The following is a 57,671-nucleotide window of genomic DNA, read 5'->3' as shown; positions in this document are numbered from 1 at the left end:
GAATCATCATAGCGCAAGACCCCGATGGTGCCACAACATATTCTGAACTGGCAAAGGCTTCAATCATATGCTTTGCAGCTGTTTTTGTTTCTTTCACATACCCGCTATTATAAGCAGGTTGTCCGCAGCAAGTTTGAGTTTTTAGAAAATCAACTTCACACCCTAAATCTTCAAGAATTTCCACAACATCTTTCCCTACTTCTGGATAAAAAACATCTGCAACACAAGTAATAAATATTGATACTTTCATATTTTGCACCCCTAAATACAGTAAAGTAAGCTCAAGTAACTTTATAACCAAATATCCTTTATCTGTATATTATTGGTAATAATTTAAAAAATATGAATAGAAATAACAAAAAAGTGATTGAGATCCATCTCAATCACTTTCTCTTACTAAAATACGATACAATCGCAAACCCTAAAACAAATGTAATAATGGAACTTACCATCGACACTCCAGCAGCTACCAAAATATAAACTTTATTCCAAACAAAAAAAGACTCTCAAATTTGAGAGTCTTTTTTATATGCTTAGAACTTCTTTTTCTAAAATTAGGGAATATGTGTCCGTACGACGATCTCTTAAAAATTGCAGTAGATTACGTGCTTCATTAATTTCCTTTGTATCAATTTTTTGGATGAGTATTCCTTCCTCCTCTTCCAAAGAACAAACAATTTCTCCCATTGGATTACTGATAAAACTTCCTCCATAGAAACACATGCCCTTTTCTTTCCCGACTCGATTTACAGCTGCAACAAATACACCGTTATGAATACTATGAGCTGAAATAGCTTTTGTCCAAATTGGTTTTGTTGATAATTCTGGATAATCTGGTTCAGAGCCAATTGCGGAAGGATAAAATAATATTTCTGCTCCTTTTAGTGTCAAAATTCGTGCTACTTCAGGGAACCATTCATCCCAGCAGATCCCGATTCCTATTTTCCCATACTTTGTACTATATACTGGATACCCTGTATTTCCTGGTGTGAAATAATATTTTTCATGGTAACTCGGTCCATCTGGAATATGATTTTTACGTGTTGTTCCTAAATATTTACCGTCAGCATCAAACACTGCTGCACTGTTAAAATAAATCCCTTGTGCTACCCATTCATAAAAAGGAACAATTAAAACAACATGAAGTTCTTCCGCTAACCTTTGCATCGCTTGTAAAGCTTCATGTTCAAAAGAAATTGCCAGTTCATAATTACGAACTGAAACGCTTTGAGCGAAGTATTCAGCATGATATAACTCCTGTAAACAAATAATCTTGGCTCCCTTTTTTGCTGATTCTCTTACCTTTGCTATTGTTCTTTCTATATTTCCCTTGATATTTTCATTACACGCTAATTGAACTAGCCCAATTGTCACTTCATTCATTCTCTTCTTCCCCCCATTAATTCTTAATGCTTTCTTTTTCATTCCGAAAAACTATATTGCCATTTACCACTGTAAAAATAACCTTAGCATCTTTAATTTCTTCCACCGGTACGGTAAACAAATTCCGATCTAGCACAACTATGTCAGCTAGCTTCCCTTCTTCTATTATGCCTAGTTCATTTTCGCGAAATGAGGCATACGCAGGAGTATACGTGTATGCTCGTAACGCTTCCGCTAATGATATTTTCTCTTGCGAATTCCATTCCACACCTTCATCATCTAGCCTTGTTACAGCTCGGTAAATTTCTGGTAACGGGTTTACTGTAACAACAGGATAATCGCTGCCAAATACAAGCTTTGTTCCTGCATCCATTAATGTTTTCATCAAGTAATTGTATTGCATTCTTTCTGATCCAATTAACCTTCTATATACTTCTCGACTTGTAAGATTAATATGTTCAGGCTGAATAGACGCCAACACCCCTAATTTTTGAAACCTCTCAATATCATTGGGATGAATCATTTCGGCATGCTCAATTGCGTGCCTTGCATCTCTTTTTCCATTCTGTATTTCAGCCTCTTCAAAAGCATCTAATGCTAAACGTACAGCTCCATCTCCTATTGCATGAAATCTTACGCGAAAGCCCTCCTTATCAGCCTCTACTGTCCATTTTTTTATGATTTCTGGTGGATATGTAGTATGACCTCTTGTCGTTTCTTCATTATATGATTCAAGTAAATATGCCGTATAACTAGTTGTTACTCCATCAATAAATTGTTTAAACCCGCAAAATTGAACCATACTAGATTTGTATTTTTCCTTTAAGGATTTTGCTAAGTTTAAATCTCCATTTAGCGGCGCAACAAAATGAATTCTTGTTGTTAACTTTCCTATCTTTTCAAATTCATCATATAACTCCGCTTCTTCCACGCCCATTTCTGGTATCCTCAATAAATCATGCACAGAGGTTACTCCATATTTCGCAGCTTCTATTAAAAAATTTTGAAGCAATATCCTATTTCGTTTAGAGTTAAACTGCAATACGCTAGTTACTAATCCCACTGCATTTTCCTTTAAGACTCCTGTTGGCTCACCATTTTGATCCCTAACGATTTCTCCATATGGTGGACTCTTAGTTTCTTTATTAATCCCTGCCATTTCAAGTGCTTTACTATTTAACCAAACACTATGAAATTCAGCATGGTATAAAAACACTGGTCGATCTGCAACATACTCATCCAATATCATCCGATGTGGCTCTTCATGAATTTCCCACAAATTCTGTTCCCAACTGCTTCCAATTACACAGTTTATCTCTTTATTTCGTTCAGCAAATTCCTTTACAAACTTTCCAACTTCTCTAGCTGAACGCGCATGAATTAACTGTACTCCCTCACTTACTAAACTTCCTAACATTAAATGAATATGGAAATCATGAAATCCAGGCATAATAAGCTGATTTCCAAAATCATGTACAATTGTGTCAGCATCTACATAACCATGAATATCTTCTTTCGGAACAAGAGCAATAATCTTATCATCCTTAACAATAATTGATGCCGAGATAGGTTTTTCTCCTATACCTGTAAATACAGCATGACTACTTAAAATCATATCCGCTTTTTTTCTCATAATTCTCCCCCTCTAAATAGATACTTCTTGTCCATCTTCTTTTGGCAATTCATCAAAATTCATCTGTGGTGGTTGAACACGGAAGAATTTTGTTATATATAGAAGATACACAATACCCATAATGGTCCATATTCCTCCCAGTATGAGAGACATCTTGTCTAAATCACTCCACAATTTAATTGTTATACATGCACCAATTAGCGGTATTAATAAATAGAGAATCGTAGATTTTAATGACCTTTGTCCCCCCTTAATAAAATAATGTGCAATGACGGAAATATTCACAAATGTAAAAGCAATCAATGCACCGAAGTTAATAAAAGATGTAATTGTAACAAGATCAGTAAATAGTGACACCAAAGCAAAAATACTCACTAAAATAATATTTTTGATAGGTGTTTGAAAACGCGGATGTATATAGGCAAAAAATGATTTTGGTAGTACAGAGTCCCTCCCCATTGCATATAAAATACGCGAAACACTAGCATGAGAAGCTAAGGCGGATGTGAATGAAGTTACAACCATTCCTGCAAGAAACAAAGCATTAAATAAATTCCCGCCTATCATTCTAGCGATTTCAGCGGCTGCCGTATCTAAACTTTTATATGCCAAATAGTCTGGATGTATTAAATGTGCTAGATATGAGACGATAATATAGCACATTCCAGAAAAGCAAATGACAAAGAAAATCGCTTTTGGAATAGTCCTTTTTGGTTGAATTGTTTCCTCTGCAAAAGTTGTTAAAGCATCAAACCCTAAAAATGATAAACAAAGTACAGATGCCCCTGAAAATGCTGCAATTATTGAAGAATCTGGATTCATAAACGGTTTTAATGAAAATAATGTTCCCTCTCCTGTTCCATTAAGAAGTGAATGAATACATAGAGCACAAAAAACTATCAATACGATATATTGGAACCCTAAAAAAATCATATTCATTGTAATCGTTACTTTTGTCCCTACAACATTAATTACTGTCACAATTATAATCATCGTAATAATCCATATACTAGAAGGAACAGAAGGGAGATATTCCGATAAATAGAGTGAAATAATGAGGAAGTTAATCATAGGGATAAACAAATAATCCATTAGAATTACCCAACCAACCATGAAACCTAATCCTGGACTTAATGACTTTTGTGTATACGTATAAGCTGATCCCGAAATTGGATACGCTTTTGTCATTTGTCCATAACTATATGCTGTAAATAACATCGCACATAGAGCAAGTATATAGGCTGTTGGTATCACTCCTTTTGATAAAGATTCCACTACGCCAAACGTAGTAAATACCGTTAATGGTGCCATATAGGCCAAACCTAGCAATACAAGTTGAAAAAAAGTCAACGAACGCTTCAACTGAATGTCATCTTTCACTTTTCAACCCCCTTCATCTTTGCAACTTATCCATGCAATTTTTGTTCCATTTTGTTACCATATGGGAAAATCATTATTTTCTCATGCTATAAAGCAAAAAAAAACGGATAAATTCCCCACGGGAAAATATCCGTTTCTGCATAAGTTATGAATACTTGCATACTTTCCGTACGCCAGAAATTTTAAAAAAAGAAAAAAATACCAATTCCTTAAACCGTTAGGAAATAATAAATATAAATAAAAAAACATCCTAAATTACACATTTAGGATGCTTTTTGTAAAACAAATCAATTTCTATTAAGTAATCGCATACGATAACAATTCATCGTCACTTCCCCAAGCCTTTGCAACAATTGATAATTCGCATATGCTCCGACCGGGGCACCGATGATTGGAACGAGTTGAAGCATTTTTGCTAAATCGATATAGTCTCGGTATTCTGTTTGGAACTTTTCCCAGTCCATATGATTTTCTTCTTCTGTATCCCACGTTTCAATCGCTTTCCATACTTCTTTTCGGTAATCGTCACTTGAAAAAGCAAGCTGGAAAACGTGAAGAATAAAAAGGCGCTCTTCTTTTTTACTCGTATCAAATCCGTACAATGTTGCTGCATCAAATAAAAATTTTATTTTAATAGTAAGTAATAACGGGAAATCGGCAAGGCCAAGGAGAATACCACCTGCTCCTGTTCCTGCCCCTTCTGCCGCTGCGACTTTTTTATATTCGTCCATTTTTTTACGTACTTCATCGTCTCGTCTTTGCAGTGACCAGTTCGTTTCTTTTAGCTTCGGTTTTATGAAGTTTGATCCAGCGCTAATTGTTTGCACCATCATCCGAATCGTTTCTGTTAGTACCTTTTGCACTTTCGCGGGCACTAGTTGTTGCACTTTCACCTGCACTTTTTTAGAGAACCGTGTCATCATAGAAGAATCTTTCATGAATGTAGCTTTCCACTGCTCCAATTCTTTTCTAACCTTCTCTTCATATGTAATCATAGGTTCATTCCTTTCAGTTTAAACGCTCAATTCGTTTCGCACCGTATTGATAAACGAAACCGATACTAAATATTATACTTACGACAAATAAAATGCCGGTCATTATGAAATCTTTCGTCGCAAGTGCAAATATAATTGTAAATACAACGCTACCAATGATAAGAATCGCATTTAATAAAGTAAGAAAATCTTTCTTCTTCTCGTCGCCACCTACTGGATATAAATCAAGCCAAATTTTCATACGGTGATGCTTCCAAAGAGTTAATAGCTGGTAGCCGATTAAGTATAAGAAAACAAGGCTTACGATAAAGCGTCCATATAAAAATGGGATAAAGTAAAGAATGACGCCACCAAGAACGAGTAAACGCATATATAAACCGAAATAGTTACCTGATCGTAAAAACGTTCTCGTATATAAGTATAAATATGTACGGTTCTCACCAATTATCGAAAGAATGAAATCAAGCCATTTCCGGCGTGATACTCTCTCTTTTAACGCTGGTACATCAACGAACATATTCGCAATGCGGTACAGCAGCATCATTTTTTTACCCTCTTCAGAAATTAAATACTCCCAGTTTAGCGGCTTTCCTTTCACCTTTTGATGCATAACAGCAAGGTATAGCGCCATTAAAAAGACAATCACACCGGTAAAAATGACTGAAGTACGTTCTACAAGGACGTACACAAATAAGCCATTTAAAATAAAACGAATAAACCAATCCGCTCTTTGTACATTTTGATCTGTTAAAAATGATTTTTCCCACGCTACGAATAAATTCCACGCTTTTACAATGACAAACGCGATTACAATCCATATGTAATTGGCACCTGTTTGTTTCATTTGCTGGAAGTATAACGGGGCAAGCGCAGCGGCTACCATTGCGATTATGTATAACTGAATCATAAACGTAAAGAGAAATGCCTTCGTAAAGTAAGGCTTTAACTTTTCTTCAACTGGCAGCAAATACACGAGGTCTGCTTCTTTTAATAACGTTTGGACTGACCCAGCTGTTAATACAAGACCAAGCAAGACTGCCATAACAATCGCTGTCGGAAACGAAGGTGTTAACGTTTGTAACCATTGCTGGTAATAATACGCTCCTGCACCGATGATAAATACGAAAATAAATTTCAAATGATCATTAAATACGTATTTACTATATGTACGAACTTCTTTTAGAAAGTGCCGAAATCGTTCTTTCCATAACGCTGTGCTATTCATAATCTTCTTCCTTCGTTAACGCAATATAAATATCATCAAGCGTTGCGCCAGGCATATTAAACCCGGATTGAAGTTCTGATAATGTTCCCATCGCTCTCACTTCACCTTGATGCAAAATAATGAATGAATCACAATAGCGCTCTGCTGTCGCTAAAATATGTGTACTCATTAAGATGCCCGCACCACTCTTTTTCATTTGATCCATCATTTGAAGAAGTGATTGAATCGCTAACGGATCGAGCCCAACGAAAGGTTCGTCCACAATGTAAAGTGATGGCTCAACTAAAAATGCACTCATAATCATCACTTTTTGTTTCATCCCCTTTGAGAAATGAGACGGAAACCATTTTAAGCGATTTTTCATGCGAAATTCATGTAATAATTGTCCTACACGTTCTTCATATTGTTTTTCATCTACGCCGTACGCCATCGCCGTTAATTTCAAATGCTCTTCTAACGTTAACTCATCATATAATACTGGCGTTTCTGGAATGAAGGAGAAACTAGAACGGTACGCTGTCATATCATCACGAATTGTTTTCCCATTAATTGTGACAGTTCCTTTTTTCGGCTCCATTAAACCGATGATATGTTTAATTGTCGTACTTTTCCCAGCCCCATTTAAACCGATCAAGCCGACAAGTTCGCCTTTATTAACAGAGAACGAAACATTTTGCAGTACAGGTCGTTTCGTATATCCTCCTGTAACATTTTCTACACGCAATAACTCGCTCATACGACACCACTTTCTTCATTAGTATTCATTCTATATTCATCTTACCAAAAATTGTGCTGTACTACATAGTATCGATGTCTCCAAAAAAAATTAAAATTTCTTCGCATATATTTTTACGAAAGCGGACATCATAATTAAGGAAGAAGGAACACACTTGAAAAAGCAACCACCAATTGATGAGTACAACAACATAGTGAAGTCATCATGAAATGGGGTGTCCAAGTTGGACAATGAAATTTACACATAACCAGATAATTTGTTTCATTTTCGAAACGGGGTGTCTCCGAAAGAGCATATACTGTTTTAAAAAATAAACAATTTCATTTAATAAAAGATTGCAATTCATTTCACTTGAAAATGGGGTGTCTACGGCAGAGACTTTAGCCGATTTACCGTGCATTTCTTAAATAAATGAGGTGTCTGTGAAAGAGCATATACTGTTTTAAACACTAACAATTTCATTTAATACAAGATTGCAATTCATTTCACTTGAAAATGGGGTGTCTACGGTAGATATTTCAGCCGATTTACCATGTATTTCTTATATAAATGAGGTGTCTGCGAACCGTAAATTATAAAAAATGCTTTTTCAATCCCTCTTCAGAAAACAGGAAGCTGAGTCAGCTTCCTGTTTTTCGTGTTTGTTCTCCTATGTAATTATGGTAAAATACGGCTAAGACCATTTGAAAGGATGAGATCGATGAATCATACAGCGGACAATTGTATTTTTTGTAAAATCATTGACGGGCAAATCCCTTGCTCAAAAGTATACGAAGATGAACATGTACTTGCATTTTTAGATATTAGTCAAGTAACAAAAGGACATACTCTTGTTATTCCGAAAGTTCACAAACAAGACATTTTTGCGTTAACGCCAGAAATCGCATCACATATTTTTGCTGTCGTTCCAAAAATCGCAAATGCAATGAAAGCAGAATTTAATCCAGTTGGTTTCAACCTACTTAACAATAACGGCGAGAAAGCTGGACAAACTGTATTCCACTTCCACCTTCATTTAATTCCACGCTACGGTGAAAACGATGGTTTCGGTGCTGTTTGGAAATCACACCAAAATGAATACACAATGGAAAATTTACAAAACATCGCAAGTACAATTGCAAATAGTGTGAAATAGTGCCACTATAATAAGAAGTAATACATAATAAGCCGATTCCTCTGGCATTTATTGTATGGCTTCTTTCTTCACAAAAAATGCCGGGGGTATGATTTTTTTGTGCATAGCATGTACAAGAGAGAAAAGCTCACTTTTCTTCCCCTTGTCTTAAAGATATGCACACTTTTATACATCATGAATACGAACGAAAAATAAGGAGGTTTCCTTTTATGTCAAAAGCTAAATCCTTTATTACAGGTGTACTTTGCGGCGGAGCAGTTGCTGGACTAGCCGTTCTTTTCTCAACTCCTTCTTCTGGTAAAGCTATGCGCGGTAAGCTGAAAGAAAAAGGAACTGATATAAAAAAAACATTAGCTGATATTACAGCTGATACGAAGTTATTAAAGCGTCAAATCGTTGAAACTGCTTCAGAAGGTAAAGAAGTATTCCAAGAACTAAAAGACGATATGCATGACACGCTTTCTAACTGGAAACAAGATATTTCTCAAAACAAACGACATATCGAAAAAGAAATTTTAGACATTCAAAAGTCAATTGAGAAACTACAAGAAGCCGTTCCAGAAAAAGCGTAAACATATTCCTGCTTAGTTTTTTGCATATAACAAATATTTTTCATACGAATTGACCTTAACACGGCATATCACATAGATATGCCGTGTTTTTATGCATTTACAATATATGTTATCCCTTAACATGTAAAGACAACACATGTATTCTCGACTCATAAAACGCTTCCATAGTTATGCATGATTTGTATAGAATGTTATTTTTCCGAAAAATTTTCACAATTCTCACAAAAAGACTTTATTAATTTTTATTTTACTGGCATAATAGATAATAATGAAAAAAGAATGTTAAAGTGGGTGAGTAAATGAAAAGTGGAGAAAAAAATTACTCGGTAAAAGAAGCGATGATTTTCAGCCAACGTATTGCTCAATTATCGAAAGCGTTATGGAAATGCGTAGAGAAAGATTGGCAACAATGGATTAAACCTTACGATTTAAACATTAACGAGCATCATATTTTATCAATCGCTTATCATTTAAAAGGGGCTTCTATTTCTGAGATTGCTAAGTTTGGAGTTATGCACGTATCAACGGCGTTTAACTTCTCTAAAAAGCTAGAAGAACGCGGCTATCTTGTATTCTCTAAAAAAGAAGATGATAAACGAAATACGTACATTGAAATTACAGACAAAGGGGAAGAATTACTACTTCGCTTAATGGAGGAGTATGACCCTGAAAATAATTCTGTTTTTAATGGTGCACTTGAACTTCGTAATTTTTACGGTAAGTTCCCAGAAAATATCGAACTTATTGCGATCCTTCGCAATATTTACGGACAGGACTTCATCGATATTTTTGAGAAATCATTAGAGAATATTGAGGAGAACTTTACGGAGACCGATCAAAAATTAGTTAAGAAATAATCTATTTATCCTTTCGCAATCATGCGTAAGAATTCATTCATAAGTGGCACAAATAAGCCCTGCTTTGCTAGCGCTTCCGCAGTTTCGTATACTTCGAGCTGATGTGGAAGCGCTTTTTCAAATTGATCTAATAGCGCATCAAACAATAGAAGGCCTTCTGCTTTCTCCACTACATATTGTTCGTTCAGCTTTTCACAAAGTTTTAGTATACGTTCAATGTCTTTTTTACGAGCTTTTTTCTTTATGATTAAAGAATAAAATGGACACTTTTCTTCATCAATCATTTTAAATAGTAGGTCTACGTAGTATTCAGCTTGTTCTAGTCTTCTTACAACGTCCATTTTCTCCCTCGCTTCCTAACACAAAGTCTTCTATTTCTGAATTTTGTAACACGAACAAAATATCGTATGATACAATATATAAAGTATATGTATTTTAGCCAAAAGGAGGTCTCGCCTCATGACTCTTATAACCGTTGTTTTTGTTGCATTCGCACTTCTTGTTATATTTTACACGAATTTCATGACACATACACTGTGTGAGCGAAAACAAATATCTGCGAGCCGCCAGCCCGGTGTCTTTCGAGTTATTAATGTATGTATTACCATTCTATTAATTTCTAGTTATGTAGAAATTATATTTCATGGAAAGTGAGGAAGGAAGCCCCTTCCTCATTTTTTTCCTCTATAAGCAAATTATACCTACTATAACTAATAAAATAAACAGTACAAGTAATAAAATAAGTTTTGAATTCATCCCCCATCCCCTCCTCTTTTCTGTATATGCGACATGCGCCCAATATGGTACCCTTTCAAAATCTGACACAAACTGGTTAAAATTTCTTTATCAATAGGAAAACCCGTCGAAATATGATATATTAAATTTTGTACATATTGCTTATACTATGAAATAAACGACACGCATCTAAACTTTATCCTAAAGCCTCGGTAAGCCCTGTTAAGCGTGCTTTTACATATAAAAAAAGCAAAGACATCAGTGAGACTTAATCAGGTTCTTATGAACGAAAATAACCTATCATAAGGCGTTTCTTCATTCGTATGGGATAAATTAAAAATACATAATAGTAGGAGTGTTTATTGAATGAAGAAAGCTATGCTTGCCTTAGCCGCAACAAGTGTAATCGCATTATCAGCATGTGGAACATCATCATCAGACAAAATTGTTACATCTAAAGCTGGTGACATCACTAAAGAAGAGTTCTACAATCAAATGAAGACACAAGCTGGTAAACAAGTACTAAATAACATGGTTATGGAAAAAGTACTTATTAAAAACTACAAAGTCGATGAAAAAGAAGTAGACAAAAAGTTCGATGAAATGAAAAAGCAAGTCGGTGACCAATTCGATACACTAATGAAACAACAAGGCCTTAAAGAAGAAACAGTTAAAAATGGCGTTCGCGCTTCATTAGCTCAAGAACAAGCGATTGAAAAAGCAATTACTGATAAAGACTTAAAAGCAAAATTTGAGGACTATAAGCAAGAAATTAAAGCAAGCCATATTCTTGTAAAAGATGAAGAGACTGCAAAAAAAGTGAAAGAAGAACTTGCACAAGGTAAATCTTTCGAAGAGTTAGCGAAAAAGTACTCTGAAGATCCAGGTTCAAAAGAAAAAGGTGGCGACTTAGGATTCTTCGGACCAGATAAAATGGTAAAAGAATTCGATGAAGCTGCTCGTAAGCTGAAAAAAGATGAAGTAAGTGAACCAGTAAAAACACAGCATGGTTACCATATCATTAAAGTAACTGAGACTCATGCTGACGCAACTTTCGATAAAGCAAAAGCTGACATCAAAAAAGAAGTAGTTCAAGAAAAAACACAAGATGCTCAATTTATGAACGATCTTATGATGAAAGAAATCAAAAAAGCTGACGTAAAAGTTGACGACAAAGATTTGAAAGATCTTTTCGAAGAACCAAAAGCTGACGCTAAAAAAGACGCAAAGAAATAATGAAGTGAAAAAAGCTTGGGTAGCCCCAAGCTTTTTTTATTTTGTAGTAGTTTTATCCCGCTATTTGTGGATATGTGTTTATTTAAATGTTATGTACAAAAAAACGTAGGCATATTTAATTCCTACGTTTTTTATAAGTTAATCAGTTCCTTTACTATTACAATTCATCAAATTCATCAATTTCAGCTTTACGCTTTAAAAATATTTCCATATCTTTATTCTCTCTTCCCATTAAACCAAGAGCATGTCTATCATTTAAAGCTAATTCTTTATAACCCCATATATATTCTATTGTTGTCGCTTTACTATTTTTATGATCCGCAAAATACCATTCTAAAGGTTGTAAAGGATTAGATACTTCAAACAATTCGGCTGGGTACCATGAAGGCAAGTTTTCATTTTCACCTAAGATTAAATAGTCTAATTCTCCATTCAATGAACTAATACCATAAACCACATATTCCTTATGGATTTCTAAATTTATAATCGAGTCTCGATTATATCCTTGTTTTAATAAACCCTCTGAAAATGTATCTCCTGAATTTTTTATACACAGTACCTTCATATACAAGCTCCTATCAACAAAAAATTAATTTTTAAATTTAAAATCATCAAATTCATCTGTTCTAGTATTTTTAACATAATGAATTTCTACACCATTTTAAATTCCCTAGTGGCCCCTCGTACCCAGAATCATTTCCGTACCCCTCTTACTCCATTCAACATAAAAAACCTCGATTCCATCACATGCGGAACCAAGGTTTATCTTATTATCATTGATTAAATTAAAAAAATATGTTAAATTAGTACAGAAACGCATTCGTCAAAAACGATAGAATGTATTTATCCGTATCTTAATTGTACACCAAAACACATCTTCAGTCAACCTCTATTTTTCACTTTTAAAGGAGTGCATACGTATGAATAAAAAACTTGATCTAGAGCAAAAACGATTGGATAACGTAATAGAAACGATTACGGAGCAAATTGATAAACTGGAAAGCGAAACTGGCAGACGCCGGGCAGAAGTAATCAACATTCGCAAACACTTCTGGGATGATGTAAAAGTTAATACTGATACTTTTGACGATTATCTTGAAACAGTTATCAACTTAAGACAACAAGCTCAGTCACTAGCCGTCACACAAATTACCCATAAGCACACCTTTAATCGACTTGCCGCACTACGACGTATGCATAAAGCACCTTACTTCGGACGAATTGATTTCAAAGAAGAAGGAGAATCTGGCGCAGAACAAATTTATATCGGGGTGGCTACACTTACCGATGCAAGCGGAGAAAACTTTCTTATATACGATTGGCGCGCACCAATTTCAAGTGTTTACTACGATTATCCACCAGGACCAGCTGAGTACAGTACACCAGGAGGCGTAATCCGCGGTAATGTGGAGAAGAAATTACAATATATTATTCAAAATGGCGAGATTGATTCAATGTTCGATACGAGCCTCACAATTGGAGATGAAATTCTGCAACAAGCGCTCGGAAAAGGAACAAACAAACATATGCAAAGTATCGTTGCTACTATCCAGCGCGAGCAAAATGAAATTATCCGTCACGATGAAGGGCGACTACTTATCGTTCAAGGAGCTGCTGGTAGTGGTAAAACGTCAGCTGCCCTGCAGCGAATCGCCTACTTACTATATAAATATCGCGAATGGCTAAAAGCAGATCAAATCATTCTCTTCTCCCCTAACTCCATGTTCAACAGCTACGTATCTAACGTACTGCCAGAACTCGGCGAAGAAAATATGCAGCAAGTCACATTCCAAGAATATTTAAACCATAGACTAAGTAAGTCATTTGACGTTGAGGATCCTTACGAGCAATTAGAATATATGCTAACTGAAACGAATAGCGCAAATTATAAAACTCGAAATGCGAGCATTCGATTTAAAGCATCTACTCAATTTTTCGAGATGATTAGAGCGTACAGACAATCTCTTGAATCTTCAGGCATGCTATTTAGAGGAATGAAATTTAGAGGAAAACTGATTGCCTCTGCTAAAGAAATTACAGAGCAATTTTATAATACTGATTCCTCCCTCCGCTTCCATAATCGAATTGAGAAGTTAACGGATTGGCTAAACAAACAAATAGACACAATTGAAAAAACAGAACTGAAAAAGCCTTGGGTAGAAGAAGAAATTGAACTACTTAGTAAAGATGAGTATCAAAAAGCTTATAAATACTTACAGAAAAAAGGCGAGTTTGATGACAACTCCTTTAATGATTATGAAAAAGAAACGAAAGTACTCGGTCGTATGATTGTCCGTAAAAAATTAAAACCGTTACGTAAAGGCGTTCAAACATTGCGTTTTATCAATTTTACAGGCATATATAAACAACTCTTCACAGATGAATCATGGGTTACTGGCGAAAAGCCTAAAGAATGGGATGACATTTGTTCACTAACTTTGAACATGCTTGATGAAGGAAAGCTACATTACGAGGATGCGACTCCATTTTTACTTTTAAAAGAATTAATTGAAGGCTTCCAAACGAACAGATCAATTAAACACGTACTCGTAGATGAAGCACAAGATTATTCTCCGTTTCAGTTCGAGTTTTTAAAACGTCTCTTCCCTGCCGCAAAAATGACAGTACTCGGAGACTTTAACCAAGCGATATTTGCTCATGCGAGTGAAACAGTTAATTTCAATACACTTACTAGCTTATACGGACCAGATGAAACAAACGGCATCAACTTAACTCGTAGCTATCGATCAACAAAACCGATTATTGAATTCACACGCTATCTCGTACCGGAAGGAAAGAACATTAACGCCTTTGAACGTGACGGTGAGAAACCTACAGTGACTAAAGTTTCTGATTACAGCGAACTGCATGATCGTATCACTTCTAAAGTTGCTGAACTACAAAAACAACAGCACAATACGATCGCAATTATATGTAAATCCGCAGCTGAAAGTGCCGCTGCATACGAGGCACTCAGTCATATCGAGAATATTAAACTTGTGAAAAGTAACTCAGCCGAGTATGAGCAAGGAATTGTCGTGATTCCTGCTTACTTAGCGAAAGGTATCGAATTTGATGCTGTTATTATTTACGATGCTTCTAAAGATGTGTACAGCGATGAGAGCCTACGTAGATTGTTCTACACTGCTTGTACACGCGCAATGCATGAATTGCAGCTTTATAGCGTTGGTGAGGTTAGTCCTTTTGTAACGGGGGCTGCTTCGGAGAGTTTTGAATGTATAACGAAAACACCTTGATTTTTATCAAGGTGTTTTTTTCATTCTAAATGAAATATCTTTACGCCGATATACACTCAGCACAATCCCCATTATAAATGCATGAAACAGAGTTGGTATCAATCCGTAGCTAATAAAGGGTAATGATATAGAAACACGTGGTAATATCCCGAGGATCATGCCAACGTTACAAATGAAATGGACTACAAAAAGAGTTACTCCACCAACGAGTAGCAATTTACCATAACCATCATTTATTCTATACGATATGGTCATTATTCTCACTGCAAAAAGAGAAAGAATCAAGACAAGAATCAGCGCAAGCACATATCCATAATAGTAAGTCAAACTCGCGAATACAAAATCAGTATGCGCAGCAGGGATAGACTTTATATTTCCATATGTACCAAACCAACCTGCCGACGACATTGCCTCTTTTAAACGTAAATACCATAGATCATGCTCTGGGTTTAAAAAACCTAAAATTCTAGCTATCCGGTATTCTTTTACGGCAGACCAGGAAAATAGATCCTTAATAACAAAGGGTAAAATTGGTAAAATCGTAATGAGCCATGCCGTTTTCTTTCCTAGCTTACTCCACCAAAGCATAACGAATACCATCGTAATATAAATAAAAATTGGCACCAGAATTGATGTAGTTGAAAATAGATATAAAGAAAATACGTACAACATGAGAAGGTGCATAAACTTTAACCTACTATTATTGAAAAAAGAAGCCCAAGCTAGAAAGAAGAATGGTATCGTCATTAAACAGTCAATTGTGAGAGGACCAATCTTTATTAATGCTTCTCCATTCACAGAAATAGTCGGAAAACATTTTATAGCTAACAAGATAAGTATTCCAATTGTATAAAACAGCCACCCGATTCTTTCTAACTTCCGATAATCAATCAGCATCATCCCTAAAGCTGCTACAACACCGAGAATAACAAATATCACCTTATTCATTAGTAAATCATTCATATGTCCAAAAGCTATAACCGGCAAAAAGCCTAGCCCCATAGCAGCCACTAATAAAATAATTAAGAACCAATCCACCTTTGGCTTATGAAGTTTGTTAAGTTCCCTGCCAAGCTTGATCGGACTTCCCATTTGTTCAACAGCCTTATTTTCAGCAACTTCCTCACTTAACCCTTTCTCTATCCACGTGTTCTTCGCCTGTTTCAAGTGAAAATCTAGTTCAGTTGCTACAAAGCTCTTTGCTTCTTTTGATTTAATGTGATTGGTAACTTCGCTTAAAAAACGCTCCCCTTTTTTGTTCAATTTTATCTCACTCCTGTACTAATCCTTTTAATATAAACCGTGCCTTCGTAGAATCTTTTTCTACCTTTCGCAGCATCTTTCTTCCTTTATCATTTAATTGATAATATTTCGCTCCTGCATGATCCCAACTCGATTGGATAAAACGATTCTGTTCTAGACGATGTAATACAGTATATAAAAACCCTTCATTTCCTTCGAATTTTCGAATCCCTCTCCCTCGTAGTAACTGTGACAATTCGTATCCTGTTTTTTCATGACTGAGGAGTTGTAAAATCGCTAAAGAGATGTCCTCTTCCTTTTCGTTTGAAGCATTGATTTTTTCGCGCACCTGCTTTCGATGTTGATCAGAAAAACTCAAATGTTTAAACGTTGTATTCTCCATTGATTTTCGCAGGCCTTTTAATCGATCTTCCATTTGATTATTCCTCCAATCCTTTCTTCAAAAGCTCCTTCGCTTTTTTCAGTCTCGTTTTTATCGTGTTTTCTTTCACTTCTATTACAATAGCAATCTCTTTAATTGATAGTTCTTCATAATAAAATAGATAAATGACTTCTCGATATTTTATCGGTAAATTCATTACTGCAGAAGCCAGTTCACGATCCTTCGCATTTTGAATAACAGTTTGTTCGACACTATCATTTTGAACCCCAATATAAGCAGCTTCATCCTCTGTCACGATCACCTTTTTGTTATACCAACTTTTTATGTAGTCCTTACATTGATTAATCGCAATTCTCCACAACCACGTTTTCACATTCGATTTCCCTTTGTATGTATGAAGAGATTTATAACATTTCACAAATATATCTTGCGTTAAATCCTCAGCGACTTCTTTATTATTCACATATGAATACACAAGCTGTAAGACTTCTTGTCCATACTTGTTCATTATTTCATCGATAAAGAGTTCCTTATCTTCTATTTCAAACGCTTCTACCGTTAATTCATCCACATCATTTCCTCCTTCCCATTTATTAGACGACGCACTGTATGGAAAAGTTTTATAAATTCATAAAAAAACGGTTGGAAATGTCCATACCGTTTTGTTCATCCTCTACTATTTAATTTTTTCTAAAACAAAACTTTTAATATTCCCCGCACTTTTTATAGCTTACGATACGTCTGTTTTATTAAGTTCTTCAAAATAAGGATATTGTAGAAGCAAATTAATAAATTGATTCATTTCAACTCCAATACACTACTACAATTGTTAAGTTATTCAAACGGTATAATAATACTTATTATACCTTTCGTATTCATATCCTGTTAAGCAACAAAAATCTACACTCAGTTAATTTCAGTACACTCTGTACAAATATAATAAAACAAAAAACCGCATGAAGGCTCTCCCTCATGCGGTTTATTTTTAAGCTAACGCAGCCGCCTGCTCTTGTTGATCTACAGGAATTACAGCGTCTGTTAATGCTTTTTCTAATTCAGCTGTGTATTTCATTTGCTCTTCTTTGCTCCAGCCTAGTTTCGCAGCCATGTAGTTGATTACTGCTTCTTTCCACTCGTATACCCAGTGAATGTTGAAGAATACAGCGCCTCTGCGGCGTACGAAGAAGTCAACTGGTTTCGCTGTCATTTCGTAATCCATTGCGTATACAAGTGGGATTAGAACGTCTAGCGGCATGTTGTATTCTTTCGCTTCGTCTTTATGTTTTTTCGCTAAGTCAAACAGTACGTCTACGTTAGAGCCGTAGAATTTCGCGAATTCTTCTGCTTGTACTTTCGTTAAACCATATTTCGTACCTTCGTCTGCTTTTTTCGCAACGAATGCTGGGAATCCGTGTGAACCACTTACATGACCACCAGAGATTGGCATATGTTTCGTATCGCTCTTCTTATATGCGCTATGGCCTTCTTTTTGTAATAGATTCGTTACGTAGTCTACTACCATTTCAGCCATTTTGCGGTATCCTGTTAATTTACCGCCCGCGATTGTAATTAAACCAGATTCAGAAGTCCAAATTTCATCTTTACGAGAAATTTCAGATGCATTCTTACCTTCTTCATAGATTAGCGGACGTACACCAGCCCAGCTTGATTCCACATCTTTTTCTGTAATTTTCACGCTTGGGAACATGTAATTAATCGCATTAATGATATATGTGCGATCTTCTGTTGTCATGTGCGGTACAGCTGCGTCTTTATCATAGAACGTATCTGTTGTACCTACGTACGTTTTTCCTTCGCGAGGAATCGCAAACACCATACGTTTATCCGGTGTATCGAAGTAAATTGCTTGCCCTAATGGGAAACGTTTTTGGTCAATTACTAAATGCACACCTTTTGATAACTGAAGTACTTTCCCTTTTTTAGAGTTATCTTTTTCACGAAGTGTATCTACCCAAGGACCAGCTGCGTTTACAATTTTCTTACCGTAAACTTCGTACACTTCTCCGTCTAGTAAATCGATTACACGTACACCGCATACTTTTCCATCTTTATATAAGAAACTGTCTACTTTTGCGTAGTTAACAGCTTTCGCACCGTGTTCAATCGCTTCTTTCATTACTTCAATTGTAAGACGCGCATCATCTGTACGATATTCTACGTAGTAACCGCCGCCTTTTAATCCTTCTTGTTTTACAAGAGGCTCTTTATTTAGCGTTTCTTCACGGTTAAACATCTTTCTGCGCTCGCTTCGTTTTACGCCTGCTAAGAAGTCGTATACACGAAGACCAATTGATGTACTAAATGACCCGAACGTGCCGCCTGTATGGAACGGAAGTAACATCCACTCTGGTGTTGTTACATGGGGACCGTTCTCATATACGATCGCACGCTCTTTCCCCACCTCTGCTACCATTTTCACTTCAAGTTGTTTTAAATAACGTAGACCACCGTGTACAAGTTTCGTTGAACGACTTGATGTACCTGCTGCAAAGTCCTGCATTTCAAACACAATCGTTGATAAACCGCGTGTTGCCCCATCTAATGCAATACCAGAACCAGTAATACCTCCACCAATTACGATCACATCTAACTCTTGTTTATTTACTCCATTTAATACGTCTTTACGTTGTTTACTTGAAAATTTCATGGTAATTCCTCCCTTTGATAACGAAAAAAGAGACCACAAGCTCCGCTATAGATTTCGCCTCTATAGCGTGTTGTGGTCTCTCCAAATCTCCTACCGAATTATTAACTTGTCATCATTATAACACTGTTTATGATTATTTGAAAGCTTTAGTTGCTTCAATTGCTTTTTTCCATCCAGCATATAGCTCTTCGCTTGTTTCCGCTTCCATCGTTGGTTCAAAGCGTTTGTCCATATGCCACTGTGCTTTAATTTCATCTTGGTTTTTCCAGTATCCAACCGCAAGACCAGCTAAGTATGCTGCACCTAAAGCTGTCGTTTCATTGATCACTGGACGCTCTACAGGAACGTCTAAAATATCACTTTGGAACTTCATTAAGAAGTTATTCTTAACTGCCCCGCCATCAACGCGTAATGTATTTAGTTCAATACCTGAATCTGCTTCCATTGCGCATAGTACATCTTTCGTTTGGTATGCTAAAGATTCTAGCGTTGCACGAATGAAATGCTCTTTCGTCGTACCGCGCGTTACACCAAACATAGCGCCGCGTACTTCACTATCCCAATACGGTGTACCTAGTCCTACGAATGCCGGTACTATGTATACACCTTCAGTTGATTCAACACGGCTAGCGTACACTTCGCTCTCGCTCGCATCTTTAAACATACGCAGGCCGTCACGTAACCACTGAATTGCAGAACCTGCTACGAAAATACTTCCTTCTAATGCGTAATTCACTTTACCATCTAAACCCCATGCAATTGTTGTTAATAGGCCATGCTCAGAAGCTACTGCTTTTTCGCCTGTGTTCATTAACATGAAACAACCAGTTCCGTAAGTGTTCTTCGCCATACCTTCACCGAAACAAGCTTGTCCAAATAATGCTGCTTGCTGGTCACCAGCTACACCTGCGATCGGTATATTTTGACCGAAGAAGTGATAATCAATTGTTTCTCCATATATTTCAGATGATTGACGTACTTCTGGAAGCATGCTCTTTGGTACTGTTAACATGTCTAGAAGCTCATCATCCCACTGTAAGTCGTGAATGTTAAACATTAATGTACGTGATGCATTTGAGTAATCTGTTATGTGCGCTTTACCGCCAGACAATTTCCATACAAGCCATGTATCAATTGTTCCGAATAATAACTCGCCATTTTCCGCTTTCTCTCTTGCACCTTCAACGTTATCTAAAATCCATTTTACTTTCGTACCAGAGAAGTATGCATCAATTAAAAGACCTGTTTTTTCGCGAACCATCTCGCTATAACCTTTTTCTTTTAACTCATCACAAATTTCAACTGTTTGACGAGATTGCCATACGATTGCGTTATAAATTGGTTTTCCAGTCGTTTTATCCCATACAACCGCTGTTTCACGTTGGTTTGTAATACCGATACCAGCGATTTGTTCTGGTTTTACATCCGCTTCACTTAAGCAAGTTGCGATAACTGCTAAAATAGATCCCCAAATTTCTTGTGCATTATGCTCAACCCAGCCTGGCTTTGGAAAATGTTGCGTAAACTCTTTTTGAGCTGAATGAACGATTTTTCCTTCTTTATTGAAAAGAATTGCGCGTGAGCTTGTTGTTCCTTGGTCTAATGAAAGAATATATTTTTTCATATCAGTTTCCCCCTATGCTACTTTTCTACTATTTGTAGTAGCTCCACTTTTTTTACTTGTCATATAAGAGATTGCTAGTACAATCACAGTTGTAATAATCACATAAATAAGTGCTGAATTTTGTTTTCCTTCAAATACAACTTGATGGAATAATCCTGCAAGTGATCCACCTAGAATTGGACCAACTACTGGGATCCATGCATACTTCCAGTTTGAACCGCCCTTTCCTGCAATCGGAAGGAAGAAGTGTGCAATACGCGGACCTAAATCACGAGCCGGGTTGATTGCGTATCCTGTTGTTCCACCTAATGATAAACCAATACTTACAATTAAGAAACCTACGATAAATGGATTTAAACCATCTGCAAATTTATTTGCTCCAATTGCTAATATACCAAATACTAAAACGAATGTTCCAATCATTTCACTTAAAAGGTTTGTAAATGTGTTCGGAATTGCTGGACCTGTTGCAAACACACCTAACTTTGTTCCTGGATCTTCTGTTTCTTTCCAGTGTGGTAAGTAATGTAAATATACAAGAACTGCCCCTATAATTGCCCCAATCATTTGTGCTGCGATATACATAGGTACATCACTCCATGGGAACGCTCCCTTAAAAGCAAGTCCTATCGTTAAAGCCGGATTCAAATGTGCCCCACTAATTGATCCAACTGCATACGCTGCCATAGCAACCGCTAGACCCCAACCCATTGTAATTACAATCCAACCAGAATCTTTCGCAAACGATTTCTTTAAACTTACACCAGCGCAAACGCCGCCACCAAGTAAGATTAACAACGCAGTCCCTATTAATTCCCCTAAAAATGCTGACATAAAATCCCTCCACAATCAATTTAAATGCTTTCGAAAAGTGATAGAGGTAAAATGAATGGCCATTCGTTTTTTTCAAAAGAAAAAGATCCACAGCTTACATGCTTCTATATAATATATATAGAAACAATAAAATGTGGATCTCTTCTTTTCTCCGTCACGTTTATTAACTTGTCTATAATGTTAACCCTTAATGAAAGCGGTGTCAACAGAATTTTTTCACATTTTCGTCACTTTTTTTGGTAATGTTTCCATAATTCTTTTTTCGATGTCGTAATTGCTGTCGCACCAGCATTTAACGCTCTTTCAACGTCTTCTACCGTTCGAATAAAACCACCTGCTAAAATTGGTACACCTGTACGCTCTTTCACTTCAGCGATTACACCTGTTAACGCACCAGGAAGCACCTCTATATAATCCGGCTTCGTCTTTTCTAGCAAATTACAGCTCTTTTCCATTGCGCTAGAATCAATTAAAAAGATGCGTTGAATGGAGACGACACCTTTTTGCTTCGCCTTCATAATTACGCTCGCCTTTGTCGATAATAACCCGTACGGTTTATATTCTTGGCATAAAAACTCCGTCGCATGCCCATCACTTTGTAATCCATGGATCAAATCAACATGTAAAAATACTTTTTTATTATGCTGCTTCGCAAGTGACACAACACTCTTCAATTGACCGACATGAATATCTAAAATAACAATATACTCATACGAACTATGTAATAGCTTTTCCAAATCTTTAATTTGCCTCACTGCCGGCAAAATCTTTTGCTCATGAAATTCCATTCTAAACGTCCCCTTCCTATCTATCCTTTATAGTACACAATTTAAGTGGAAAGAACAGCTAGTGTGGGGAATTTCTTTCATTACCTATATATTTCCTTCAACTTATCAGAAGCCATGCCACCTACAACCATTAATAGGAGCGGTAAAAAATTCATTACATATGGTGCATCTGCGACAATTGTAATGCTTGCTCCTGCAAACTTATTTAATGTCCATACAACGATTTTTGTAATAAACAAAAATACGCCCATCATAAATAGACTATCGAAAAACACCTTCCATTTTGGATACGCTAATTGCTTACTATCCTCTATTACTTTCTGCGTCAACTCTTCATCGCTCCTCAGCAACTCATCAATCGTAATACCGAACAGGTCACTTAGATGAATAATAATTTCAATGCTCGGATAGTTCTTTCCCGTCTCCCATTTCGAAACAGACTGCCTACTTACATGAATTTTTTCAGCCAAATCATTTTGCGACCAATTTCGTTTTTCTCGTTCCTCTTTTAAACGTTCACTAAAAATCATACTCTGTTTATCACCTCTCTACGTCTAGTATGGGCAAATAACTGATGAAGAGTAAAGCTAGTTATCGTTGCATAGGTTGTGCAACTTGTGCGTTACACTTTAAAATGGCGCCATTTCATACTCTATGTCATGCAGATTTCATATGTTTTTCTTCTATAATAATTTCCCGAACAATAATACAAATAACGAATACTAGTAAAGACAGGACTAGACATAAAAAATACGCCATTCCTTCCTATAGTTCTCCAGAAAGAATAACGCATATATCCATGTTTACTCATCCGTTTTCGGTTTATAAGAAAAACCCGGATATTTCACAACAGGCCACTTTTCTTTACGTAAAGAATCCATCAATTGCGGGCCAACATGTACATTACTTTCCACTATTTCTTTAGGAGTCAGTGCCATCCATTGATTTAACGATACATCTTCAAAACGGTTACTTTTAAACATCTCTAAAAACCATAATGTTTCATTGCCTGTGTTTTGAATATAGTGTCCAGTCGCAAACGGTACATATCCAACATCACCAGCTCTATAATCAAATGTACGAGCTGTACCATTTCCAAGAAACACCGTCATTCTCGCTTGCCCGGTAAGATAATATTGCCACTCATCATTATTCGGGTGCCAATGAAGCTCTCTCATTCCACCAGGCTCAATTTCAACGAGCGCTGCTGCGATTGTTTTGGAAATAGGAAAATTCGTAGAATCTACAATTCGGACGCTACCACCAGGAGTCTTAATCGGATTTTGTTTTAACAGTTCATGTTTAAATGTTAAAGGAACTTCTCCTTCTGGCGACTGAACTTCCTGATTTTCAAGCGAACCCGGTACCTCCCCTTGATAAATATAAACTTGATCTGAAGGAATGGAGTGAAAAGTACTTTCCGACACTCCGAAGTTAGCCGACAACACTTCTTTTGGCGTATGTGCAAACCAGTCAGAAATAGCTAAAGTAGATAGATCAGAAAAATGTCCATCATCGAAAACGAGCAGAAATTCACAATGTTCCAATCCTTGAATCGAATGCGGGATGCCAGGGGGAAAGTACCAAAGATCACCTGGACCAACGTCAGCAATGAAATTTCGCCCTTCTTGGTCAACGGCAGTTATGCGTGCCTTTCCTAAAAGCATATATGCCCATTCTGCTTGTTTATGCCAATGGAGTTCACGTACTCCTCCGGCCGTTAAACTCATATTTACACCAGCAATCGTAGTCGAAACCGGAAGTTCTCTAACAGTAATCTCCCGGGACCACCCACCGTGTTTTAAAATCATAGAAGTGTCTGAGAACGAAAATTTCAAGTTAGGAACTAAGCCAGCATCAGTTATAGGCGGAACGAGCATATTCGGATTTTGAATATCCCGCATAACATTACGAGGTCCAGAATCTATCGCACCAGCTCCATCGCTACGGATTGGCTGTGGTATACTCCCTCCCGCTTCATTAACAGTACGTTTTTTCATCATTACACTCCTTTTTCATCCGATTATTAAGTAAAAAGCCTCCAGCATAGTATATGAATTGGGCTTTGGATGGTTACTGTGACTATGGATACAAGGGGTTCTGCCTTAACAATCCGCTAAATCTTGATGCGATCTTAATTTAAAAGGGAGTATCCAGCAAACTAACATATAAAAAAGAAGAGAAATCCCTTTCTCTTCTTTACAAGTTTCTATTAAAGCAATACCGAATCTTTATCACTATCCTGATTCCGTTTCTCTCGTTCTTCTTCTAAGCGCTTCATATATACTTCGCCTTCTTTTTCGATAAAATCATTATCCATCTCTTGCTCTTTTTTCGAAGTATATAAAACCATGTAGCCACTTAGTACAATCCCAATGATTACAAGATAAATCCACCATGGTAAAGTTTCCACTTTCGTTCATCCCTTTCCTTAGACAAGCCTTATTAGTTTCACTTTATGAGGAAAGAAGTGGTTTTATGCTTAAAATTTTATTGTGGATTCTTCGCGAAGAACGCTTGTACATATTCCATAAACTCTATTGGTTCCTGGCGAAACGGTGCGTGGTATCCTTTTTCAATGATATGGAACGTACTATTTGCAAATAGCTCATGATACAGTTCACCATTTTTCCAAGAAACACTCTTATCGTGTCGTCCCCATATAATTAAAGTCGGTACCTTAATTTTATCTGCTTCCATCGCAATGCGGCGCTCTCTCATTTTCGTAAGCTGATCATAATGCTCTTTATCATCGCGACTATTTTTCACTTCATTTTTATTATAATCCGTAATCTCTGTTACAGTTTGTAAGTCTGTCGATAGTGGCGGCACTTCATAACTTTCTTTTTGCTGGAAAGACTCTATTCCTGTAGAATCCGCTAAAACGAGATGCGTTACTGCATCCGGATATAAATACGCTAAATTTAGAGACATCTCTCCGCCCATCGAATGACCAAGTACTGCGAATTGATCGTATCCGAGTTTCTTCATTAACTTATAATATAAATTCACTTGTGTGGGAAACGAATACTGAAAATCAATCGGCTTAGAAGAACGCCCAAACCCTAAAATATCAACCGCAATAATCGTATGATCCTTTACAAGTTCCGGATAAATATCATTAAACCCATCTGAAGAACCACCGAACCCGTGAAGCATAAGTAAGGGCGGTTTCCCCTCACCAATTTGCTTAAAATAAATCGTCTGTCCATCAATCTGCGCCATACTCTCTTTCGTATTTATCTTCATCATAACAGTATCTTTCACTTCTTCAACCTTCGCAATCGGCTTATCAACGAAGTTACATACTATTAACAAAACGAGTACAATACCGCTAATCATATAAAACTTAAACCGTTTCAAAATTCCCGTCTCCTTTCTCATGCTGCTATTTAAAGTTTTTACATTTTTTGGTTGTTTTATGTTCTCTTTTTAATTGTAACTACATCGGTTACAATTATATTAAAAAAATATTACTCAATGCCACTACTAATGGTCACTTTGTAACTATTATAGTTACATATAAAAAGTAAGTCAATTATTTTATCTGCGTTAACGGGCAGTCCGATTAGTGTGAGCTAATAATCAGTGTGAGATGAACCATCAAAAATTGTTTGCTCAGCGCTATTTGGTGCTAGCTTCCTTTGACTTGGTCGGACAATTGGATATCCGAAAGAAGGCTTGTTATCACTATACTTAGTGTCCCTTACTTCTTTTAGTTAATAAAAAACGCAAGCTTCTTTTGATTAGAAGTTTGCGTTTTTTATCATATACTTTATTTTTTCTCTTCACGAGCTAAATCGATTACAACATCTTTTCCATCACCATCTTTTAATAATACTTTAAAATGATTCACATTATCAAAAGTAGTAACATCAAACGTTTTCACCTTAATTACTTTCCCATTATCCCCAGCTCTTGAGTACCCCTTCAACGTTGACTTATATGTTTTCCCTTTTTCATCCATAAGAATAACACTATCAATTGTTTTTATCTGACGTTTTATTTCTTCCTCATCTCCAAAAGTATCACGTTCAAATGTAATACTTGTCCCTGTTGGTAGTACTTCTGCAGACACTATTTTTACAGACTCAGGTTGTTGTTTAGGAACAAAATGAATCTCTTGATTTCCTTTAAACTTCGAGTCTAATTTTATTTCCCCTTGCCACTTCCCTTGAATTTCCTTATTAAGCTGCATACCATTCTGATGCCAAACTTCTATATTTTCTTTTACAGTATTTGATTGAGATTCTGCTACTGTCCTGTAAGAAACATCTTTATTTTCTAATGGCGCAAACAAAGATATAGAACTAATATTAAAGTTTAGACTATCAATGTTATCAATTGAATTCATAGGATGGAATATTAAATTATAAGTTATTTCTCCCTCTTCTTCACCTGCCTGAATACTCCATTCGCTACCTCCCAACATCTTACTATTTTCATTTGTTAACCCTTCTGTGTATTCCGCCTTCTCTATATATCGTCCTTTATCATCTGTTAAATCGTACTTCATTCTTAAATCTGTCAATTTACTTATTAAACTTTTATCTTCAAATTTCAATTGTAAGGAAACTGCTATTTTAGATTTATCATACAGTACATTTTTAATTTGGATTGTAACCCCATTATCTTTCATCACATTATTCTCATCTACTTTTTGTATATACCCATTATCTGCCGCTTTTTGAACTCCCTGATCTTTCGCAAAAAAGAATTCCTTTACCACAGCTAATGCTGAATCACCATACACGCCAACTCCGACACTTGCTCCAACAATCGTTAACCCTGCTATCATTGCTGCAACTATTTTTTTATGGGAGGATGTTTGTTTTTGTTTCTTACTTTTTCTAATTTCTTCAAAAGCAAGTTCTTTTTTCTTCAAAACACTAGTAGGAATTGTTACATCATCATTTAATGCTTTTTCTAATTTATGCTCGAATTGATCATTCATTTTAAATTCCCCCCATTGTTTACATTCTCCCAGTCTTCTTTTAAATAATATTCTTTTAACTGTTGCCTTGCTCTATGTAGTCTTGATTTGATTGTTCCTTCTTTTTCATTTAAAATCTCTGCAATTTCTTTTGTTTTAAATTTATTTACATAATAGAGTACGATTACTAAACGATACTCCACACTTAAATAACTAAGCAGATTGTCAAATTCAAGCTTTTGTTCAATATTGTCTTTTACGATTTGATCTCCCTGTACTTTTCCATAATCATCCACATATAAAACTTTATTTTTTCGTACTATATCATTACATTTATTCATTAATATTTTCGTAATCCATGTTTTAAAATACTCTGGTTCTTTTACCCTTTTTAAATTTGTAAAAGCAGACAAAATTGTTTCCTGTATTGCATCTCCTATATCTTCTTCATTTTTCAAGCGTACTTTTGCCACCTTATAGATTTGTGGCATTAATATATCAATTACCTCAATAAAGGCTTCCTCATCACCTTTTTGAGCCCGCTTTATGAGCAGCTCCATTTTAAATTCCCCCTTAGAAATCTACCATTTATGTTTTATATAACTATTAGACTGTATATACTTTAAAATGGTTGCACGAAATTCTAAATAAAGTGAAACTTTAATCAGTGGGGGGTTCTTCATCCCCCCACTGATTATCAGTTGAACCAATCGGGCTTTTATGGGCAGTTGATCCCCCACCTAACTTCTTTGCTTTCCCTGAATTTTGAGGTGGGGGTCTTACTGCCCATTAAAGCGGGATAAAAATAACCTTGGCTCAGCGAATACCCGAACTAAGGTTACTTTAAGTACAATGTTCATGATTCTTATTATATCTCGGCTCAAGTTAAACAATAGGGTGTATATCAAAAATGTATTTCCTGAATACTGTCGAATTAGAACCATAAAAACAATCTTATTACATCAAAGTTAATTTAGAGCACATTATGGATACCTTAAAACCAAGACAGGTTTATGAAATAGTACACTTTGTTTCCACTCTTAATTTTCATATGATGAAAAAAGAGCGCCGAACAGACATCAGCACTCTTTTTCATCATCATCGTTATTTATGCAAAGTTGTTCAGCTATTTCTTGTACCCGTTCCATCGTTATTCCTTCTCTAAACTCCACTGCTAGAGGATGGTCTGTCGGTTCCAGTTCAATATAAGGACGAATACCATCTGCTCTCGGATGAACCATCGTTTTCAAGCTTACTGTCTCCAACTCATATGGTAAATCTGTCGAAAGCCAACCAAACATCGGCTCTAATAATTGTTGCTTATCCCAGAATTCATTCACCTTATCAAAATTCGCTTCGCTTAACGAAACCCATACACCCCATATGAAATGTTCATCTGTACCAATGATAGGAATTTCAATACTCCCTCGAATAAAGAAGTGTTCTCCATCCATCACACATAAATCATCGTTCATTTCAAATCTATCTTCTCGCTCTTCAGGTTCAGCATCATAATAATAAACAGGAGCTGATGATCCATAACTCGTTGGAATTTCTTCATGATATGTATCGCAGCATCTACAAGTATACCCACTAATTTTCGTCATTTTATTCCTCCATCAATTTCATACATACATTCTATCAAAATACTTATAAAGTGAAAATAAAAAAAGCAAGCAATTCCAGCTATCAGCTAAAACTACTTGCTCTTCTACTTATTATTTCTATTTTTACTCTTTAATAAATTCCTTCGTACTTCTCACTGTATCAATCGGACGAACTAACTTCTCAATTTCTTCACGCTTTGGCTCTAAAAACGGAGGTAAAGATAATTTCTCTCCAAGCGTTTCATAAGGCTCATCTCCCATAAAACCAGGGCCATCTGTCGCAAACTCGAATAAAATTTGCGGCGCAACTCTTGCGTATAATGACTCAAAGAAGTGACGATTTACATAACCAGATGAAGGGAGTCCAACTCGACTTAGTCGCTCAATCCACTCTTCTAATACAGCGCGATCCTCTACGCGGAATGCTGCATGATGCACTGTACCAAAACCTTGTTGTGCTTCAGGAAGAACCGTATTATGTTCTACAATGACAGAGGCACCGTTTCCACCTTCACCCACTTCAAATAAGTAGAACTCTCCTTCTTGAGCAATCTCTTTAAATAATAGAACTTTTTCTAGCACCTCTTTGAAATAACTAAAGTTCGCGATACGAATAAATACAGGTCCTAAGCCAGTAATTGCATATTCTAATGGGACTGGCCCGTCTTGCCAAGGTGTACCTGATTCCACGCCTTTATCAAATTCATCTGAGATCAATTGATAGTGTTGATCATCAAAATCAGCGAAAGAAAGAGTTTTCTTACCAAATTGCTCTTTAATTCCAGTATGTTTCACTTCAAGACGGTCAAAACGTTTCACCCAATATGCTAATGCCGCATCACTTGGAACTCGGAACGAAGTTTTTGAAATTTCATTTGTACCGTGTACTCCTTTCGGAACGCCCGGAAAGTCAAAGAATGTCATATCTGTTCCTGCACTACCTTTATCATCTGCAAAGAATAAATGATACGTTTGAATATCATCTTGGTTTACTGTTTTTTTAACTAAACGCATTCCTAAAACGTGAGTGAAAAATTCATAGTTCTTTTCTGCACTACTTGTAATTGCTGTAACGTGGTGTATTCCTTTTAATTGGTTCATTTTATATTCCTCCAATAGTTTTAATTTATATTTAACTGTTTTATTTTTGCTCGCTGGTCAACAAAGCGTGTATTTATAAAAGTAATCATTTCATTTTACTAGTCAAGTGATAGTTAAAAAAATAATTCAATGTGTAAAACGATTCGTCCGAAAGTAATAATTCCTTTCGTTACTTTCACTTTACAACTCAAATGATTAAAAAGCAAGTAAATTATCTTGAATTCGAGATAATTTTTAATATCTCAGTATTAGTTTAAAATGCTATATGTTTTGTGGCGTAATTATTTTCATATCTACTGGTAATAAAACCTTTTCACTCGCCAAAATAAATAGCCTACGATCAATGAACTAATCATAGGCTATTAAAATTCTTTAATAGTTAAATATCCTTACAATAACTTGTAATTTTAGCGAATAATTAATATTAGTAATTCTCTGTTTCATTAAATGATTTATTTTATCCCGCATTAACGGGCAGTAAGACTTCCACCTCAAAATTCGGCTGGAGCGAAGAAGTTAGGTGGGAGATCCCACTGCCCGTAAACGCCCGATTGGTGAGGGCTAATAATCAGTGGGGGATGAGCAAAACCCCCACTGATTATAGTTTCACTTTATATATTCCAAAAATCACTATTTATATCACTGTTATATTTATAATCAACCTTTTCTTTACCACATTTTTCGCACTTATAAATATTAGCTGTCCCAATCTGCCCTGTTTTAAAATTTTCACTATCCTGAGTTTTAATAAATTTATAATTGTGTATACATCTAGGTTCTCTTACTTTATCCATCCATTTTCCTAGCATAAAGTAATCACTCTCCTTAAAAGAATATTCCTACTACAACTCTATATTTAGAATACTCTACAAAAGATTTCCAATCAACGAACACGTTTTCTTGCATCACATGATATGTAAAAGAATTGTTTTGTTTAAGATCCGTTTTTTTATTAACAACAGACCCTCATCCATTAGCTTTACACGAGCTAATGCAATATAAATTTGCCGTATGATTTACATCTTTTTCTCTCATTATTTCTTTCCTCATCAAGGAATAAATAATGGTTTTTAAAGCTGTTTGCAGTGTCTTCCCTTATCAGGGCAATAAAAGATGGTGTGAAAACTTAATTTCACACCATCTTTTTAAACAATTTTATTGTCATGCCACACTTAATGAGGCCATTCTATTCACAATCTTAATTATGGAAAGTTGGCTTATAGAACGAACGATTATCAAGTGCAAAGACACGTTCTGTGTATTCGCCTGGTTTTGTACGTCCTAATGCGCGGTCCATCATGTTCATTTTTGCATCTAAGTTATCGATGTAGTGCAGAATTTCTGCTTCTTTTACTAATGGTGGTTTTGGGCTACCCCATTCTGCTTTTCCGTGATGGGAAAGGACGATGTGCTGAAGGATTAATACTTCTTCTGCATCGATTTGTAGTTCGTCTGCTGCTTTACCAATTTCGTTCACCATGATAGAGATGTGGCCAAGTAAATTTCCTTCTAACGTATACGTCGTAGAGATCGGGCCAGATAGTTCGAATACTTTACCAAGGTCGTGTAAAATAACGCCCGCATATAGTAAGTCTTTATCTAACGATGGGTATAGAGCTGATATAGCTTTCGCTAAATCTAACATTGATACAACATGGTAAGCTAGTCCAGATACGAACTCGTGATGGTTCTTTGTCGCTGCTGGATATTCTAAAAATTCGTTTTGGTGCTTATTTAATAAATGTCTTGTTAGACGCTGTATGTTCGGGTTTCTCATTTCAAATATGTATTGCGTAATTTTCTCAACCATATCTTCTTTTTTTATTGGAGCTTTTTCTACGAAATCCGAGATATCTGTTACTTCATTTTCATTCGCAACACGGATTTGTTTCACACGTAATTGAATACGTCCTTTGTAGTTTAAAATATCTCCAGCTACTTTAACGATTGTTTCCGCTACATATTGTTTCTCAACTTCTGGTGATACATCCCATAGCTTCGCTTCAATATCTCCACTTGGATCTTGTAAGATTACTGTTAAAAACGGCTTACCATTGCTTGCGAGACCTTTTGTCGCTGTTTTAATTAACAAGAAAACATCGACTTGTTCACCAACTTCATATTCTACAATTTTCTTTTTCATTCGAATTCCTCCACCAAATCAGTTACTTTTAGTATAGCATACTACAACTCATTTTCTTTACGCTTATGTGTTAATTTTATAATCTCATTTTCTGTAAAATACGTTAGTAAATGCGCATGGCATGTAAAGAAGATAACTTGTCTATCTTTCGCAATTTCCTTTATAAGTTCAATCGTTCGATTCGTCCTTACCGCGTCAAAATGTACGAAGCTATCATCAATAATAAATGGATAGTCATGCTCAAACGTTTTCGCTAGTGCAAATCGTAACGATAAATATAACTGCTCCGCTGTCGCTTGGCTTAGTTCATGACTGTAAAAACGCATACCATCGTTACGTTCGACAATGAAAGGTTCCGCTTCTGACGGTGAGAATATTTTACTGTATCTTCCGCCTGTTAAATACACGAAATATTCTTCAGATTTTTGTAAAATGCGCGGCAAATGTACTTCATGATAATATTGCTTCGTTTTCGTTAATACTGTCTTTGCGGCCGCATAAGCAGCCCACTTCTTCACTTGTTCACGCACTTGTGATTTTTTCATTTCCCACTCATGTAGTAAATCACCATACGTACTGCCTTCTTCTAAATTCGCAATTTCTATTCGATGCTTCGCAATACGCTCTGTCAGTTCTTTCTCCCCTGCAAGACAGCTTTGCGCGGCTGTAATTTCTTGCTTTAATTTTTCATCATAACCGTCAGCCTCATAATGCTCAGCTAATGACAAACTCGTTAAGCGCTGTTCTAACAAATCAATTTGAGGTAATAAACGCCCCACTTGCTTATCCGCGTCTTCACGTTTCTCTGCCAATTTTCCTGCTTCTAAAAACATCTCTTCATCTGTAGATTCTGCGATATGCCATAACCCATCTCGCTCTACTAGTAGTTGTTTTAATTGCTCTTGCATGTACTCATATTCTTCTTGCCATTCCGCCAGCTTCTCTTTCAGCTGCTTACAAGTTTGGCGCTTCTCTTTCTCGTTTTGCATACGACTTTGCGCCTCATGCAAATTGCTATACTCCGTGCTACCGATAACAGTTTCTAGTTTATGCTCAAAGTGCGAAATCATTTCATACAATGAAGATTTCCGCTTACTTTGCTTCTCTAAATCACGATATAATTGCTGCATTTTTTCAATACGCTCAAACGCCGGCAATATGTGCGCATACGTATAAAATTCTGGGAACATATAGCGCGTTTTATACGCATCTACTTGTTCTCCTATTTGGAAAGTTTCTCTCTCCCATTCTTCATACGATGAAACGACTTTATCATAAGCTCGTTCCATTTGCTGCAACTTATACGACTCACGCTCAAATAGCTTACGAATCTCTTCATCTTTTTCTAACTGATAACGAACAGACATCGCTTCTTCACTTTGACGCCCGCCAGCACTTTGCTGAAGAGTAAGAAGCTCTTCTTGTAATCCACCCGAAGGATCTTTATATAAAACGAGTGCTAAAACAATCCCTACAAACACAATCACACTAATAAATAACAGCACGCGGTTATCTATAAATAGACTCGTGAATAAAACAAGCGTGTTAATAAGAAGTAACAGAAGACAAATTCTTTGCCACTGTTTTTTCTTTTGCTGAGCTGCCCCTGCTTTTTCCTCATACTTGCGCTTCATTCTCTCTGCGCCCATTCCTAAAAATGCCGCATCCTGAAATGATTTTTCTTTCTCAACTAACATATTTTTTTCTTCATCAGCTAACATTTGCTGGCTGATTTGTCTTATATTTTCTTCTTGCTCTTCTAATTGCTCTTGAGCCGTTTTAAAACGTTCATCAAGCTGTGTTTTTTGCGTTTCTAACTCTCTCGCTTTTTGCACAGTTTGCGTAATTAACTCTTTCGTCGCTAAACTTATATCAAATGAAAGAACAGTCTCTTGTTCAAAAGTAGCACCAATTTGTTGCTCTAGTTCTGCGATTTCTTCTTTTATATTCGCAATACTTCCCGTCATATCACGCATTTCTTGGCGTGCATTTTCATAAGACATGTGCTGCATACGAAGTTCTTCTACGTAACTTTCTTTTTGTAAAAATGCTTCATCTATTTCTGTGGAATCAATTTCTGATTGCACTGTTTCTATCTTTTTTTGAAGTGAATCTACTTGTACTTGGAGCGGTTCTATCTTTGCCTTTACCGCCTCATAGCGCGCCATTCCGTTTACAGGAAACTGCCCGTTCTCATTTTCTAACACTTTCTCGTGCGCACTCTTTTCAATAACAAGAGGCTCAAGCGCCGCTAATATTTCATAATCTTGCTTTCGTTTTTCGGCTGACTCTTTTTCCGCACGAACAGAAGTAAGTTTCTCTTCACTTTCTTTTAACTGCTCGACCTGTTTTTCATACGTGCCAATCTTCCCTTGCCATTCTTTCATCTTTTCCTCAATTTTCTTCATCTCTTGCAGTGACACGTTAATTTCAGGATTACGACCACTCGGCTTAAAACGCTGATTCATTTCTTTTTCTAATTTTTTATCTAACTGCAATAACGCATCGCTTCCGACTGCGCTTGCCGAAAATAAATAATTACCGATATCCGCTTCGCCGAGCTGATGAATATTTTGAAGACCATGCATATCAAATGAAAAAACAGAATCAAATAAGCTTTCATTCACACCGCTTAATATATCGTTTAAAATAGCTTCGCCGCCAGTTTTCCCGTCTTCAAAATAAACGGTCACCTCACCAACTGCCGTCTTTGGCAATCGTTCAATTTTTAAACGGCCGTACTTCTCTATTTGAACAGTCATCGCTCCGCCGTACTTCCCGCCTTCTTTCGGCTCATAACGACGCTGTCCTCTCGTCGGAAAACCGAATAAAATACTTTTCATAAACGAGCGAATTGTCGATTTCCCCGCTTCATTTTCACCGTACAGTACCGTCAACATTGACAGATCCATTTCCACATTTTCTAGTTTTCCATAGCCATAAATATGGAGTTTTTCAATTCTCATTTTTTATCCCTCTCTTGCTGGAATAATTGCTCTAAAATAATATTTTCCGCTTCCTTTTGAATCTCTTTCTTCTCTTCTTCCGTAAAAGCTTCAATACTATTACGTGCTACAGGAGATGTCCAAATCGTGCGCAATACTCCATCCATATTTGTGAAAGCTTCTAACTCTTTCAGAACACTACCGACGAAATGATTTTCTTCTTTCAAACGTTCAATTTCCGCAAAAGAAACCGTCTCATTTTTCCACTTCATCGCATACACAAAGTCTTTTCGCTCTTCGCCAGCTGCTAAAATATGAAAAATCTCTTCCACGCGCTTGTCTTCACGCAAATAAGGAGAAAGTGGTCCCTGTCCTGTAAATATGACAGTTAAAAGCGTACCTTCCTCTTCTCTTCTGCATTCATTCATCGCACTTGACGCGCTCGTCATAAGGTCATCAACAGTTTCCAGTCCATCAATATTTACTTCTATCTCATCCCATACAACATCCGCCGTATGGAAAAATGAACATTGCGTTCCTTGTTTCGTGAGTTCAATCAGGTACGCACCCTTTTCTCCTGTTTCCTTACGATGACGTCCTTGTATATTACCTGGATAAATAATGCATGGATCTTCTGATAGAATTTCACGTTTATGTATATGGCCAAGAGCCCAATAATCAAACTGCTTTTCTTTTAGCTCACGAATTTGAAACGGTGCATAGCGATTATGCTCTGCATCCCCTTCCACACTTCCGTGAAGCATGCCAATATGAAAAGGCGCATCACTCATTTTCGTATACTGCGCTGTCATATTATCCGTTACCGCTTGCTGCAAATAACTAAACCCGTAAATAGAAGCTAATAGCTCACCATTTTTATAAAATGATTTCTCTTCTACATAAGGCTCCGTAAACACATGAACATTTTCTGGAAACTCAATTGCTGCCCAGCTTCCCCCTAAATGATCGTGGTTACCGTGAATAATAAAAACAGGGATATCGTACTGCGACAGTCTCTTCATTTGCTCGCGCACAAACACTTGCGCTCTCAAACTTCTCGTCTCCGCATCATACAAATCCCCGGCTAGTAATACGAAATCAACGCGCTCTTGAATCGCTTTATCAACAATACGTTCGAACGATTCAAACGTACTTTGCTTCATTCTCTCCCAAACAGAATGCGCAACATTCATTTCCATTCCTTTAAACGGACTATCCAAATGCAAATCAGCCGCATGTATAAACTTCACTTGTTTCACAAATAACGATCCTTTCTTTTTCCGTACTTTACTACGAATAGTAAATCTAGTGCCCATAAAACTTCCCCTTTATTTTACCACGCAATGTCATATATTTCTTTGCATATTCTAGTGATTTATGCCAAAATAGTTATAAGATTCTGATTTTTATTATTGGAGGGAATTTTCATGGGAGTATACGTTCTAACAGTCTTTGAAAAAGATGGTTCTAAAGCATTAGACGAATCATTCGAGGCGGCAACTGAAAAAGAAGCGAAAGCAAAAGGTGAATCTATTTTACAAGAGAAAGGATTGTATGAAAAAACACATCGCTGCACATCTTCTGCAGGTAAGCTCGTTTTATTCCAGCGCTAAAAAAAGAAGCGTCATCCGCTTCTTTTTCACTCTACTATATCTTCGTCACACCACGTAAACGCCACATCTAGAATACGATTACCGATACGTACGCGTTTATTCCATTTTCCTGTTTGGATCTGATGTTGCAATTCCGCTTTCATCTTTTCCGTCCAGTCGTGAATCGTGTCACTACGGTCGTACGGATATACGCCTGGAAATTCTTCCTGCAGAAGATGCAAGCTCTCTGCATCAAAATGAAAATGGAAGAAGTAGTTTGCTGTAAGCGATGGTTCTTGCAATCGTAAAAAATGATCATCAACTTGCTTTCTATTTCTATAGAAAGTAAAGATATTCACTTTACCGCTCGTAATTTGGTCAATTTGAATTTCGTGCTTCTCTATAATCACGTCTTGCCCACCTCGTTATATACTACCCTTAGTATATATGTCTTTTGCAACAAAGTTAACCATTTTCGCGCGAAATTCATTTCCTTCATTATATTACCCGTACCTCCAAGTACAATCAGGACAAGTAAACAAAGTTGAAGGGGAGCGATCACATGTATTTCGGAAGCAAAGGTTGGTATGTAAAAGAACTTAAAAAATTAGGGATTCGTACTTACGAAGGTAAAAAACTAGAATCTTATCGTACACATATTTTATCTAGTTTACTTGAGAGAATGAAGAAAGCTTCGGCTTAATAGATGTAGGAAGCGACTACGGTTGCTTCCTTTTTATTTAGTAAATAAAAAGAAAATCATCATACTTTAACTTTACCGTTATACTTCCTTGATAAAAACCGCCCATTATCAACTGAATCTCTAGTACCAAATACTCTTCCAGATAATCATTTGTATATATTTTAAATTCCCCACACTTATTAACCCGTCCGCTTCCAACATACATATCACTACTTGTTATGACAATTGTTGAATGAGGTTCTGCACGGCCCAATATACAATTATCACCATATTCCACAGAATCTATCGTTATTTTTTGATGCATATTATTAACTGAACCTATACAGTTCTTATTACACAAATTAACATCTCTTTCTTCAGCCCTCGAAAGCGCTCGATTCCTGCTAGTCTTTTCTGAAGAGAAAGCAACATTCCCCAGCCAACTAAACCTATCAAATATAGTAATAGGTAGAAACATCTACGTTAACTCCCCCATTCTTCCAATACTTCCTTCTCATTTTTTATCAACTACAGTCTTTTAATGAACTTACAGCAATACGTTTTATGTCGGGATAAAAGAAAACAGCTTTGATTTTCCATTCAATTTCGCACTGTTAATTTGTACAGAACACATAGAATACTGGTTTTCACCCCAGATGTAATGACAACACTACACAAAAGAAACCACGGTCCATTAAATGTAAATCCACCTTCAAATATATTAATAATAATTATGTTGCCAATTATTAAGAGAATCCATGAAATGGAATACTGTTTTCCATTTGTAATATATAAAATTTCATCCTCATAACAGACTGTAATTCCCCCACCTTGCCAAACACCAATAGCGAAAGAAATAAGCGTAACTGCCAGTAACTCTGCTTGTAAATCCCTAGTCATTGGTTGCGGCGCCGTATAAGTAATAATCCCTATCATCATGAGAAAAGTTATAATATCTATCCAGTTTAATTTTCTTTGTTTGCTTTGCAGCCAAATAAAGAAAATTAATACAGGAATTAAAAGCAAAGTTTCCATTTAATTATTCTTCTTCCTTTCCTACATTAGAAACGTCTATAATTGTAATGCAATTAGATTATTCTTAAATCTCTCATACTTTCTGAAGCATAACATGAGAAAGAAATAAAAAAATCGTACAAAAGGGCAAGCCTATAATGTACGATTGGGCATATATAATGTTTTAAAAATGAATTAACTTCCTTTCAATAGATACAGCTACTGCTTCTGACCGTGAATTAACACCTAATTTATTGTATATATTTGTTAAATATGCTTTTACCGTTCGCTCAGCTATTCCCATATCAAATGCAATTTCTTTATTCTTATATCCGCGCGCAATAGCTTTCAGCACAAACAATTCTTTAACCGTTAAGTTATTTTCTGCAACCTTATCAGCATGTACTTCTTTCCTTTTATACTTCACTATCTTTTCCATAATATTTGGTTGTAGTAAAATCTCACCTCGAATAGCCGCTTCCAATGTTCGAAACAAATTCTCACGATCCGTATCTTTTAGCAAATATCCTTTTGCCCCTAACTCAATTCCCTTTAACATTAATTCATCTTCGTTATAAGTAGTTAATATAATAATCGGCGTATGGTTTTGTTTTTCATTCAAAGCCTCAATTGTTTCTAAACCACTCATTTTAGGCATATTCAAATCCATTAAAATGACATCAGGTTTCTTCTTTTCTATGAAAGAAAGGGCTTCTTCTCCGTTTGCAGCCTCACCTATAATTTGAAATGAATCACTCGTTTCTATTATTAATTTCAGACCTTCTCTTACAACAAAATGATCATCTACAATTAATACGTTATGCTTCATGGCTATCTCCTTCTTTATTTATAGGCACTTGAATATACACTTTCGTACCTTTCATCTTTTCACTCAATATATGTATTTCTCCCTTAATCAATCGAACACGCTCATTTAGACCAATTAAACCATAATGTCCAGGATTCTTACCGATATATCTAGTGTCAAAACCAATTCCATTATCTTCAACTTCAATAGTAAGTTTTTCAAGATCATCGATATATTCAACATTTAAATTTACATCTGCTGCCTGTGAATGTTTTGCGATATTCGTTAAACATTCACTAATTACATATAAGCAGTGCTCTTTTACTACGCTTGAAATATACGGTGGGCTTTGGATAGTAAATCTCACATGTATAGACGTAGCTTCAGAAAAACGTTGAACCTCTTCTTTTACTGCTCCATTAAATGAATTAGTAGTATGACGCAAATCATCAATAACCAACCTTGCATCATGTAAAGTTTGTCTCGCTCTTATCATAGTTTGTTTCATAATCTCTTGAGATCGTCCTGTATTCCCTTTTTGCATATGGGCATCTATTGCTTCCAATTGCATAATTAAGCTTGCTAAACCTTGCGCTAACGTATCATGTAAATCTCTTGCCATACGCTGCCTTTCATTAGCTAATGTCAATTCTTCCACTCTCATATATGCAGACTCTAACTCTTGAATATAGCTCTGTATACGATTACGTGCATCAAATTGCTGCTTATTAATATAAGAAAAAGGAATAATAATTGCTAACACTAAAAGAAACATAGAGATAAGAATAGCTAATTTATTCACACCATAATTGATACTAATTGCAGCACAAAATATTGCATACATAAGAGTAAAAACTGCCATTACTTTAAATATATTGTTATAAACATATAAGCTTTGGGCGATTAAAATAGGAGTTAATCCAACAAAAATCGCTATCGAAGCATTTGTTGCAATAAATGCAGCCAAAAACACAATGAAAAGTTGTACAAAAAAGAAGTACAACAATTGCCTATTTTTTAATGAACTCGCATACCAATGAAAAATAGTATGAATAACAATGACTATTGTAAAGAAAAAACTATCCATAGAGAAAATATTATTACGAAATTCTAAAAGCATTGAAGCTATATATACGAGTGTAACCCATAAAATAATAAACCTTCTTGGAATAAATACCACTTCCAATACATTTGTATCCAAATCTATATTTAAACTTATTTTTTTCATATCTGACCTCCACTATTACATTATACAAGATGCAACTTACATTTTGATAAAGTGAAGGCTTTTACATACAGCCCGACTCCCACAAATAGCGGGATAAGTCACTGATTCCTCTTCATCCTCATTACCAAATATAAATATGAAATATTGTATATCGAAATGCATTGATGTTTATGTAAGATTATTATTCAGCAATCCATACAATGCTACATAATTAATGTATATTTTAAAAGTTTGCACAATCAAAATCTCCTCAAAGTATAAACGACGACTTTCTGTTCCCTTTTATTTAGTGCTAATGAAATAATCATTTAAACCAAAAATGCTATAATTAACCCAATCAAACTAAGGGGGAACATTTATCTTGCACGGAAAACACATTCAATTTCATGAGTTTGGCAATCCAAAAGATGTGTTACAGGTTGAATATAAAAATATAGAACCATTAAAAGATAATGAAGTTTTAGTTCGTATGTTAGTTAGACCGATTAATCCATCTGACTTAATTCCCGTAACCGGAGCGTATGCACATAGAATCCCTTTACCTAACATTCCTGGTTATGAAGGTGTTGGTATTGTAGAAGATGTTGGCGCGGGCGTTACTAGAGACCTTATCGGTAAACGGGTTTTACCGTTACGCGGAGAAGGTACTTGGCAAGAATATGTGAAGACGTCAGCTGACTTTGTAGTGCCTATTCCTGATTCCATCGATGATTTTACAGCGGCGCAAATGTATATTAATCCCCTTACGGCGTGGGTCACATGCACAGAAACGCTAAACTTAAAACAGAATGACGTTTTATTAGTAAATGCTTGTGGATCCGCTATTGGTCATCTTTTTGCTCAGTTATCACAAATTTTAAACTTCCGATTAATTGCAGTTACGAGAAATAGTAAACATACAGAGGAATTACTTCAGCTTGGTGCCGAATATGTAATAGATACTTCCACTGCCCCGCTTTATGAAACAGTTATGGAGTTAACAAACGGGCTTGGTGCAGATGCTGCCATTGATTCTATCGGGGGACCGGATGGAAATGAATTAGCTTTCTCCTTACGTCCAAATGGGTGCTTTTTAACTATCGGCCTTCTATCAGGTATACAAGTAAACTGGTCAGAGATTATCACGAAAGCAAAAGTGCACGCGAATATATTTCATTTACGATATTGGAATAATGAAGTGTCACCATATAAATGGCAAGAAACGTTTCATCACTTAATTCGTTTAGTGGAAAATAAGCAATTATATTTTATGACGGTACATTCTACGTATGACTTAGCGGATGTGAAAAGTGCGGTTGATGTCGTACAGTCTGCTGAAAAAACGAAAGGGAAAGTGTTTTTGACGGGTTAGTAAATGCTATTGAAAGATCTATTTTGATTGATTTTTTCAAAATAGATTTTTTTATGTCTTATAAACCCTATTTTAGTATCCCCGCTTCAACTACCTAAAAAATAACATTGTCAACAGAACTTAAATTGGTTATCATAAAAGCGAATATAACAGGAGATGAGCAGATGAATATAAAAGAAAAGAAATCTTTTTCAAAAGTTTCTCGGCGGAAATTAGTCGATGAAGTGTTGGAACGTCTACAAGAGAAAATCTTTTCTGGCGAGTATGAAGTTGGCGATCGCCTCCCTACAGAGCCGCAATTAATGGAAGAGTTAGGAGTAGGACGTTCAACGCTGCGAGAAAGCATAAAGATATTAGTACATGCCGGCATATTAGAAGTTCGACAAGGACAAGGTACTCGTATTGTCTCACTAAATACAACGCAAGATTCATTTGAAAAACGACTGCAAGCAGCTAATATTAATCATGTGTATGAAGCAAGAAATATGTTAGATAAAGAAGTAGCTATGTTAGCGGCACAGCGCCGAAGTGAAGAGGATCTTTTATACTTAAAAGGACATTTGAATAAAAGAAAAAATACCCTTCAAGAAGGAAATTATGTGGCATACATAGATGCAGACATTCAGTTTCATCTAGCAATTGCAAAGGCGAGCAAAAACGAAGTTCTACTTGATTTGTATCAATCTTTCGTACCTGCCCTTCGCCACATTTTAAGCCAATTAATATTAAATACAGTGAACTATGAAGATAACTCTGAAATTCATGAAAAATTATTCCAAGCTATTTTAAAACAAAATGCCGAAGAGGCACGAACATACGCCGTTCAAAATTTGGAGCTGAAATAAGCTCCTTATATATTACACTTAAACATCAGATGATATACTCAATAACATCTGATGTTTAAGAGAGGAGAAAATGAAATTGAAACATCAAGAACGAACTTATTTGTATATACTAGCACTATTTTTTGTTTCTATTAATTTACGTATCGGAATTACATCTGTTTCACCTGTATTAGAAACAATCCGACAAGACTTAAATATAAGCAATTTTTCCGTTAGCTTTTTAACAGCTATTCCTGTTTTTTGTATGGGGACATTCGCCTTACTGACTGGGAAGGTAATTAGGAAATACGGGGCAGAAAAATCAATTATGGCTTGTCTTATTTTAATTGGCTTGGCAACATGCATGAGAGCTTTTACCTTTTCCATTTCCACATTATTCGCGAGCTCTTTATTTATCGGCATTGGAATTGCACTTGCAGGTCCGTTACTATCAGGTTTTATTAAAGAAAAATTCCCTACGAAAATCGGCTTAATGATTGGCATATATTCAGTAGGTATGGGAACTGGTGCTTCTTTAAGTGCAGGGTTAACGATTCCTTTACAACATGTATTAAAAGACGATTGGAATATGGCACTCGCTTTTTGGGGTGTACTTACTATTATCGCTATTATATTTTGGTATCCGGTTATGAAACGAAAAAAGAATACGAGTACACAAGATAAAAAGAATAATAGTTTACCTTTAAGAAATAAAAAAGCATGGTTGTTCACAATCTTTTTCGGACTACAATCAGGAATCTTTTACTCCATTACGACTTGGCTTGCGCCCGCAAATCAAAATATGGGTGTCAGTAGCGAACAAGCTGGTACTCTCATAACTGTTTTTACAGTTGTTCAAATGATATGCAGCTTTTTAATTCCAACATTAGCGGATATTTATAAAAACCGAGCACTTTGGTTATTAGGGAGTATATGCTTCGTACTCGTAGGTTTATCGCTTATGATTTACCCACTAACTACACCATGGATTCCTTCTATTTTACTAGGTATCGGACTCGGCGGCGTATTCCCACTCGCTCTCATGCTACCGCTATATGAAACAAAAACTTCAGAAGATGCGAGTGCATGGACTGCAATGATGCAGTCAGGAGGATATATTATGGGCGGATTCATTCCTGTCCTAGCAGGAATCGCTCGTGATTATTTTAATAGCTATACGCAAGTTTTTATTATAATGGCACTTTTAAGCTTCATTTTATTCCTATTAACTTTAGTCATGAATAAAAGGAAAAGAAATGCAGAAGATCTTGTCTCCGCTTAAATTTAAAATGTTAATATATGGTATAATTTAATTAAAAACGAAAGGAGCTTCTAACATGTGGTTCATTTCGGCAATCGCGCCTGTTGTAATAGTTGGTGGAATTGTAGTATTTGTAATTAAAAGATTGGAACATAAATATAAGAACGGAAAATTAGGTAAGAAAAAATCTCAAAAAGCTCAACTGTTATTAGATAGTTTAATACCTATGGGAATGCTTGTTGGCTGTATAATTGGTTTGATTTTCGGTATGTTTTTTCCGGATTCCTCACTACTTTCCATTAGTTTAGGATCTGGAATAGGCTATTTATTTGGTTATTTCGCCTATGAAATTTATAGCAAGACAGGTAATGAGTTTTCATAATCCAAAAGAAATAAGTGAGGACAGTACATAGTAGCCATATACAATATGTACTGTCCTTTATTTTTGCATCAACGTTATCACCTTACCTTCCACATCCTATACACCTTTTTTATTGATTTTCCTCTCCTCCCTCTTTTGTATATCCACTTTTTTATTTTCATTGGATCTATACCCATAGTAAAGTAGAGCACATGTAATAACTGAACCTACAATATATCCTAAAAAACATCCTAACCAAAACATAATGTGACTGCCTCCAATGCTTTATAAATTTTATGTAATACAACGCCTTACATGCTCAATCGTTTATTTCTATAAACTATACACCCTCTAAAGTTATTCATACCATTATTTCTCCCCTTACCTCAAATAACAATTTTATTATTTATCATAAAGTTAACACTCTCGTTAAACATATATAAAGATTGTTGTATTTCTTACTTTTCTCCTTGAAAACAATATATACTACATTTGAAATAAGCGGGTACGTCTGCTTATTATCTAAATTCCCGTGCAATATCCCCTCACGAAATGCTAGGAGCAATCCTAGCATTTTTTACAATAACGTTTGACGAAAAAGTTTTGGCACTTTAAACATATGTAAATTATAGTTTCTTTTCAACTTTATCACTTAAACGGTTATATCATTTGAGTGAGCTAGTACATTCGCCCTCATCTTATTTTTTCCACCTATAAAAATCCATCCACTCTTCTTCATTTTAACTTTAATCATGAAACAAAAAAATCCCCTCAAAGCATGAACTTCAAGGGGGAGCCTGTTTTTTATTTACTTATATACGTACAGCTGTACCACTTACAGCAACCATTAACATTCCATCACGAACAACTTCGTAATCTACGTCAATACCAACGATAGCGTTCGCACCTTTTTGTTTTGCAAGTTCTTTCATTTCATCCATTGCGATATCACGAGCTTCTTTTAGCTTGCTTTCGTAAGAACCAGCACGACCACCGACAACATCACGAACAGAAGCGAATAAGTCGCGGACAATATTTGCACCCATAATAGCTTCACCATTTACAATATCGATATACTCAATAATTTCTTTACCTTGAATTCCAGACGTTGTTGTTACAATCATGACTGACACTCTCCTAATAAGTTGTAGTTTTTTAATGCGCTTTCTTATGTCTTTATTATGACACGGAAAAAGTATCTAATCTATTGAATTACCTTACAGGAGTGTGACAATTTTGTAAGAATAAAGCGCCTATTATGCTTAATAAAGTGCTTTAACATTCGGATACATAAACGATTCTCTATTTTCTTTCCAATCCTTTTCTACTTCTTTAAAAGTTGGTCGCCCTACTTCTTCCTTGTTTTTCTGTTTACGAAACCATTTCTTCACATACTGATCTCCATTTTTATTTTGAACTGTACAAAGAAAACTATTACTACTATCCTTTAATATTTTTACAATCACGAAAAGACACCTCTTCTCTTTTTAATATCATAATAGAACTTGATCTTTTACTATAAGCCCTTCCTCTCTTATAGTCATACGACTCCTCGGCCGCGCCAAAGTTGTAAGATTAAAAAACGATATTCACTATGTTTGCATTTTGCATAATTGATATGTGAAGTAAATATTATTTAAAGAAATCAGAGTTATAGGCGTTATGCTTATCAAATATTTTATAGATTTCTAACTTATCATCTAATTTTGCATCTACTAAAATTAATATATTTCCATCGTAAATGTATTCTTCATATTTCTTAGCATGTTCTTCGGGAATTCCTAATCCGATAAATGCTCCTATTAAACTTCCAGCTCCTCCGCCAATACCGGCTCCTCCAATAGCTGCTGCGATAGGTCCCGCTGCTACGATTGGACCCATTCCAGAAACGGCAAGTATACCAAGACCTGTTAATAAACCACCGAGTCCGCCTGCTACTCCTCCTGCCACAAGCCCTGTCGCTGAAAAGATATCCGCTTTATGTGCCGTTTCACTATTCACTTTTTCACCCGATTTTTCTTCCAGATGTTCAATTTCCTTTTGATCCTTCGCAATAGCTGAAATGTTACCCGCCGAGTATCCTTTATCTTTTAATTCATTAATAACGAATGCCGCATCATCAATTGTTCTAAAAATACCTACTATTTTTCTATCTGTATTCATAACTATTAACCTCCTAAAGTTTTATATAATGTATCTTTATCTTTCTTCATTTCTGTATACACTAACCTTCTTATTAACATAACCATTTACGAAAAAAGCGAATAGTAAAAGCATTACAAGCGAACCACTTAACAAGTAAATTAAATCAAATGTAATATCAATCATCATTTCATTCATGTATACCAGACTCCTTTTTATTTAAAGTAAAAGTATATTTTTATAGAATAGAAATCTTACAATTCATCTTCTGTCAATCTCTTTGTAGTATATGTATACCCTTCGTAACCCTTTCTAAACGTAAAAATACTATAATTATATTTTTTCTTATTTATATGTTTAACATTTTTTAAAACGGGTATGTTTATATTGTTATGCTTACTATATGGAAAGGAATATTTCGATGAATGCAATCCAATCTACTACTATTCTTTATAATGAAACACCTACAATAACGCAGATTCATCATTTTTATGCTTTAATGACAACATTTCAAACTAATTTATTTATAAGCAAACATGGAACACTTACTTCTATTAAAAGCTTAAGCACATTAATATCCTTTTTCCTTACTGTAAAAAAGAGAGAGCTTGTATTATTTATCTTTGAAGGAATAGATGCAAAAAAAGCTTTAAGAACACTCTTTCCTTCTTAAAAGTTTTATTATCCCCCTATTCCCTCGATCGTTACTTTTCATATATGTTTTTATATTTCAAAATGATTTCCTCTATTCAAAACGAGACCCCCTAATACAATAGGGGGATTTCTAGTTTGGCCTTATGAAAACTGATATAATATATATTACGTTTTTCATTCTTTACAATAGAAAACTTTTAATAACCTTGAAGGTAGGAATTTTTAATGAAATCGAAAGCAAAATTTAGTATTCGCTACAAAATTATGGCTGGTTATTTAGTTATGATTTTGTTCTTACTTATTTCTTTCATTATGTTAAACAATGAGATTTCCAATTTACAAAAATCTCGTAATTTTATTATTGATCACGATTTTAAAGTTCTTAATTTAACGAATCAAGTGGAGAAAGAATTGCTAACAATTGAAAATAAAGCGAAAGGATTTATTACTTCTAATAACGCAAATTACGTGCAATCCCTGAACACTGCGGAAAAGGATTACGAAAAACATTATCAAGATCTTTTGGCTCTATTAGAGGATAACCCCTCTCAGCAAGAAAAATTAAAACAGATTAACGAAAATATTAATAGTTGGATTAATAAAGAGATTCATCCATTAATTACAAATCATAATAGTAATAACATACAAGCAATCGACACGACTCAAATTCAGTCATTACAATCGCAGCTAACTAACTTCCGTGGTGTAGAGGAGCAACTAACGAAAAAAAGAGCTGCACAATTAGATACTGAAAATAATAAATTAGAGATTTGGTTATACAGTTTATTGTTCTTACTTTCTTGTATTTCTATTATCATTTCACTCTATATTTCGAATTCCATTACAAAAACGATTAAAAACGTAATTCAAGCTATTAAATCCATTTCTTCTAAAGAAAAAATTACTGAAAGAATTCATGTAAACACGCGGGATGAAATAAAAGAGCTTGCTCATACAACGAACCACCTACTAGACGAAATATCTAAAAGAGAGTGGTTACAAACCGAGCTTGCAGAATTAATTTTAATGTATCAAGGTATACCTTCTATTGAGATGTTAGGTAAAAAAATTCTTAGTGGAGTTATACAAAAAACGCAAACCTCTTGCGGTGCATTCTATGTACGTGAAGAAATTGAAGAAACTGTCTACTATGTGAAGAAAGCTTCTTTCGCTGATCAAGGTGCTGATATTGGAAAACAATCCATTAAAATGGGTGAAGGTTTAATTGGGCAATGTGCTTTAGAAAAACAAAGCTTTATTCTTCGAGAAATACCAGAAGAATTTCGTTATGTCACTAGCGGCTTATTAGAAATACGCCCTCAAAACCTACTAGTCGTCCCTATCTTATTTGAAGATGAAGTGATCGCAGTAATGGAGTTAGTAAGTGTAACTGAGATTTCAGACTTACATCAAGATTTAATTCAACAAACCGTTGATAACCTAGGTCTAACCATCCATAGTATTATGGGACGTATGCGAATTCAAACTCTTTTACATGAATCACAAGCAATGACAGAAGAGTTGCAAGTTCAATCAGAAGAATTGCAAACGCAAGCTGAAGAACTACAAATGCAAGCCGAAGAATTAAGAACAACAAATGAACAACTAGAGTCTAGAACTGAAGAGGCCGAGCAAAAGACAGCTGACTTACAAATTACTAAATCAGAATTAGAAGAAAAAGCAAGCGAAATATTACGTAGTTCAAAATACAAATCAGAATTCCTAGCAAATATGTCCCATGAATTACGAACACCGTTAAATAGTATTTTACTATTATCTGAAATGTTAAGAGAAAATCATGATAACCATTTATCCGATGATGAAATTGAATTAGCAACCGTCATTCATTCATCAGGAAAAGATTTACTTACTCTAATTAATGACATACTAGATTTATCTAAAGTAGAAGCCGGAAAACTAGACGTCATTTTTGAAGCAACGAACATAAGTGACATGGCAGCAAATATGCATCAAAACTTTTTACATATAGCTGCACAAAAAAATGTCGAATTTACTATTGAAGACAGTGATATTATTCCTGATTTATTTTATACAGATGCAAAGCGGATTGAGCAAATTATTAAAAACTTATTATCCAATGCATTTAAATTCACGGAAAAAGGATCCGTCTCTTTACATTTCGATCCGATAGAAACAACCAATTTGAGTAATGAAATGCAGTCTATAAGTAATGATTGGATTACAATTTCAGTAAAAGATACTGGTATTGGTATCGCTACAGAACAGCATCAACTTATTTTCGAAGCTTTTCAACAGGCAGATGGCGCAACGATTCGGAAATATGGTGGTACAGGCTTAGGATTATCTATCTGTAAAGAGTTTGCTAGATTATTAGGCGGTTGGATTACGTTAGAGAGTAATGTAGGAGAAGGCAGTACTTTCACAGTATATATTCCTAACCTTCCAAATGGGTTAACTGATATACAAGTATCCAATTTAGAAGTCGCAGCAACGATAGAAGATGTTATTCCTGCTGAAGTTATTGAGGAAACTATAGTTACTCCAGAAACAAATAACGTCTTCCAAGAGAAAACTATTTTAATTGTCGATGATGATCATCGAAATATATTTGCATTACAAAATGCATTAGAAAAACAACATGCCAACATTATTACTGCACAAAACGGCATAGAGTGTTTAGAAATACTAAAGAGCAATACAAATATTGACCTTATCTTAATGGATATTATGATGCCGAATATGGACGGTTATGAAACGATGGAACATATCCGAATGAATTTAGGGTTACATGAAATACCTATTATCGCATTAACTGCTAAAGCAATGCCAAATGATAAAGAAAAATGTTTATCTGCTGGCGCTTCAGATTATATAAGTAAACCATTAAATTTACATCAACTCTATTCGGTAATGAGTGTATGGTTAATAAAATAAGTGAGGTTTAGTTTAAGTGGAAAATAAGTATTATAATTTTGATCCATCCGTAGATATGGATAAGCGTACGAACTTAGAAATTGAATTACTATTGGAAGCGGTATTTAAACTGTCAGGATTTGATTTTCGCCAATATGCTCGCACATCTATTTATAGAAGAATTTGTAATAGAATGCAGCTCTCTAATATCCCTACCATTTCAAAATTAATTGAAAAAGTAATTCATGAGGAAGGGTTTTTAGAACAGTTATTAAATGATTTCTCCATTAATGTAACTGAAATGTTCCGTAACCCTACTTTTTTTAAAGCGTTAAGAGAGCATGTTATTCCTGAATTAAAAAAGTATCCTGAAATTAGAATTTGGCATGCTGGATGCGCAACTGGTGAAGAAGTGTTATCAATGTCCATCTTACTTCACGAAGAAGGATTAAGTGAAAAAGCTGTTATTTACGCAACAGATATGAATACGAATGTGTTAGAAAAAGCAAAACAAGGCATCCTTCCGTTAAATAAAATGCAAACTTATACGAAAAACTATTTACAAGCTGGCGGTACACAAGCATTTTCTAACTATTATTCAACAGATAATCGTTTTGCTTATTTTAATCCATCCCTTTTACAAAACATTATTTTTGCACAGCATAATTTAGTAACCGATCAATCTTTTAACGAATTTCATATTATACTTTGCCGTAACGTTTTAATTTACTTTACAAGTAAACTTCAAAACCAAGTACAGCAACTATTTTATGAAAGTTTAGGCCACAATGGATTCCTATGTTTAGGAAATAAAGAAACTCTTCGTTTTTCAGATATAATGCCGCATTATATCCAATTTAATCCTAACGAACAAATCTATCAAAAAATACAATAAAGTGAAACTTTAATCAGAGGGGGGTTATTCCCCTCTGATTATTAGCCCGCACCAATCGGGCGCTTACGGGCAATTGATCTCCCACCTATCTTCTTTGCTTCCGACTAAATTTTTTGGTGGGAGTCTTACTGCCCACAAATAGCGGGGTAAAAAGCGTATGAAATCCTATGTTTGGATTTCATACGCTTTTTATTTCGCATTCGTTTGTATCATAATTAGACACATATCATCTGATTGTGTTTTCTTCTGTTCTTCCTTATAAAATCCTTCTATCTCTCCTTCTAAATCTCCCCATTTTCTTTCTGTAAAAGTACGCAACTTCTCTTCAGACTCAAATTCATCATTTGCAATTGCTTCAAGAACACCATCTGTAAATAATACAATTTGAGCGTTCTTCTCAAAAGGTATGACTGTCTTCTCGACTTTTATTTCATCAAAAAATCCTACCGCACAACTCCCGCGATTTAGTTCCACTACATTCTCTTCATCAACTAAAACGTATCCAGAAGGATGTCCTGCATTTACATATTCAATTGTTCTCTTTTCTGTATCAACTACTAAGTATATCGCTGTAAAATAATATGGAATATTGTCATTCTCATTATGTAAAAGAGTCATATATTTATTTAAGTCTTTAATGACAAGTTCCGGATCGATTAAACATTTAATCGATTCACGTAATACAGACGAAATAAACATACAAACTAATGAAGCAGATACACCATGTCCCATCACATCTAATAATATAATACCGTAGCGGTTTTCATCGATTTTATACCAATAATACATATCTCCAGCTAGTTTGAATGAAGGTAAGTAACTTGCTTCAATTTTTATATGATCTTCTCTTAATGGGCTACTTAATAAGTTTCTTTGTACTTGTGTAGCTAAATCTAATTCATTACGAAGATTTTCCTCTTGTTCTTTATGCCAATTTAATTCCGATTTCAAGCGTAATGCCACACGCATACGAGCTAACAATTCAACTTTATTTATAGGTTTCGTAATATAATCCATTGCGCCTATATCAAGCGCTTCAGCTAATTTATTCGCATCTTCTAAAGCTGTTACAAAAATAATAGGAATATCTTTAAACTTCTCCTCGTTTTGTAATCGCCTACAAACTTCAAGTCCATCAATCTCAGGCATCATGATATCTAATAGTATTAAATCAATTTCATTATGCCTGGAAGAATCTTTTCCAAAATGGATGTATTCGAAAAGCTCTTGTGCAGAATTAAGCGATACAAGATCCTGATATCCGGCTTGTTTTAAAATTTTTTCAATTACAAAGATGTTAACCGGATTATCATCGACAATTAAAATGGACACAAGTTATTTCCCCTTTTCTTATTTAAAATGTAAATCTATTATCATTCTCTATTTTTCTAGTATTGCATACTCAGTTATAAAATAAAAATTTCCTACTCATACGTATTTATACAGCAAAAGAACAAACCCCCTAGAAATGAGAGTTTGTTCTTTCACTCTATAAATTTCCACTTTTAATTTAACACCATTGCTTTGTCATTTAAAAGGCGATCTAATTCTTCCATATGATTTGTTTCATCTGCGATCATATCTTCTAACTTTACAACTAACTCTGTCATATTTAATTTCGCTGCCTGTTCTTTTCTCGTTTCATAACGCTTAATTGTTTCATATTCTGATTGTCTAGCTGCTTCTAACATTTCTCTAACATCTTCTACTTGTTTCACTGGTAAAGGGATTGTAGTAGGTGTACCACCTAGCGTCTTAATTTTCTCCGCTAAATATAGGGCATGTCCTTGTTCATCACTAATTTCAGATTCAAAGAAAGGTTTTAACACTTGTCTATATATACCAGAAACCGTAGCTGCATTATGGTTATACATAATAATTGCCGAGTATTCTCCTGCTAAATCTTCATTCAATCCTTCGATTAGTTCTTTCACATCGTGTGACATTTTAATATCTCCTCCTATACTTAATAACTACCCCTTTTCTCATGTTTTAAACATAATTATTTTAAATTTTTTATGTATCTAAAAACGCCGCTTGCTTCAATTTACTTATGGCTTGTCTTTTAATACGAGAAACGTGCATTTGTGAAATACCTAACCGTTCCCCTGTATCCTTTTGATTTAAATTTTCTCCAAATATATAATGAATAACACTCTTTTCCGTATCATTTAATACGTTAAAAATATCATCTAAAACGAGACGTCTTTCTGTCTGTTCATATCCTTGCTCTACTTCACCTACAGATTCAATTCTCGCTACCGAACTTCCATCAGATGAATTTTCAACTACATCATCTAAGGAAGATACTTGATAATTATTTTTAGCATCCATAATTTCTAGAACTTCCTCTTCGGATAGTCCTAAATGATTCGCAATCTCTATAATCTTCGGTGAACGTTGTAGGTGATCTGTTAGCTCCTCTATCGCAAGTTTAATTTTCCCGCCTAAATCTTTAATTCGCCTTGGAACATGAACGCCCCAAGTTTTATCACGTAAATACTTCTTTATTTCCCCTACTATCGTAGGTATTGCAAACGGTTCAAAAGCATTCCCTATCGAATAATCATACCTTCTTATTGCGCCTAAGAGCCCTAACATCCCTACTTGTATAATATCCTCATGCATCGGCCCACCTTTTGAATAGCGGTATGCAATGGAATATACGAGATTTTTATAGTGATTAACCAACCTTTCCTGCGCTTCATCACATTGGTTTTGTTGGAATTCTGCAATTAGTTTAATAACGTCTTCTTTAGTAAGATTTGTAGGTTGAGATTGGATTTCCATCATTCTCCACCTGCTCTCTTTGTATATATTTTGTCATTAAAACTGTCATGCCCTCATCATGCATAATTTGTATATCATCCATTAACGTATTTATTAAATATAAACCTAAACCATTTTCCGGCAAATGTTCTACTGGTTTATTAATATCATACGGACCAACTTTACTTTTTAAGGCGCTAAAATCAAAGCTAACTCCATTATCCGCAACCATAATTTCTAATCGACCTTCATATAGACCAAAGACAATTGTAATTTCTCCAACGTCTTCTTTATATGCATGTTGTACAATATTTGTACATGCTTCACTAATAGCAATTTTCATATCTTCTATATCGTCATAAGCAAAGCCCATTCGATTCGCAACACCAGCCATTGTTAAACGAATAATAGCCACATATTCTGCTTTTGCAGGAATTTTCATTTCTATCTTTTCAAATTTCTCCATCATCCCTAGTCACCTTCTTTCTACTTTTTCAAAATCTGAATTCAAATTTAATATTTCTGTTAGTCCTGTAATATCGAATAATCTTTTTAACCTTTTAGATACACCAATAAACTCTAGTTTCCCATCATTTTTCTTAATTGCTTTTAATAGCGCTATAAAAACGCCTAAACCTGTACTATCCATATAATCTACCTTATTAAAATCTACTACTATATAAACCTCTTTCTCACTTGCAATAGGCATTACCTTATTTTTTAAATCTGATGCCGTATACGCATCAATCTCACCATTAAGTTGTACTGTATAACCTAAATCATTTTGCAAAATATTTATTGCCAAATTCATCATTTCCGCCCCCTTATCTCAAACTACTACTATTTAATTACCCATAAAAATTAGTTTTAAACATATTTTTTCATTTTAATTATAAATAAATTTTCTACACCTTTCTCAGCTTAACACTAAAAAAAATACTACCAAATGTTTAAACCTTATAAATTTGTGTATGTATAATGTATAAACATTATTTTTAGGGGGATCTATCTATGGAAGAGCACAGCTTTAAAAAGGGAGATTTTGTTCAATTTTCTTATCGACACGATCATGCTACAAAATTAATTGGTTCCATTATTAACATACTAACGAATACAATTGTAGTTGATATAGGTAATAGCGAGGACTTATCTCATATAGAACCAAGGCAGGTCGTAAGAATAAATAATTGTAAAAAAGTAACGATAGCTTAATATGTAATCTCAATCAGTGGGGCCATCCTCACTGATTCCTATGTAAAATACATTAAAAAAGCATCCAAATTATTTTAATTGGATGCTTTTTTAATGTATTTTTATCAGTTTATTAACTTTATAGCTACATATAATAAACTTAAGATTACTATTCATTATCATACTTACGCTTTCCGTAGCATTCTAGAAAAGAATGTAACGATTAAAATAAAGACGATTGCACCTAATAAAGCTGGAAGAATAAAGATGCCTCCCCATTCAGGGCCCCAGTGACCAAATAACGCACTACCTACCCAAGATCCGATTAATCCGGCAATAACATTACCAACTATACCTAAAGGAAAGTCTTTTCCCGTAATCATTCCAGCTAACGCACCAATAAGTCCACCTACAATACACGTAATAATAAGTCCCACAATTAGACCTCCTATATATTTTTATAATGGATTTATCAAGCTTTGGCGTTTAACCAAAGCTTGATAAACATGTATTATTCTTTGTTATCCAATCCATCACTTATCTTTTGTTCCACTTTTCCGACTTCTTCTTTTACAGTTCCCTTCGTCTTCTCCCACTTCCCTTCATTTTTCAACTCTCTATCTTCTGTAACTTCACCAATTCCTTCTTTTACTTGTCCCTTTTTCTTTTCAACTTTACCAGTAATTTGTTCTTTTAGCCCGCTCTCACTCATATTTCCAATCTCCTTTTCGTAATAGATTTGTAGATTTAAAGAGTATGAATTTAAATAGAATACGTGCATCTTCTTTCTTGTAACCATTCACCGACTCTTTCTAAATCCTTAACGAATAACAAGATTTTCCCTTCATCCAGTTTTTCTTCATAAAAGTTAGCTTCTTCCTCATTAAGTCCTAATTCTTGCATCTTATTTCTTAACTGATCTCCTGTTTTTTGAAAAACATTAATAATACTTGTCCCAAGTCCCTCTTCTTTTATTCCAATTGTATTCACGTCTACATTGTCTGCGATTCTATCTGTCCTTTCTTTCTCATGTGTTAATACGTAAATATCTTTTTGGTCTATTCCTTTCTTCACTAGATCATTCGCTGCATTCATGACCTCTTTCTCCGTAATAAATTCATATACAAAAGGCTTACTATACTTCGTTTCCATCTTTAACTTCCTCCTCTAAAATGAATTATTTGTTATATTATATGTAATACACCCATTTTCGAAATGTTAAACATAAAATATGAAAAAAATTATGTGAATTTTGATTTTGATAGAGAATGAACCGCATATTTTTCATATATACGCTTCATATTATTCATACGAACATCATTAAAACTAGTAAACATGTCTCCCTATGATTTACAAAATTATCTCCTTACAATAACTACCTAAAATAACAGAAAATTGTTATAATTAAACGTAAGGAGGGATACTATGAAAAAAATCATATCTATATGCGCTCTAAGTGTTCTATCTTTCACTTTAATAGGTTGTACAAGCACTTCTACTACAAACAATACTCCAACAACTAAGCAAGAAAATACGAAAAATGCCATTCAATTAAACTCTGCAGACATTACCAACATTGAAATGTTTAGAACAACAAGTAATACTAGTTCCAAATCTCAAACAGATAACGAGGAAATGATACAATCAATCGCTTCAGCAGTCCAAAAAGGAACACCGAAAACAATCACACTAGATCAAAAAAAGAGGGCATCTGCGCATTCTACTATAACCGTTACATATAAAGATGACTCAAAAGAAGAGTTTCTTGTGTGGGGTGATAATAAGGAACAAATTACGATTGCTAAAGATGAGAAGAAAGATAAAGTTGAAGGTGTGACGGTGAATATTAAAGACGCTAAGATAATGAAGGATTTTTTTAAAAATGATAAAACGTAAAAGGATCCCCATCAACTTAAGGATTCAAAATCAGCAAAAAATTTTGTTCAGAAACACTATAAAATTCCAGCCTAATAGGTCTGTGGCGAGACCGTATATTATTAAACTTAAAATGTTTCAAATCGAAGGAAGACACCTTATAAGGTGTCTTTTCTTTATTTTCAAAAGGACCTGCTCAATTCATGCTTAAAAACATAAAGTAAAGTGAACCCGTTAAAATACATGAGTGACCCCTTGTTTTATCCTCTTATCTAAAGGAGGAACTATTATGGGCTTTGGTGGTAGTTGTGGTAGTTGTGGTAGTTGCGGCGGCGGCGGCTTCGCTGGAGGATTTGCTTTATTAGTTGTATTATTTATTTTATTAATCATAGTTGGAGCTAGCTGCTTCTGCTAAAAAACTATCGGAAAAAGACACTCTTATATGGGTGTCTTTTCTTCATGAAAAAATCCCCGTGCTAAACAAAAGATAAAATAAGCTGCCCATATGGACAGCTTATTTACATAATTATCGTTCTCGGAAGTAAAGTTTTAAAAGTAATTTATCCATAGTGATATTAAAATTACTACTAACAGGGGGAGCACCACATCGCTATCAAGCTAACAAAATAAAATCCCCCCTAAAATGAAAAAATACGCTATTCTTTCTGTAGAATCATAGGAAAGGATGGCGTTTTTG

63 protein-coding genes and 1 pseudogene (1 of these 64 running past the window's edge) are annotated in these 57,671 nt (G+C 35.2%); 19 read left to right on the top strand and 45 right to left on the bottom strand.

All coding sequences use genetic code 11. The annotated features are described in order from the left end of the window. The 7 genes from ABH957_RS13255 to ecsA form a co-directional block, all read right to left on the bottom strand. On the bottom strand, positions 1-250 hold the 5' portion of the coding sequence (locus ABH957_RS13255; protein WP_404511402.1) for a (Fe-S)-binding protein. The gene continues 488 nt to the left of window position 1, outside the view; the window shows 250 of its 738 coding nt (coding positions 1-250); it begins with the start codon at positions 248-250; the stop codon falls past the left edge of the window. A 275-nt stretch (positions 251-525) separates the two neighbouring features. After that, complete coding sequence (locus ABH957_RS13250) at positions 526-1,383, bottom strand: carbon-nitrogen hydrolase (RefSeq protein ID WP_404455756.1); 858 nt, start codon at positions 1,381-1,383, stop codon at positions 526-528. Positions 1,384-1,399: 16 nt separating this feature from the next. After that, on the bottom strand, positions 1,400-3,016 hold the full coding sequence (locus tag ABH957_RS13245) for an amidohydrolase (protein ID WP_404511400.1): 1,617 nt from the start codon (positions 3,014-3,016) through the stop codon (positions 1,400-1,402). A gap of 12 nt (positions 3,017-3,028) precedes the next feature. Further along, the gene (locus ABH957_RS13240; RefSeq protein WP_404455750.1) at positions 3,029-4,396 is read right to left on the bottom strand and encodes an APC family permease; all 1,368 of its coding nucleotides are present in this window, start codon (positions 4,394-4,396) and stop codon (positions 3,029-3,031) included. Between the two features lie 287 nt (positions 4,397-4,683). Beyond that, positions 4,684-5,391: an ecs operon protein EcsC gene (gene ecsC, locus ABH957_RS13235; RefSeq protein ID WP_002125776.1), complete on the bottom strand. Its 708-nt coding sequence runs from the start codon at positions 5,389-5,391 to the stop codon at positions 4,684-4,686. Between the two features lie 13 nt (positions 5,392-5,404). After that, positions 5,405-6,616 (bottom strand): ABC transporter permease, encoded by a 1,212-nt coding sequence (locus ABH957_RS13230; RefSeq protein WP_404511398.1) that lies wholly within the window; start codon positions 6,614-6,616, stop codon positions 5,405-5,407. Further along, positions 6,609-7,352, bottom strand: a complete 744-nt coding sequence (gene ecsA / locus ABH957_RS13225; protein WP_061674035.1) for an ABC transporter ATP-binding protein EcsA — start codon at positions 7,350-7,352, stop codon at positions 6,609-6,611. Before ecsA ends, ABH957_RS13230 begins: the two co-directional genes overlap by 8 nt. A gap of 700 nt (positions 7,353-8,052) precedes the next feature. On the opposite strand from ecsA, the gene ABH957_RS13220 reads away from it, so the two are divergent. From ABH957_RS13220 to ABH957_RS13210, 3 genes are all read left to right on the top strand, one after another. Then, positions 8,053-8,487, top strand: a complete 435-nt coding sequence (locus ABH957_RS13220; protein WP_001016832.1) for an HIT family protein — start codon at positions 8,053-8,055, stop codon at positions 8,485-8,487. A gap of 209 nt (positions 8,488-8,696) precedes the next feature. Then, positions 8,697-9,059, top strand: coding sequence for a YtxH domain-containing protein (locus ABH957_RS13215; RefSeq protein ID WP_002011120.1), 363 nt, complete (start codon positions 8,697-8,699; stop codon positions 9,057-9,059). Positions 9,060-9,358: 299 nt separating this feature from the next. Continuing rightward, entirely contained in the window at positions 9,359-9,916 is a 558-nt protein-coding gene (locus ABH957_RS13210; protein ID WP_002011118.1) for an HTH-type transcriptional regulator Hpr, read from the top strand. A gap of 5 nt (positions 9,917-9,921) precedes the next feature. Here the strand turns inward: ABH957_RS13210 and ABH957_RS13205 are convergent, their stop codons facing one another. Continuing rightward, positions 9,922-10,257 (bottom strand): DUF1878 family protein, encoded by a 336-nt coding sequence (locus tag ABH957_RS13205; protein ID WP_002140722.1) that lies wholly within the window; start codon positions 10,255-10,257, stop codon positions 9,922-9,924. Between the two features lie 118 nt (positions 10,258-10,375). Between ABH957_RS13205 and ABH957_RS13200 the strand changes: the two genes are divergently transcribed. Both ABH957_RS13200 and prsA read left to right on the top strand, forming a co-directional pair. Beyond that, on the top strand, positions 10,376-10,570 hold the full coding sequence (locus ABH957_RS13200; RefSeq protein ID WP_000172693.1) for a hypothetical protein: 195 nt from the start codon (positions 10,376-10,378) through the stop codon (positions 10,568-10,570). Positions 10,571-11,017: 447 nt separating this feature from the next. Continuing rightward, positions 11,018-11,887, top strand: coding sequence for a peptidylprolyl isomerase PrsA (gene prsA / locus ABH957_RS13195; protein WP_107887065.1), 870 nt, complete (start codon positions 11,018-11,020; stop codon positions 11,885-11,887). Positions 11,888-12,044: 157 nt separating this feature from the next. Here the strand turns inward: prsA and ABH957_RS13190 are convergent, their stop codons facing one another. Then, the gene (locus tag ABH957_RS13190; protein ID WP_016094604.1) at positions 12,045-12,452 is read right to left on the bottom strand and encodes a hypothetical protein; all 408 of its coding nucleotides are present in this window, start codon (positions 12,450-12,452) and stop codon (positions 12,045-12,047) included. Between the two features lie 355 nt (positions 12,453-12,807). Here ABH957_RS13190 and helD point away from each other — a divergent pair, with 355 nt between their 5' ends. Next, entirely contained in the window at positions 12,808-15,144 is a 2,337-nt protein-coding gene (gene helD / locus ABH957_RS13185) for an RNA polymerase recycling motor HelD (RefSeq protein ID WP_404491254.1), read from the top strand. Between the two features lie 6 nt (positions 15,145-15,150). Here helD and ABH957_RS13180 read toward each other — a convergent pair whose 3' ends face one another. The 13 genes from ABH957_RS13180 to ABH957_RS13120 all read right to left on the bottom strand — a co-directional run bounded on the left by ABH957_RS13180 (position 15,151) and on the right by ABH957_RS13120 (position 28,196). After that, positions 15,151-16,407 carry an FtsW/RodA/SpoVE family cell cycle protein gene (locus ABH957_RS13180; protein WP_404511396.1) on the bottom strand — a complete coding sequence of 419 codons (1,257 nt, stop codon included), beginning with the start codon at positions 16,405-16,407 and terminating at the stop codon, positions 15,151-15,153. A gap of 7 nt (positions 16,408-16,414) precedes the next feature. Beyond that, positions 16,415-16,822 carry a PadR family transcriptional regulator gene (locus tag ABH957_RS13175; RefSeq protein ID WP_404511394.1) on the bottom strand — a complete coding sequence of 136 codons (408 nt, stop codon included), beginning with the start codon at positions 16,820-16,822 and terminating at the stop codon, positions 16,415-16,417. Between the two features lie 4 nt (positions 16,823-16,826). Continuing rightward, positions 16,827-17,360: a sigma-70 family RNA polymerase sigma factor gene (locus ABH957_RS13170; RefSeq protein ID WP_002134797.1), complete on the bottom strand. Its 534-nt coding sequence runs from the start codon at positions 17,358-17,360 to the stop codon at positions 16,827-16,829. Between the two features lie 414 nt (positions 17,361-17,774). Continuing rightward, a complete protein-coding gene (gene glpD / locus ABH957_RS13165; RefSeq protein ID WP_404511392.1) occupies positions 17,775-19,457 on the bottom strand; it encodes an aerobic glycerol-3-phosphate dehydrogenase in 1,683 nt (560 codons plus the stop codon). Between the two features lie 133 nt (positions 19,458-19,590). Next, on the bottom strand, positions 19,591-21,081 hold the full coding sequence (glpK, locus tag ABH957_RS13160; protein ID WP_016094611.1) for a glycerol kinase GlpK: 1,491 nt from the start codon (positions 21,079-21,081) through the stop codon (positions 19,591-19,593). Between the two features lie 12 nt (positions 21,082-21,093). Next, positions 21,094-21,915 (bottom strand): glycerol uptake facilitator protein GlpF, encoded by an 822-nt coding sequence (glpF, locus tag ABH957_RS13155; RefSeq protein WP_002030197.1) that lies wholly within the window; start codon positions 21,913-21,915, stop codon positions 21,094-21,096. Positions 21,916-22,142: 227 nt separating this feature from the next. Next, positions 22,143-22,703, bottom strand: a complete 561-nt coding sequence (gene glpP, locus ABH957_RS13150) for a glycerol uptake operon antiterminator GlpP (RefSeq protein WP_000394293.1) — start codon at positions 22,701-22,703, stop codon at positions 22,143-22,145. 80 nt (positions 22,704-22,783) lie between these two features. Beyond that, positions 22,784-23,233: a helix-turn-helix domain-containing protein gene (locus tag ABH957_RS13145; protein WP_404448183.1), complete on the bottom strand. Its 450-nt coding sequence runs from the start codon at positions 23,231-23,233 to the stop codon at positions 22,784-22,786. A gap of 273 nt (positions 23,234-23,506) precedes the next feature. Continuing rightward, positions 23,507-24,703: an oxalate decarboxylase family bicupin gene (locus ABH957_RS13140; protein ID WP_404511390.1), complete on the bottom strand. Its 1,197-nt coding sequence runs from the start codon at positions 24,701-24,703 to the stop codon at positions 23,507-23,509. Positions 24,704-24,915: 212 nt separating this feature from the next. Then, entirely contained in the window at positions 24,916-25,116 is a 201-nt protein-coding gene (locus ABH957_RS13135) for a sporulation YhaL family protein (RefSeq protein WP_002087191.1), read from the bottom strand. Positions 25,117-25,193: 77 nt separating this feature from the next. Continuing rightward, the gene (locus ABH957_RS13130) at positions 25,194-26,066 is read right to left on the bottom strand and encodes an alpha/beta fold hydrolase (RefSeq protein WP_215560241.1); all 873 of its coding nucleotides are present in this window, start codon (positions 26,064-26,066) and stop codon (positions 25,194-25,196) included. A gap of 412 nt (positions 26,067-26,478) precedes the next feature. Next, on the bottom strand, positions 26,479-27,657 hold the full coding sequence (locus ABH957_RS13125) for a DUF4179 domain-containing protein (RefSeq protein WP_404491255.1): 1,179 nt from the start codon (positions 27,655-27,657) through the stop codon (positions 26,479-26,481). Then, positions 27,654-28,196, bottom strand: coding sequence for an RNA polymerase sigma factor (locus tag ABH957_RS13120; RefSeq protein ID WP_404511388.1), 543 nt, complete (start codon positions 28,194-28,196; stop codon positions 27,654-27,656). The genes ABH957_RS13125 and ABH957_RS13120 overlap by 4 nt, the downstream gene beginning before the upstream one ends. A 301-nt stretch (positions 28,197-28,497) precedes the next feature. On the opposite strand from ABH957_RS13120, the pseudogene ABH957_RS13115 reads away from it, so the two are divergent. Further along, positions 28,498-28,657, top strand: a pseudogene (locus tag ABH957_RS13115) (IS4 family transposase); the annotation flags it as partial. Between the two features lie 58 nt (positions 28,658-28,715). Here the strand turns inward: ABH957_RS13115 and ABH957_RS13110 are convergent. The 6 genes from ABH957_RS13110 to ABH957_RS13085 form a co-directional block, all read right to left on the bottom strand. Next, the gene (locus tag ABH957_RS13110; RefSeq protein ID WP_404448173.1) at positions 28,716-29,243 is read right to left on the bottom strand and encodes a DUF2199 domain-containing protein; all 528 of its coding nucleotides are present in this window, start codon (positions 29,241-29,243) and stop codon (positions 28,716-28,718) included. A 123-nt stretch (positions 29,244-29,366) separates the two neighbouring features. After that, positions 29,367-30,344, bottom strand: a complete 978-nt coding sequence (locus ABH957_RS13105) for a ring-cleaving dioxygenase (RefSeq protein ID WP_404448170.1) — start codon at positions 30,342-30,344, stop codon at positions 29,367-29,369. Between the two features lie 611 nt (positions 30,345-30,955). Then, positions 30,956-31,153: a hypothetical protein gene (locus ABH957_RS13100; RefSeq protein ID WP_002150116.1), complete on the bottom strand. Its 198-nt coding sequence runs from the start codon at positions 31,151-31,153 to the stop codon at positions 30,956-30,958. A 389-nt stretch (positions 31,154-31,542) separates the two neighbouring features. Then, positions 31,543-32,487, bottom strand: a complete 945-nt coding sequence (gene yhaM / locus ABH957_RS13095) for a 3'-5' exoribonuclease YhaM (RefSeq protein WP_002011096.1) — start codon at positions 32,485-32,487, stop codon at positions 31,543-31,545. Positions 32,488-32,528: 41 nt separating this feature from the next. Beyond that, positions 32,529-35,453 (bottom strand): ATP-binding protein, encoded by a 2,925-nt coding sequence (locus ABH957_RS13090; protein WP_404511386.1) that lies wholly within the window; start codon positions 35,451-35,453, stop codon positions 32,529-32,531. Further along, positions 35,450-36,691, bottom strand: a complete 1,242-nt coding sequence (locus tag ABH957_RS13085) for a metallophosphoesterase family protein (RefSeq protein WP_404448342.1) — start codon at positions 36,689-36,691, stop codon at positions 35,450-35,452. The genes ABH957_RS13090 and ABH957_RS13085 overlap by 4 nt, the downstream gene beginning before the upstream one ends. 168 nt (positions 36,692-36,859) lie before the next feature. On the opposite strand from ABH957_RS13085, the gene ABH957_RS13080 reads away from it, so the two are divergent. Next, positions 36,860-37,045, top strand: a complete 186-nt coding sequence (locus ABH957_RS13080) for a YhzD family protein (RefSeq protein WP_000539551.1) — start codon at positions 36,860-36,862, stop codon at positions 37,043-37,045. 26 nt (positions 37,046-37,071) lie between these two features. On the opposite strand, the gene ABH957_RS13075 is transcribed toward ABH957_RS13080, so the two are convergent. Beyond that, positions 37,072-37,434: a hypothetical protein gene (locus ABH957_RS13075; RefSeq protein ID WP_002011092.1), complete on the bottom strand. Its 363-nt coding sequence runs from the start codon at positions 37,432-37,434 to the stop codon at positions 37,072-37,074. 152 nt (positions 37,435-37,586) lie between these two features. On the opposite strand from ABH957_RS13075, the gene ABH957_RS13070 reads away from it, so the two are divergent. Beyond that, entirely contained in the window at positions 37,587-37,727 is a 141-nt protein-coding gene (locus ABH957_RS13070; RefSeq protein ID WP_000273535.1) for a YflJ family protein, read from the top strand. 37 nt (positions 37,728-37,764) lie between these two features. On the opposite strand, the gene ABH957_RS13065 is transcribed toward ABH957_RS13070, so the two are convergent. From ABH957_RS13065 to ABH957_RS13050, 4 genes are all read right to left on the bottom strand, one after another. After that, positions 37,765-38,184, bottom strand: coding sequence for a hypothetical protein (locus ABH957_RS13065; protein ID WP_404448160.1), 420 nt, complete (start codon positions 38,182-38,184; stop codon positions 37,765-37,767). Positions 38,185-38,306: 122 nt separating this feature from the next. Beyond that, on the bottom strand, positions 38,307-38,741 hold the full coding sequence (locus ABH957_RS13060) for a hypothetical protein (RefSeq protein ID WP_002064089.1): 435 nt from the start codon (positions 38,739-38,741) through the stop codon (positions 38,307-38,309). 163 nt (positions 38,742-38,904) lie between these two features. After that, positions 38,905-39,549 carry a response regulator gene (locus ABH957_RS13055; protein ID WP_002087211.1) on the bottom strand — a complete coding sequence of 215 codons (645 nt, stop codon included), beginning with the start codon at positions 39,547-39,549 and terminating at the stop codon, positions 38,905-38,907. Then, positions 39,539-40,756, bottom strand: a complete 1,218-nt coding sequence (locus ABH957_RS13050) for a sensor histidine kinase (protein WP_404448155.1) — start codon at positions 40,754-40,756, stop codon at positions 39,539-39,541. The genes ABH957_RS13055 and ABH957_RS13050 overlap by 11 nt, the downstream gene beginning before the upstream one ends. A 361-nt stretch (positions 40,757-41,117) precedes the next feature. On the opposite strand from ABH957_RS13050, the gene ABH957_RS13045 reads away from it, so the two are divergent. The 4 genes from ABH957_RS13045 (at position 41,118) to ABH957_RS13030 (ending at position 44,574) form a co-directional block, all read left to right on the top strand. Further along, complete coding sequence (locus ABH957_RS13045) at positions 41,118-42,107, top strand: zinc-dependent alcohol dehydrogenase family protein (RefSeq protein ID WP_404491257.1); 990 nt, start codon at positions 41,118-41,120, stop codon at positions 42,105-42,107. A 164-nt stretch (positions 42,108-42,271) separates the two neighbouring features. Next, complete coding sequence (locus ABH957_RS13040) at positions 42,272-42,952, top strand: FadR/GntR family transcriptional regulator (protein WP_404448149.1); 681 nt, start codon at positions 42,272-42,274, stop codon at positions 42,950-42,952. 70 nt (positions 42,953-43,022) lie between these two features. Then, positions 43,023-44,213 carry an MFS transporter gene (locus tag ABH957_RS13035; protein ID WP_404491258.1) on the top strand — a complete coding sequence of 397 codons (1,191 nt, stop codon included), beginning with the start codon at positions 43,023-43,025 and terminating at the stop codon, positions 44,211-44,213. Between the two features lie 55 nt (positions 44,214-44,268). After that, positions 44,269-44,574 (top strand): hypothetical protein, encoded by a 306-nt coding sequence (locus tag ABH957_RS13030; protein WP_404511384.1) that lies wholly within the window; start codon positions 44,269-44,271, stop codon positions 44,572-44,574. 791 nt (positions 44,575-45,365) lie between these two features. On the opposite strand, the gene ABH957_RS13025 is transcribed toward ABH957_RS13030, so the two are convergent. The 4 genes from ABH957_RS13025 to ABH957_RS13010 form a co-directional block, all read right to left on the bottom strand. Continuing rightward, the gene (locus ABH957_RS13025; RefSeq protein ID WP_000637510.1) at positions 45,366-45,677 is read right to left on the bottom strand and encodes a YbjQ family protein; all 312 of its coding nucleotides are present in this window, start codon (positions 45,675-45,677) and stop codon (positions 45,366-45,368) included. Positions 45,678-45,815: 138 nt separating this feature from the next. Beyond that, complete coding sequence (locus ABH957_RS13020; protein WP_242311192.1) at positions 45,816-46,019, bottom strand: DUF4028 family protein; 204 nt, start codon at positions 46,017-46,019, stop codon at positions 45,816-45,818. 166 nt (positions 46,020-46,185) lie between these two features. Next, a complete protein-coding gene (locus ABH957_RS13015; protein WP_061674060.1) occupies positions 46,186-46,716 on the bottom strand; it encodes a general stress protein in 531 nt (176 codons plus the stop codon). 36 nt (positions 46,717-46,752) lie between these two features. After that, the gene (locus tag ABH957_RS13010; RefSeq protein WP_404455697.1) at positions 46,753-46,893 is read right to left on the bottom strand and encodes a hypothetical protein; all 141 of its coding nucleotides are present in this window, start codon (positions 46,891-46,893) and stop codon (positions 46,753-46,755) included. Between the two features lie 223 nt (positions 46,894-47,116). On the opposite strand from ABH957_RS13010, the gene ABH957_RS13005 reads away from it, so the two are divergent. The 3 genes from ABH957_RS13005 to ABH957_RS12995 all read left to right on the top strand — a co-directional run bounded on the left by ABH957_RS13005 (position 47,117) and on the right by ABH957_RS12995 (position 51,139). After that, entirely contained in the window at positions 47,117-47,368 is a 252-nt protein-coding gene (locus tag ABH957_RS13005; protein WP_000991707.1) for a hypothetical protein, read from the top strand. A gap of 206 nt (positions 47,369-47,574) precedes the next feature. Continuing rightward, positions 47,575-50,265, top strand: coding sequence for an ATP-binding protein (locus tag ABH957_RS13000; RefSeq protein ID WP_404511382.1), 2,691 nt, complete (start codon positions 47,575-47,577; stop codon positions 50,263-50,265). Between the two features lie 16 nt (positions 50,266-50,281). Then, positions 50,282-51,139, top strand: coding sequence for a CheR family methyltransferase (locus ABH957_RS12995; RefSeq protein WP_002168988.1), 858 nt, complete (start codon positions 50,282-50,284; stop codon positions 51,137-51,139). 189 nt (positions 51,140-51,328) lie between these two features. On the opposite strand, the gene ABH957_RS12990 is transcribed toward ABH957_RS12995, so the two are convergent. The 5 genes from ABH957_RS12990 to rsbV all read right to left on the bottom strand — a co-directional run bounded on the left by ABH957_RS12990 (position 51,329) and on the right by rsbV (position 54,722). Beyond that, positions 51,329-52,471 (bottom strand): SpoIIE family protein phosphatase, encoded by a 1,143-nt coding sequence (locus tag ABH957_RS12990; protein WP_404455691.1) that lies wholly within the window; start codon positions 52,469-52,471, stop codon positions 51,329-51,331. A gap of 173 nt (positions 52,472-52,644) precedes the next feature. Next, positions 52,645-53,085: a ferritin-like domain-containing protein gene (locus tag ABH957_RS12985; protein WP_002011070.1), complete on the bottom strand. Its 441-nt coding sequence runs from the start codon at positions 53,083-53,085 to the stop codon at positions 52,645-52,647. Between the two features lie 70 nt (positions 53,086-53,155). Next, positions 53,156-53,932, bottom strand: coding sequence for an RNA polymerase sigma factor SigB (gene sigB, locus ABH957_RS12980; RefSeq protein ID WP_002188580.1), 777 nt, complete (start codon positions 53,930-53,932; stop codon positions 53,156-53,158). Further along, positions 53,895-54,377, bottom strand: coding sequence for an anti-sigma B factor RsbW (gene rsbW / locus ABH957_RS12975; RefSeq protein WP_404455688.1), 483 nt, complete (start codon positions 54,375-54,377; stop codon positions 53,895-53,897). The genes sigB and rsbW overlap by 38 nt, the downstream gene beginning before the upstream one ends. A 6-nt stretch (positions 54,378-54,383) precedes the next feature. Then, the gene (gene rsbV, locus ABH957_RS12970) at positions 54,384-54,722 is read right to left on the bottom strand and encodes an anti sigma b factor antagonist RsbV (protein ID WP_002011067.1); all 339 of its coding nucleotides are present in this window, start codon (positions 54,720-54,722) and stop codon (positions 54,384-54,386) included. 197 nt (positions 54,723-54,919) lie between these two features. Between rsbV and ABH957_RS12965 the strand changes: the two genes are divergently transcribed. Beyond that, positions 54,920-55,120 carry a methyltransferase gene (locus ABH957_RS12965; protein ID WP_002140674.1) on the top strand — a complete coding sequence of 67 codons (201 nt, stop codon included), beginning with the start codon at positions 54,920-54,922 and terminating at the stop codon, positions 55,118-55,120. Between the two features lie 164 nt (positions 55,121-55,284). Here the strand turns inward: ABH957_RS12965 and ABH957_RS12960 are convergent, their stop codons facing one another. The 3 genes from ABH957_RS12960 to ABH957_RS12950 form a co-directional block, all read right to left on the bottom strand. After that, positions 55,285-55,536, bottom strand: coding sequence for a GlsB/YeaQ/YmgE family stress response membrane protein (locus tag ABH957_RS12960; RefSeq protein WP_000522902.1), 252 nt, complete (start codon positions 55,534-55,536; stop codon positions 55,285-55,287). A 74-nt stretch (positions 55,537-55,610) separates the two neighbouring features. After that, positions 55,611-55,811 carry a CsbD family protein gene (locus tag ABH957_RS12955; RefSeq protein WP_404455684.1) on the bottom strand — a complete coding sequence of 67 codons (201 nt, stop codon included), beginning with the start codon at positions 55,809-55,811 and terminating at the stop codon, positions 55,611-55,613. 50 nt (positions 55,812-55,861) lie between these two features. After that, entirely contained in the window at positions 55,862-56,251 is a 390-nt protein-coding gene (locus ABH957_RS12950) for a YflT domain-containing protein (RefSeq protein ID WP_242311198.1), read from the bottom strand. Positions 56,252-56,524: 273 nt separating this feature from the next. Between ABH957_RS12950 and ABH957_RS12945 the strand changes: the two genes are divergently transcribed. Together ABH957_RS12945 and ABH957_RS12940 are read left to right on the top strand one after the other, a co-directional pair. Next, complete coding sequence (locus ABH957_RS12945) at positions 56,525-56,995, top strand: hypothetical protein (protein WP_404455681.1); 471 nt, start codon at positions 56,525-56,527, stop codon at positions 56,993-56,995. Between the two features lie 268 nt (positions 56,996-57,263). After that, complete coding sequence (locus ABH957_RS12940; protein WP_215588150.1) at positions 57,264-57,389, top strand: YjcZ family sporulation protein; 126 nt, start codon at positions 57,264-57,266, stop codon at positions 57,387-57,389. The last annotated feature ends 282 nt before the right edge of the window (positions 57,390-57,671 follow it).

Origin of the sequence: Bacillus sp. RC242 (genome assembly GCF_044908245.1) — a bacterium.
Classification (GTDB): domain Bacteria; phylum Bacillota; class Bacilli; order Bacillales; family Bacillaceae_G; genus Bacillus_A; species Bacillus_A mycoides.
Note: the sequence above shows the minus strand (reverse complement) of the source record. Positions and strands in the feature narration are given on the sequence as shown.

Excerpts from the sequence above, each read along its gene's own strand:
- ABH957_RS13250 (WP_404455756.1), bottom strand. The coding sequence starts at position 1,383 with ATGAATGAAGTGACAATTGGGCTAGTTCAATTAGCGTGTAATGAAAAT.
- ABH957_RS13245 (WP_404511400.1), bottom strand. The coding sequence starts at position 3,016 with ATGAGAAAAAAAGCGGATATGATTTTAAGTAGTCATGCTGTATTTACA.
- ecsC (WP_002125776.1), bottom strand. The coding sequence starts at position 5,391 with ATGATTACATATGAAGAGAAGGTTAGAAAAGAATTGGAGCAGTGGAAA.
- ABH957_RS13230 (WP_404511398.1), bottom strand. The coding sequence starts at position 6,616 with ATGAATAGCACAGCGTTATGGAAAGAACGATTTCGGCACTTTCTAAAA.
- ecsA (WP_061674035.1), bottom strand. The coding sequence starts at position 7,352 with ATGAGCGAGTTATTGCGTGTAGAAAATGTTACAGGAGGATATACGAAA.
- ABH957_RS13220 (WP_001016832.1), top strand. The coding sequence starts at position 8,053 with ATGAATCATACAGCGGACAATTGTATTTTTTGTAAAATCATTGACGGG.
- ABH957_RS13215 (WP_002011120.1), top strand. The coding sequence starts at position 8,697 with ATGTCAAAAGCTAAATCCTTTATTACAGGTGTACTTTGCGGCGGAGCA.
- ABH957_RS13210 (WP_002011118.1), top strand. The coding sequence starts at position 9,359 with ATGAAAAGTGGAGAAAAAAATTACTCGGTAAAAGAAGCGATGATTTTC.
- ABH957_RS13205 (WP_002140722.1), bottom strand. The coding sequence starts at position 10,257 with ATGGACGTTGTAAGAAGACTAGAACAAGCTGAATACTACGTAGACCTA.
- ABH957_RS13200 (WP_000172693.1), top strand. The coding sequence starts at position 10,376 with ATGACTCTTATAACCGTTGTTTTTGTTGCATTCGCACTTCTTGTTATA.
- prsA (WP_107887065.1), top strand. The coding sequence starts at position 11,018 with ATGAAGAAAGCTATGCTTGCCTTAGCCGCAACAAGTGTAATCGCATTA.
- ABH957_RS13190 (WP_016094604.1), bottom strand. The coding sequence starts at position 12,452 with ATGAAGGTACTGTGTATAAAAAATTCAGGAGATACATTTTCAGAGGGT.
- helD (WP_404491254.1), top strand. The coding sequence starts at position 12,808 with ATGAATAAAAAACTTGATCTAGAGCAAAAACGATTGGATAACGTAATA.
- ABH957_RS13175 (WP_404511394.1), bottom strand. The coding sequence starts at position 16,822 with ATGGAAGATCGATTAAAAGGCCTGCGAAAATCAATGGAGAATACAACG.
- glpD (WP_404511392.1), bottom strand. The coding sequence starts at position 19,457 with ATGAAATTTTCAAGTAAACAACGTAAAGACGTATTAAATGGAGTAAAT.
- glpK (WP_016094611.1), bottom strand. The coding sequence starts at position 21,081 with ATGAAAAAATATATTCTTTCATTAGACCAAGGAACAACAAGCTCACGC.
- glpF (WP_002030197.1), bottom strand. The coding sequence starts at position 21,915 with ATGTCAGCATTTTTAGGGGAATTAATAGGGACTGCGTTGTTAATCTTA.
- glpP (WP_000394293.1), bottom strand. The coding sequence starts at position 22,703 with ATGGAATTTCATGAGCAAAAGATTTTGCCGGCAGTGAGGCAAATTAAA.
- ABH957_RS13145 (WP_404448183.1), bottom strand. The coding sequence starts at position 23,233 with ATGATTTTTAGTGAACGTTTAAAAGAGGAACGAGAAAAACGAAATTGG.
- ABH957_RS13140 (WP_404511390.1), bottom strand. The coding sequence starts at position 24,703 with ATGAAAAAACGTACTGTTAATGAAGCGGGAGGGAGTATACCACAGCCA.
- ABH957_RS13125 (WP_404491255.1), bottom strand. The coding sequence starts at position 27,657 with ATGAATGATCAATTCGAGCATAAATTAGAAAAAGCATTAAATGATGAT.
- ABH957_RS13120 (WP_404511388.1), bottom strand. The coding sequence starts at position 28,196 with ATGGAGCTGCTCATAAAGCGGGCTCAAAAAGGTGATGAGGAAGCCTTT.
- ABH957_RS13110 (WP_404448173.1), bottom strand. The coding sequence starts at position 29,243 with ATGACGAAAATTAGTGGGTATACTTGTAGATGCTGCGATACATATCAT.
- ABH957_RS13105 (WP_404448170.1), bottom strand. The coding sequence starts at position 30,344 with ATGAACCAATTAAAAGGAATACACCACGTTACAGCAATTACAAGTAGT.
- ABH957_RS13100 (WP_002150116.1), bottom strand. The coding sequence starts at position 31,153 with ATGCTAGGAAAATGGATGGATAAAGTAAGAGAACCTAGATGTATACAC.
- yhaM (WP_002011096.1), bottom strand. The coding sequence starts at position 32,487 with ATGAAAAAGAAAATTGTAGAATATGAAGTTGGTGAACAAGTCGATGTT.
- ABH957_RS13090 (WP_404511386.1), bottom strand. The coding sequence starts at position 35,453 with ATGAGAATTGAAAAACTCCATATTTATGGCTATGGAAAACTAGAAAAT.
- ABH957_RS13080 (WP_000539551.1), top strand. The coding sequence starts at position 36,860 with ATGGGAGTATACGTTCTAACAGTCTTTGAAAAAGATGGTTCTAAAGCA.
- ABH957_RS13070 (WP_000273535.1), top strand. The coding sequence starts at position 37,587 with ATGTATTTCGGAAGCAAAGGTTGGTATGTAAAAGAACTTAAAAAATTA.
- ABH957_RS13065 (WP_404448160.1), bottom strand. The coding sequence starts at position 38,184 with ATGTTTCTACCTATTACTATATTTGATAGGTTTAGTTGGCTGGGGAAT.
- ABH957_RS13060 (WP_002064089.1), bottom strand. The coding sequence starts at position 38,741 with ATGGAAACTTTGCTTTTAATTCCTGTATTAATTTTCTTTATTTGGCTG.
- ABH957_RS13055 (WP_002087211.1), bottom strand. The coding sequence starts at position 39,549 with ATGAAGCATAACGTATTAATTGTAGATGATCATTTTGTTGTAAGAGAA.
- ABH957_RS13050 (WP_404448155.1), bottom strand. The coding sequence starts at position 40,756 with ATGAAAAAAATAAGTTTAAATATAGATTTGGATACAAATGTATTGGAA.
- ABH957_RS13040 (WP_404448149.1), top strand. The coding sequence starts at position 42,272 with ATGAATATAAAAGAAAAGAAATCTTTTTCAAAAGTTTCTCGGCGGAAA.
- ABH957_RS13035 (WP_404491258.1), top strand. The coding sequence starts at position 43,023 with ATGAAATTGAAACATCAAGAACGAACTTATTTGTATATACTAGCACTA.
- ABH957_RS13030 (WP_404511384.1), top strand. The coding sequence starts at position 44,269 with ATGTGGTTCATTTCGGCAATCGCGCCTGTTGTAATAGTTGGTGGAATT.
- ABH957_RS13025 (WP_000637510.1), bottom strand. The coding sequence starts at position 45,677 with ATGATTGTAACAACAACGTCTGGAATTCAAGGTAAAGAAATTATTGAG.
- ABH957_RS13015 (WP_061674060.1), bottom strand. The coding sequence starts at position 46,716 with ATGAATACAGATAGAAAAATAGTAGGTATTTTTAGAACAATTGATGAT.
- ABH957_RS13010 (WP_404455697.1), bottom strand. The coding sequence starts at position 46,893 with ATGAATGAAATGATGATTGATATTACATTTGATTTAATTTACTTGTTA.
- ABH957_RS13005 (WP_000991707.1), top strand. The coding sequence starts at position 47,117 with ATGAATGCAATCCAATCTACTACTATTCTTTATAATGAAACACCTACA.
- ABH957_RS13000 (WP_404511382.1), top strand. The coding sequence starts at position 47,575 with ATGAAATCGAAAGCAAAATTTAGTATTCGCTACAAAATTATGGCTGGT.
- ABH957_RS12985 (WP_002011070.1), bottom strand. The coding sequence starts at position 53,085 with ATGTCACACGATGTGAAAGAACTAATCGAAGGATTGAATGAAGATTTA.
- sigB (WP_002188580.1), bottom strand. The coding sequence starts at position 53,932 with ATGATGGAAATCCAATCTCAACCTACAAATCTTACTAAAGAAGACGTT.
- rsbW (WP_404455688.1), bottom strand. The coding sequence starts at position 54,377 with ATGATGGAGAAATTTGAAAAGATAGAAATGAAAATTCCTGCAAAAGCA.
- rsbV (WP_002011067.1), bottom strand. The coding sequence starts at position 54,722 with ATGATGAATTTGGCAATAAATATTTTGCAAAATGATTTAGGTTATACA.
- ABH957_RS12965 (WP_002140674.1), top strand. The coding sequence starts at position 54,920 with ATGGAAGAGCACAGCTTTAAAAAGGGAGATTTTGTTCAATTTTCTTAT.
- ABH957_RS12955 (WP_404455684.1), bottom strand. The coding sequence starts at position 55,811 with ATGAGTGAGAGCGGGCTAAAAGAACAAATTACTGGTAAAGTTGAAAAG.
- ABH957_RS12950 (WP_242311198.1), bottom strand. The coding sequence starts at position 56,251 with ATGGAAACGAAGTATAGTAAGCCTTTTGTATATGAATTTATTACGGAG.
- ABH957_RS12945 (WP_404455681.1), top strand. The coding sequence starts at position 56,525 with ATGAAAAAAATCATATCTATATGCGCTCTAAGTGTTCTATCTTTCACT.
- ABH957_RS12940 (WP_215588150.1), top strand. The coding sequence starts at position 57,264 with ATGGGCTTTGGTGGTAGTTGTGGTAGTTGTGGTAGTTGCGGCGGCGGC.